45 protein-coding genes and 1 tRNA gene are annotated in these 57,671 nt (G+C 63.0%); 30 read left to right on the top strand and 16 right to left on the bottom strand.

What is annotated here, in order from left to right; translation table 11 throughout:
• Positions 1-2: 2 nt before the first annotated feature.
• The 4 genes from FPB55_RS02070 to FPB55_RS02055 all read right to left on the bottom strand — a co-directional run bounded on the left by FPB55_RS02070 (position 3) and on the right by FPB55_RS02055 (position 5,467).
• On the bottom strand, positions 3-1,037 hold the full coding sequence (locus tag FPB55_RS02070; protein ID WP_029885951.1) for an ABC transporter substrate-binding protein: 1,035 nt from the start codon (positions 1,035-1,037) through the stop codon (positions 3-5).
• Positions 1,038-1,077: 40 nt separating this feature from the next.
• A complete protein-coding gene (locus FPB55_RS02065) occupies positions 1,078-2,202 on the bottom strand; it encodes an ABC transporter ATP-binding protein (RefSeq protein WP_115293303.1) in 1,125 nt (374 codons plus the stop codon).
• A gap of 237 nt (positions 2,203-2,439) precedes the next feature.
• Complete coding sequence (locus tag FPB55_RS02060) at positions 2,440-3,069, bottom strand: response regulator transcription factor (protein ID WP_009685247.1); 630 nt, start codon at positions 3,067-3,069, stop codon at positions 2,440-2,442.
• A gap of 10 nt (positions 3,070-3,079) precedes the next feature.
• Positions 3,080-5,467 carry a sensor histidine kinase gene (locus FPB55_RS02055; protein ID WP_009685246.1) on the bottom strand — a complete coding sequence of 796 codons (2,388 nt, stop codon included), beginning with the start codon at positions 5,465-5,467 and terminating at the stop codon, positions 3,080-3,082.
• Between the two features lie 94 nt (positions 5,468-5,561).
• Here FPB55_RS02055 and FPB55_RS02050 point away from each other — a divergent pair, with 94 nt between their 5' ends.
• Positions 5,562-6,560: an alpha/beta hydrolase family protein gene (locus tag FPB55_RS02050; RefSeq protein WP_054882158.1), complete on the top strand. Its 999-nt coding sequence runs from the start codon at positions 5,562-5,564 to the stop codon at positions 6,558-6,560.
• A gap of 427 nt (positions 6,561-6,987) precedes the next feature.
• Here the strand turns inward: FPB55_RS02050 and FPB55_RS02045 are convergent, their stop codons facing one another.
• Genes FPB55_RS02045 through FPB55_RS02035 form a run of 3 tightly spaced genes read right to left on the bottom strand, consistent with a single transcriptional unit; the run spans position 6,988 to position 9,444 of the window.
• Complete coding sequence (locus FPB55_RS02045) at positions 6,988-7,755, bottom strand: TerB family tellurite resistance protein (protein ID WP_009685244.1); 768 nt, start codon at positions 7,753-7,755, stop codon at positions 6,988-6,990.
• A gap of 1 nt (position 7,756) precedes the next feature.
• Positions 7,757-8,428 (bottom strand): N-acetylmuramate alpha-1-phosphate uridylyltransferase MurU, encoded by a 672-nt coding sequence (gene murU / locus FPB55_RS02040; RefSeq protein WP_009685243.1) that lies wholly within the window; start codon positions 8,426-8,428, stop codon positions 7,757-7,759.
• On the bottom strand, positions 8,425-9,444 hold the full coding sequence (locus tag FPB55_RS02035) for a phosphotransferase (RefSeq protein WP_029885947.1): 1,020 nt from the start codon (positions 9,442-9,444) through the stop codon (positions 8,425-8,427). Before FPB55_RS02035 ends, murU begins: the two co-directional genes overlap by 4 nt.
• Before the next feature lie 130 nt (positions 9,445-9,574).
• Between FPB55_RS02035 and FPB55_RS02030 the strand changes: the two genes are divergently transcribed.
• The 11 genes from FPB55_RS02030 (at position 9,575) to FPB55_RS01980 (ending at position 23,650) form a co-directional block, all read left to right on the top strand.
• Positions 9,575-12,382, top strand: a complete 2,808-nt coding sequence (locus tag FPB55_RS02030) for an LPS-assembly protein LptD (protein ID WP_029885946.1) — start codon at positions 9,575-9,577, stop codon at positions 12,380-12,382.
• Positions 12,357-13,682 carry a peptidylprolyl isomerase SurA gene (gene surA, locus FPB55_RS02025; RefSeq protein ID WP_029885945.1) on the top strand — a complete coding sequence of 442 codons (1,326 nt, stop codon included), beginning with the start codon at positions 12,357-12,359 and terminating at the stop codon, positions 13,680-13,682. The genes FPB55_RS02030 and surA overlap by 26 nt, the downstream gene beginning before the upstream one ends.
• Positions 13,679-14,668: a 4-hydroxythreonine-4-phosphate dehydrogenase PdxA gene (gene pdxA / locus FPB55_RS02020; protein ID WP_144187450.1), complete on the top strand. Its 990-nt coding sequence runs from the start codon at positions 13,679-13,681 to the stop codon at positions 14,666-14,668. Before surA ends, pdxA begins: the two co-directional genes overlap by 4 nt.
• Positions 14,665-15,468: a 16S rRNA (adenine(1518)-N(6)/adenine(1519)-N(6))-dimethyltransferase RsmA gene (rsmA, locus tag FPB55_RS02015; protein WP_054906107.1), complete on the top strand. Its 804-nt coding sequence runs from the start codon at positions 14,665-14,667 to the stop codon at positions 15,466-15,468. Before pdxA ends, rsmA begins: the two co-directional genes overlap by 4 nt.
• A 204-nt stretch (positions 15,469-15,672) precedes the next feature.
• The gene (gene apaG / locus FPB55_RS02010) at positions 15,673-16,053 is read left to right on the top strand and encodes a Co2+/Mg2+ efflux protein ApaG (RefSeq protein ID WP_029885942.1); all 381 of its coding nucleotides are present in this window, start codon (positions 15,673-15,675) and stop codon (positions 16,051-16,053) included.
• Entirely contained in the window at positions 16,053-16,919 is an 867-nt protein-coding gene (locus FPB55_RS02005; RefSeq protein ID WP_009685235.1) for a symmetrical bis(5'-nucleosyl)-tetraphosphatase, read from the top strand. The genes apaG and FPB55_RS02005 overlap by 1 nt, the downstream gene beginning before the upstream one ends.
• Before the next feature lie 14 nt (positions 16,920-16,933).
• On the top strand, positions 16,934-17,266 hold the full coding sequence (glpE, locus tag FPB55_RS02000) for a thiosulfate sulfurtransferase GlpE (protein WP_009685234.1): 333 nt from the start codon (positions 16,934-16,936) through the stop codon (positions 17,264-17,266).
• 284 nt (positions 17,267-17,550) lie between these two features.
• A complete protein-coding gene (locus tag FPB55_RS01995; protein ID WP_009685233.1) occupies positions 17,551-19,473 on the top strand; it encodes a PrkA family serine protein kinase in 1,923 nt (640 codons plus the stop codon).
• A gap of 175 nt (positions 19,474-19,648) precedes the next feature.
• Positions 19,649-20,923, top strand: a complete 1,275-nt coding sequence (locus FPB55_RS01990; RefSeq protein WP_009685232.1) for a YeaH/YhbH family protein — start codon at positions 19,649-19,651, stop codon at positions 20,921-20,923.
• Entirely contained in the window at positions 20,920-22,488 is a 1,569-nt protein-coding gene (locus FPB55_RS01985) for a SpoVR family protein (RefSeq protein WP_009685231.1), read from the top strand. The genes FPB55_RS01990 and FPB55_RS01985 overlap by 4 nt, the downstream gene beginning before the upstream one ends.
• 55 nt (positions 22,489-22,543) lie before the next feature.
• Complete coding sequence (locus FPB55_RS01980; protein WP_144187448.1) at positions 22,544-23,650, top strand: multifunctional CCA tRNA nucleotidyl transferase/2'3'-cyclic phosphodiesterase/2'nucleotidase/phosphatase; 1,107 nt, start codon at positions 22,544-22,546, stop codon at positions 23,648-23,650.
• Between the two features lie 612 nt (positions 23,651-24,262).
• Here FPB55_RS01980 and folK read toward each other — a convergent pair.
• Entirely contained in the window at positions 24,263-24,772 is a 510-nt protein-coding gene (folK, locus tag FPB55_RS01975) for a 2-amino-4-hydroxy-6-hydroxymethyldihydropteridine diphosphokinase (RefSeq protein ID WP_115293298.1), read from the bottom strand.
• Complete coding sequence (folB, locus tag FPB55_RS01970; RefSeq protein WP_009682799.1) at positions 24,763-25,119, bottom strand: dihydroneopterin aldolase; 357 nt, start codon at positions 25,117-25,119, stop codon at positions 24,763-24,765. Before folB ends, folK begins: the two co-directional genes overlap by 10 nt.
• Positions 25,120-25,193: 74 nt before the next feature.
• On the opposite strand from folB, the gene plsY reads away from it, so the two are divergent.
• Positions 25,194-25,763, top strand: coding sequence for a glycerol-3-phosphate 1-O-acyltransferase PlsY (plsY, locus tag FPB55_RS01965; RefSeq protein WP_009682800.1), 570 nt, complete (start codon positions 25,194-25,196; stop codon positions 25,761-25,763).
• A 16-nt stretch (positions 25,764-25,779) separates the two neighbouring features.
• Here the strand turns inward: plsY and tsaD are convergent, their stop codons facing one another.
• Positions 25,780-26,805 (bottom strand): tRNA (adenosine(37)-N6)-threonylcarbamoyltransferase complex transferase subunit TsaD, encoded by a 1,026-nt coding sequence (gene tsaD, locus FPB55_RS01960; RefSeq protein WP_054904252.1) that lies wholly within the window; start codon positions 26,803-26,805, stop codon positions 25,780-25,782.
• A gap of 204 nt (positions 26,806-27,009) precedes the next feature.
• On the opposite strand from tsaD, the gene rpsU reads away from it, so the two are divergent.
• From rpsU to FPB55_RS01920, 7 genes are all read left to right on the top strand, one after another.
• The gene (rpsU, locus tag FPB55_RS01955) at positions 27,010-27,225 is read left to right on the top strand and encodes a 30S ribosomal protein S21 (protein WP_003255575.1); all 216 of its coding nucleotides are present in this window, start codon (positions 27,010-27,012) and stop codon (positions 27,223-27,225) included.
• A 302-nt stretch (positions 27,226-27,527) separates the two neighbouring features.
• Positions 27,528-29,507 carry a DNA primase gene (gene dnaG / locus FPB55_RS01950; protein ID WP_115293297.1) on the top strand — a complete coding sequence of 660 codons (1,980 nt, stop codon included), beginning with the start codon at positions 27,528-27,530 and terminating at the stop codon, positions 29,505-29,507.
• A gap of 67 nt (positions 29,508-29,574) precedes the next feature.
• Positions 29,575-31,425, top strand: coding sequence for an RNA polymerase sigma factor RpoD (gene rpoD, locus FPB55_RS01945; RefSeq protein WP_009682803.1), 1,851 nt, complete (start codon positions 29,575-29,577; stop codon positions 31,423-31,425).
• A 296-nt stretch (positions 31,426-31,721) separates the two neighbouring features.
• Positions 31,722-35,465 (top strand): bifunctional diguanylate cyclase/phosphodiesterase, encoded by a 3,744-nt coding sequence (locus tag FPB55_RS01940; RefSeq protein WP_029887894.1) that lies wholly within the window; start codon positions 31,722-31,724, stop codon positions 35,463-35,465.
• A gap of 16 nt (positions 35,466-35,481) precedes the next feature.
• Positions 35,482-35,558: transfer RNA gene (locus tag FPB55_RS01935), tRNA-Ile, on the top strand.
• A gap of 256 nt (positions 35,559-35,814) precedes the next feature.
• Entirely contained in the window at positions 35,815-36,936 is a 1,122-nt protein-coding gene (locus FPB55_RS01930) for a Fic family protein (protein WP_009682805.1), read from the top strand.
• 278 nt (positions 36,937-37,214) lie between these two features.
• A complete protein-coding gene (locus FPB55_RS01920; RefSeq protein WP_029887892.1) occupies positions 37,215-37,676 on the top strand; it encodes an Lrp/AsnC family transcriptional regulator in 462 nt (153 codons plus the stop codon).
• A 12-nt stretch (positions 37,677-37,688) separates the two neighbouring features.
• Here the strand turns inward: FPB55_RS01920 and FPB55_RS01915 are convergent, their stop codons facing one another.
• Positions 37,689-37,979 (bottom strand): hypothetical protein, encoded by a 291-nt coding sequence (locus FPB55_RS01915; RefSeq protein ID WP_029887891.1) that lies wholly within the window; start codon positions 37,977-37,979, stop codon positions 37,689-37,691.
• A 629-nt stretch (positions 37,980-38,608) separates the two neighbouring features.
• Between FPB55_RS01915 and FPB55_RS01910 the strand changes: the two genes are divergently transcribed.
• The 9 genes from FPB55_RS01910 to FPB55_RS01865 all read left to right on the top strand — a co-directional run bounded on the left by FPB55_RS01910 (position 38,609) and on the right by FPB55_RS01865 (position 48,868).
• The gene (locus FPB55_RS01910; RefSeq protein ID WP_144187446.1) at positions 38,609-40,291 is read left to right on the top strand and encodes an NAD(P)/FAD-dependent oxidoreductase; all 1,683 of its coding nucleotides are present in this window, start codon (positions 38,609-38,611) and stop codon (positions 40,289-40,291) included.
• Positions 40,292-40,306: 15 nt separating this feature from the next.
• A complete protein-coding gene (locus tag FPB55_RS01905) occupies positions 40,307-41,101 on the top strand; it encodes a carbon-nitrogen hydrolase family protein (RefSeq protein ID WP_115293295.1) in 795 nt (264 codons plus the stop codon).
• 132 nt (positions 41,102-41,233) lie between these two features.
• Entirely contained in the window at positions 41,234-43,534 is a 2,301-nt protein-coding gene (gene pqqF / locus FPB55_RS01900; protein ID WP_144187444.1) for a pyrroloquinoline quinone biosynthesis protein PqqF, read from the top strand.
• A 158-nt stretch (positions 43,535-43,692) separates the two neighbouring features.
• Positions 43,693-43,764, top strand: coding sequence for a pyrroloquinoline quinone precursor peptide PqqA (pqqA, locus tag FPB55_RS01895; RefSeq protein ID WP_003243383.1), 72 nt, complete (start codon positions 43,693-43,695; stop codon positions 43,762-43,764).
• Positions 43,765-43,847: 83 nt separating this feature from the next.
• Positions 43,848-44,759 carry a pyrroloquinoline quinone biosynthesis protein PqqB gene (gene pqqB, locus FPB55_RS01890; RefSeq protein ID WP_009682811.1) on the top strand — a complete coding sequence of 304 codons (912 nt, stop codon included), beginning with the start codon at positions 43,848-43,850 and terminating at the stop codon, positions 44,757-44,759.
• Between the two features lie 160 nt (positions 44,760-44,919).
• Positions 44,920-45,675, top strand: coding sequence for a pyrroloquinoline-quinone synthase PqqC (pqqC, locus tag FPB55_RS01880; RefSeq protein WP_009682812.1), 756 nt, complete (start codon positions 44,920-44,922; stop codon positions 45,673-45,675).
• Positions 45,672-45,947, top strand: coding sequence for a pyrroloquinoline quinone biosynthesis peptide chaperone PqqD (pqqD, locus tag FPB55_RS01875; protein ID WP_009682813.1), 276 nt, complete (start codon positions 45,672-45,674; stop codon positions 45,945-45,947). The genes pqqC and pqqD overlap by 4 nt, the downstream gene beginning before the upstream one ends.
• The gene (pqqE, locus tag FPB55_RS01870; protein WP_029888064.1) at positions 45,919-47,079 is read left to right on the top strand and encodes a pyrroloquinoline quinone biosynthesis protein PqqE; all 1,161 of its coding nucleotides are present in this window, start codon (positions 45,919-45,921) and stop codon (positions 47,077-47,079) included. Before pqqD ends, pqqE begins: the two co-directional genes overlap by 29 nt.
• Positions 47,045-48,868, top strand: a complete 1,824-nt coding sequence (locus tag FPB55_RS01865; RefSeq protein WP_115293292.1) for a S9 family peptidase — start codon at positions 47,045-47,047, stop codon at positions 48,866-48,868. The genes pqqE and FPB55_RS01865 overlap by 35 nt, the downstream gene beginning before the upstream one ends.
• 457 nt (positions 48,869-49,325) lie before the next feature.
• Here the strand turns inward: FPB55_RS01865 and FPB55_RS01860 are convergent, their stop codons facing one another.
• Complete coding sequence (locus FPB55_RS01860) at positions 49,326-49,484, bottom strand: YqaE/Pmp3 family membrane protein (RefSeq protein WP_009681539.1); 159 nt, start codon at positions 49,482-49,484, stop codon at positions 49,326-49,328.
• 160 nt (positions 49,485-49,644) lie between these two features.
• Positions 49,645-50,925 (bottom strand): aminotransferase class III-fold pyridoxal phosphate-dependent enzyme, encoded by a 1,281-nt coding sequence (locus FPB55_RS01855; RefSeq protein WP_144187442.1) that lies wholly within the window; start codon positions 50,923-50,925, stop codon positions 49,645-49,647.
• Positions 50,926-51,136: 211 nt separating this feature from the next.
• Between FPB55_RS01855 and FPB55_RS01850 the strand changes: the two genes are divergently transcribed.
• On the top strand, positions 51,137-52,060 hold the full coding sequence (locus tag FPB55_RS01850) for a LysR family transcriptional regulator (RefSeq protein ID WP_144187440.1): 924 nt from the start codon (positions 51,137-51,139) through the stop codon (positions 52,058-52,060).
• A gap of 280 nt (positions 52,061-52,340) precedes the next feature.
• Here the strand turns inward: FPB55_RS01850 and FPB55_RS01845 are convergent, their stop codons facing one another.
• The 3 genes from FPB55_RS01845 to FPB55_RS01835 all read right to left on the bottom strand — a co-directional run bounded on the left by FPB55_RS01845 (position 52,341) and on the right by FPB55_RS01835 (position 57,502).
• The gene (locus FPB55_RS01845) at positions 52,341-54,119 is read right to left on the bottom strand and encodes an acyl-CoA dehydrogenase C-terminal domain-containing protein (protein ID WP_144187438.1); all 1,779 of its coding nucleotides are present in this window, start codon (positions 54,117-54,119) and stop codon (positions 52,341-52,343) included.
• A 124-nt stretch (positions 54,120-54,243) separates the two neighbouring features.
• Complete coding sequence (locus FPB55_RS01840; protein ID WP_009681535.1) at positions 54,244-55,527, bottom strand: GGDEF domain-containing protein; 1,284 nt, start codon at positions 55,525-55,527, stop codon at positions 54,244-54,246.
• Between the two features lie 169 nt (positions 55,528-55,696).
• Positions 55,697-57,502 (bottom strand): phenylacyl-CoA dehydrogenase, encoded by a 1,806-nt coding sequence (locus tag FPB55_RS01835; protein ID WP_029886352.1) that lies wholly within the window; start codon positions 57,500-57,502, stop codon positions 55,697-55,699.
• Between the last annotated feature and the right edge of the window lie 169 nt (positions 57,503-57,671).

Below are 57,671 nucleotides of genomic sequence, written 5' to 3'. Positions count from 1 at the left end.
GGTTACTTCTTCGCCGCCCAGGCGTTGAAGCGTTGCTCCAGCTGCTCGCTGTTGTCGGCCCAGAAGGCCACGTCGATCTGCACCTGGTTGGCAATGTTCTCAGGCGTGGTCGGCATGTCTTTCTTCACCTCGTCCGACAGCAGGCTCACTGCCTTGGAATTGGCCGGGCCGTAGGCGATGTTCTCGGAGTAGATCTTCTGCTGCTCAGGCTGCACGCTGAAGGCGATGAATTTCTTCGCCTGGTCGGCATCCTTGGCACCTTTCGGGATGGCCCAGGCATCGAAGTCATAGATGCCGCCATTCCACACTACCTTGAGGTTGCTCTCCTTCTGCACCGCCGCGATGCGGCCGTTATAGGCCGAGCTCATGACCACGTCACCCGAGGCCAGGTACTGAGGTGGCTGGGCACCCGCTTCCCACCACTGGATGCTTGGCTTGAGTTCGTCGAGCTTCTTGAAGGCGCGGTCCACGCCCTCTTTGGTACCCAGCACCTGGTAAACGTCCTTGGGCGCCACGCCGTCGGCCATCAGGGCGAATTCCAGGGTGTACTTGGCGCCCTTGCGCAAGCCGCGCTTGCCAGGGAATTTCTTGGTGTCCCAGAAGTCGGCCCAGCTGGTCGGTGCGGTCTTGAGCTTGTCCGCGTTGTAGGCCAATACCGTGGACCAGACGAAGAAGCCCACGCCACAAGGCTGGATGGCGCCCGGCACGTAATCGGCTTCGTTGCCGAACAGGGCGGGGTCGAGCTCTTCGAACATGCCCTCGTCACAGCCGCGGGCCAGCTCTGGCGACTCTACCTCCACCAGGTTCCACGACACGCTCTTGGTATCGACCATGGCTTTGACCTTGGCCATTTCGCCGTTGTACTCGCCTGCGACGATCTTGCCATGCCCGGCCTTTTCCCACGGCTCGTAGAACGCCTTGACCTGGGCGGCCTTGTTGGCACCGCCGAACGAGACCACGGTGAGGTCTGCGGCCATGGCCTGGCCGGCGGTGAACAGCCCCAGGGCCAGGGCGGTCAGTTTCAACTGCTTGCGCATTCTTGTTCTCTCCACAGTACAGGGTTGGTGAAGCAATCCATCAATGGGCTTCGGCAATCGGATCGAGCGCGCGGGCGTGCTCCACCTCCCAGCCCAGCGGTACCACATCGCCCACGGCCAGGGCCGGGTCGAGCTCGGCAATGGGCTGTTTCACGAAGAAATCGCCCTTGCCGCAAACTTCCAGGCGCACCCGCACGTGGTCGCCCAGGTAGATGAATTCCGCCACCCGGCCCGAGAAGCGGTTCGCGCAGCGTTCACTGTGGCCGTTCAGGCGTACCCGCTCGGGGCGGATGGACAGGGTGACCGGTTCGCCGGCCTGGCCGACATTCACTGCCAGTGCCTCGATCCGCTCGCCGCGCGGCAGCTGCACCTGGCAGCGCTTGCCGTCGCTGGCCAGCAGCGTGCCGTTGAGGCGGTTGTTCTCGCCGATGAAATTGGCGACGAAGGTGTTGCAGGGTTCCTCGTACAGCGTGCGCGGGTCGGCGATCTGCTGGATCTCACCCTGGTGGAATACCGCCACCCGGTCAGACATGGTCAGCGCTTCACCCTGGTCGTGGGTCACGTACACCACGGTCACCCCCAGGCGCTGGTGAATGTGCTTGATCTCCATCTGCATGTGCTCACGCAGCTGTTTGTCCAGTGCCCCGAGCGGCTCGTCCATCAGCACCAACTGGGGCTCGAACACCAGCGCCCGGGCCAACGCCACGCGCTGTTGCTGGCCGCCAGAAAGCTGGCCGGGGTAGCGCTTGGCAAAGGCATCCAGTTGCACCATGTTCAGCACGCGCTTGACCCGTTCGCTGATATCGGTCTTGCTCAAATTGCGCACGGTCAGCGGGAAGGCCAGGTTTTCCGCAACCGTCATGTGCGGGAACAGCGCATAGTTCTGGAACACCATGCCGATATCACGCTTGTGCGGCGGGACATTGTTGATCGAGCGCCCGGCCAGGTGGATTTCCCCGGCGGTGGGGGTTTCGAACCCTGCCAGCATCATCAGGCTGGTGGTCTTGCCCGAACCAGAAGGGCCAAGCAGGGTGAGGAATTCGCCCTTGCGGATATCCAGGTTAAGGTCTTTGACGATCAGCGACTCGCCGTCGTAGCTCTTCTGCACACCACGGAAGCTGACCAGCGTTTCGCTGGTTGCAGCGTTCGACTTCGCCTCGCTCATGCCTGCACCTTCTTGTTGGATGACTGCGTGGGCAAAGCGTAAAAGAGGCGCAAGCGCCGGAAAATCGGGGGTGCGGAGAGAATGCCATCATCCGGATGGAAGATTTGATGTAGGGATTGCCCTACAAGGATGGCGCGTTCAGAACAGCCTTGCCCCTGGGGGGCTGCCTTGTGTCGCGATGGTGCGCGCAGCGGCCCCAGAATTCCCGCTGCACCGCAGATACCGCCGGGGTCGCAATCAGACCAGCTTGTGCTCCATGGCGTACTTCACAAGCTCCGCCAGCGAGTTCACCTTCAGCTTCTGCATCAGCCGCGCCTTGTGTGTACTGATGGTCTTGCTCGACAGCGCCAGTTGCTGGGCAATGTCATTGACGTTGGCGCCCTGGGCCAGGCGCTCGAACACGGAAAACTCCCGCTCCGAGAGCAGGGTGTGCAACGGCCGCGACTCGGTCAGGCCCACTTCGAACACCATGCGGTCAGCCAACGCCGGGTCGATATAGCGCCCGCCAGCAGCCACCCGGCGAATCGCCGTCAGCAGTAGCGCCGGGTCACTGTCCTTGGTGGCATACCCCGCCGCACCGGCCTTCAGCGCCCGCGCGGCCATTTGCGCCTCGTCATGCATCGACAGCATCAGGATCGCCGGCGCGTCGAGCAGCGCGCGAATCCGCGGGATCGCCTCCAGCCCGCTCACGCCCGGCATCGAGATATCCAGCAGCACCACTTCGCACGGCGTATGCCGCAGGGTCTCGAGCAACTGCTCGCCATTCCCGGCCTCCCCCACCACCTGCATGTCCTTGGCTAGGCCAATCAACTGCTTGATGCCTTCACGGACAATGGTGTGGTCTTCGGCTACCAGCACTCGAATCACGTTTGCTCTCCTACTCCAACGGTATGGCCACGCTCAGGCTGGTGCCCTCGCCCGGCTGACTGTCCAGCACCATGCTGCCGCCCAACATCAGTACCCGCTCGCGTACGCCGACCAGGCCAAACGAGGTGGGCCGGGGCTGCTCACGGCAAAAGCCCTGGCCATCATCACTGACTGTCAGGCGTAACTGCCCGCCCTGATGAACCAGCTCGATTTCCACGCTGTGCGCCTGCGCATGGCGCATCACATTGGTCAACGCCTCCTGCAGAATGCGGAACAGCCCGGTGGCCTTGGCGTCACTCAATGCTGGCAGATTATCCGGTACCTGCACCAGGCAGGGTATTTGCGTACGGGCTTCGAAGCGCCTGGCCTGCCACTCGATGGCCGAGGCGATGCCCGCGTCGAGAATCGGCGGGCGCAGGGCAGTGGCCACATCACGCACCAACTGGAACAACTGGGCGATCAAGCGCTTCATGCTGGCCAGGCGCTCGTTAAGCCCCGGGTCGAGCTCGGCAAACGCCAGCTCGCACATCGACACTTCCAGCTTGAGCACGGTCAGCATCTGCCCCAGCTCATCATGCACTTCGCGGGCGATGCGGGCCTTCTCTTCCTCACGCACGCTTTCCAGGTGGGCCGACAGCTCGCGCAGCTGCTCCTGGGACTTGGCCAGCGCCAGTTCGGCGCGCTTGCCCTGGGTGATATCCCACACCACGCCGTCCCATACCACCTGACCGTTGCCCAGGTGTCGGGTACTGGCCTTGATGTCAGCCCAGCGCTGTTCACCCTGGCGGGTGAGAATACGCCCCTGCCAGGACCAGTCCTGGTCGCTGGCCAGGGCCAGGTCCTGGACCCGGTGGTAATCGGCGCGGTCATCGGGGTGTACCAGGTTGCGCAGGCCCATTTGCGGGTGCTGGATCTCGCTGGGCGCATACCCGACCAAGGCCTCGCTGCCTTCACTGATATAGGGGAACTCCAGCTCGCCCTCGGCCGGGTCCCGCTCCAGGCGGAACACCAGCCCCGGCACGTTGCCGGCAATGCCCTTCAGCCGCGCCTCGCTTTCGCGTAAAGCCGCCAAGGCCCGGTGCCGTTCGGTAACGTCGGCCAGGTACACCACCAGGTACTCCGAGTCGCGAAAGCGCAAGAAGCTCAACGACAGCTCGACCGGCAGCAAGCTGTGGTCCGCGCGCTTGCACTGCGCCTCGAACTGGCCGACACCGCCAGCCCCGGCGCGGGCGCCTTTCCACAGCTCCAGCCAGCGGTCCATGCTCAGGCTCGGCTCGAAGTCGCTCAGCGGCCGCTCCAGAAGCTCGCCTTCGGCATAACCGAGCATGCGTTCAGCGGCGTGGTTGGCGTACCGGACATGGCTGTCCCAGTTGACCCACAGAATACCCACCGTACTCTGGTCAATCGCGAACTGGCTCAGGCGCAGGGCCTCTTCACGCACCTGGCGCTCCACCAGGCTTTCCCGCGCAGCCAGCAGGCTGCGCTCCAGCTGGCGCTGTTGCCGGCGTTGCCACACCAGGGTAGCCAGGGCGCACAGCAGCAGCAGGCCGAACAGCAACGCCAGGTTCTGCCAGAAACCGGGCGACTCGCTCAGGCGCGGGTACTTGGGCTGCAACCAGCGCTGGTGCAGTTGCTCCAGCTCCTTGGCAGGCAGGGCCTGCAAGCCTTGTTCGAGCACATCGGCCAACACCGGCCAGTCACGCCGCGAGCCCAGCCGCAGCAACTGCGGCAGGCCAATATCGCCCACCACGGCCAGCTCACCGAACTCGCTCTCGCGTGACAGGCGGCTGAGTTGCGCCTCGTCCAGCACGGCGAAACTGGCCTGGCCGCCCACCACCAGCTGCAAGGCCTCGCGCTCGCTGGGCACCCCCTGCAGGTTCAGGTTGCTGTAGTTACCGCGCAAGTACTCTGCCAGTTGGCTGGGCATGCGCACGGCCACGCGCTGCTCGCGGTCGAGCTTTTCCAGCTCCACCGCCATGGCGCCGGTGCGTGGCCCTACCACCAATTGCGGCACGCGCATGTACGGGTCGCTGAACAACCACAGGCGCAGGCTGGCCGGGGTTTGGGTAAGGCCGGGGGCGAAGTCGATTTCGCCGTTCTGCAGGGCATGCTCCAGGCTGGCCTGGTCACTGAAATGGCGCCAGGTCAGGTCCAGGCGCAGCACGTGTGCCAGGTTGCTGACCAATTCGACGTTGGCGCCGTACAACTGCTGCAGGCGCCGGTCGAACTGAGCATAGGGTGCTTGCAGCACCAGGCCCACACGCAGGCTGCGGTGCGCGTCCAACCACTGCTGCTGGGCCGGCTCGAGCGCAACAGTGGCCGGCGCCTCGGGCCGGGCAAAGGCAATCAAGGGCAGCCACAAGCAGCCGATAACCAACAGGCGACGCACTCGCTTCATCTATACGCTCGTTCTGGCAAGGCGGCCATGCAGCATGGCCGTCACGGGCAAATACTATTAGGCTGCCGGTATCATTCTGGCCTTGGGTTGACGCATGTCCACACTTTATCGCACGACGCTGGCAATGTGCTGCCTGGCTTCGCTCCTGCCACTCGGCGCCTTGGCCGCCGATGCCGAAACACCGCCGGCGGCCAATGCGGCACCGGCAGCCGAAACACCGCGCCCGCCGCTGCTCGAGCGCAGCCAAGAGGATGCCCTGGCACTCGAGCGGCTGGTACCCAAGGCCGAGCAACAGACGCTACAGGCAGGTGCCGACAGTTTCCTGGCGTTGTGGAAGCCGGCCAACGACAGTGATCCGCAAGGTGCCGTGATCATCGTGCCGGGTGCCGGCGAAAACGCCGACTGGCCAAATGCCGTTGGCCCGCTGCGGCAAAAATTCCCGGATGTCGGCTGGCACAGCCTGAGCATCAGCCTGCCTGACCTGCTCGCCGACAGCCCGCAAGCCCGGGTAGAAGCCAAGCCCAAGGCCGCAACGGACCAAGCCCAGGGTGAGCGTGCACCGGTCAAGGATGTGCCAGCCGACGCCAATGCCAATGTCGCCCAGGCCACCGCCGCCGATGCCGACACCGCAGAAAGCACCGATGCCGAACTGGCCAGCGAACAGAGCGACCCGGCCGATGCCGAGCGGATTTTCGCCCGCCTGGATGCTGCCGTGGCGTTTGCCCAGCAGCGCAATGCCCGCAGCATCGTGCTGATCGGCCATGGCAGCGGTGCGTACTGGGCTGCCCGCTACCTGAGCGAAAAACAGCCGCCGCAGGTACACAAGCTGGTCATGGTGGCGGCGCAGACGCCGGCGCGCGTGGAGCATGACCTGGAAAGCCTGGCGCCGACGTTGAAGGTGCCCACCGCCGACATCTACTACGCCACCCGCAGTGCTGACCGCAGCGCCGCCGCGCTGCGCTTGCAGGCCAGCAAGCGGCAGAAAGACAGCCAGTACCGGCAGTTGTCGCTGATCGCCATGCCAGGCAACCAGGCCGCCGAGCAAGAGCAGTTGTTCCGCCGCGTGCGAGGCTGGATGAACCCGCAAGGGTAAGATTGCCCCCACAGGTAGGCCACAATATTCAGGCGTTGTGTATTACCTGTGGGAGACTCTATGGTTTCTGGCAATGGCATCAGGGTTGCCGGGTGCTTGCCGCAGCATCTTCAGCGCCTGTCAGATTGAGCGCCGCCCGCGCGGCGCATCGCGAGCTGCGCTCGCTCCTACGTTTTTTTCGGGCCAATTATGCCTGGGGGATTTGCGCGCGAACGCCTTGGCGCATGCCTCAATATCGCGTCGTATGAATCAGGCGGTCGCGCGCGCCCCTCACAGGCCTCACTGGCCCGAAACAAACGTAGGAGCGAGCGCAGCTCGCGATGCGCCGCGCGGGCGGCGCTCGATGTCTCAGGCGCTGCATATCTTCTGACAAACACCTGCCAGCCCTGCTGCGATCCCTGGGGCTGGCTTGCCGGCGATGAGGCACTCAAAGGCCCCGCCGCTTGCGGATCATGGCATAGGCCTGGTGCAACTCCCGCGTGCGCTCGGTTGCTTCACGCACCTGTGCCTCGCTGGCGCCGGTGCCTGCCAGCTTGTCCGGGTGATGCCGGCTGACCAGCCGGCGATACGCCTGTTTGACCTTGTCAGCTTCGGTGTCCGCCTCTACCGCCAGCAAGCGCAACGCCGCCGCATAGGTCATGGCCAACCCTTCCGGCCGGGCAGCCCTGCGCGGCTCGTATTCCACCGACATGGCCTGCACCTGGCGCCGGCTCAGGCCCAGCTTCTGCCCCCAGTCCAGCAGCAGCTCACGCTCCTTGTTGCCCATCTTGCCGTCGGCCCAGACCATGCGCCAACAGGCGCGCAAGGTGCCTTCGGCCGCATGCGGCTGTTCGCGAATCCGCCGCAAGTGGCCGCCTAGCCGGTCCTTGCCGGCCTTGCCACGGTTGAACGCCTTGATGGCGCGCAAGCGGGCCGGCTCCGCCAGGTCCAGCCGCGACATTTCCTGACGCGCCTGCTGGATATGCTGCTCGGCCACCCGGCCATCGCTCTTGGCCAGGCGCCCCAGCATCACGAACAGCAACTCATCGTCAGCCAGCGCCGGACGCCCGCTCAGGCGGTCGCGCATGTCATCCCAGCCCTGCAGGCGCAAGCGGCGGTCGAGGGCCTGGCCGAGCAGCAGCCCCAACAGCGCCCCGGGGATATTGGCCACGGCAAAGCCCGCGCCAGCGCCAATCAGTGTGCCTGGCCACCACATGTCAGGCGCGCTCGCCGATCAGCCGCTCGGCCTCGGCCAGCCGCTCGAGCGTGCCGACGTCCACCCAGTGCCCGCGGTAGTGCTCGCCCGTGACCCGGCCAGCCGCCATGGCCTGGCGCAACAACGGCGCCAATTTGAAGGCACCAGCCTGGCAACCCGCGAACAGCGCCGGGTGCAAGACCGAGATACCACTGAACGTCAGCGTACCCGGCGCGTCGTCGCCATCGACCACCTGCCCGTCCGCCAGGCGGAAGTCGCCACGGCCATGGTGGCCAGGGTTATCGACCAGCACCAGGTGCGCCAGGCCTTGCAGGGGGGCCTGCAGGCGGGTGAAGTCGTAGTCGGTCCAGACATCGCCGTTCACCAGCAGGAACGGATCGTCGCCCAGCAAAGGCAGTGCTTTGAAGATGCCGCCGCCGGTTTCCAGCGGCTCACCCTCCGGCGAGTAGCAAATGCGCAGGCCGAAGCGGCCGCCATCGCCCAGGTGCTCTTCGATCTGCTGGCCGAGCCAGGCATGGTTGATCACCACTTCGCGGACACCCGCAGCCGCCAGCGCACGCAGGTGGTACTCGATCAGCGCCTGGCCGGCGACCGGAACCAACGGTTTGGGGGTATGCAGCGTCAGCGGGCGCATGCGTTCACCCTTCCCCGCCGCCAGGATCATTGCCTTCATGCACGCGCTCCGGCTTGCAGCTCGGCAATCAGCTCACCCAGCTCCGCCAATTCGGGCCGGCGACCGATCACTTCTTCTATATAGGCGAAGAAACGCGGCACGTCGCCCAGGTAGCGCGGCTTGCCGTCGCGGTGGCAGATACGGGCAAAAATGCCGATCACCTTCAAATGGCGCTGCACGCCCATCAGGTCGCTGGCACGCTGGAACGCCTCGAACTCAGCATGAACCGGGATTCCGGCCGCCACTGCCCGCTCCCAATAGGCACGCAACCAGCCTTCGACGCGCGCCTGTGGCCAGCTGAGGAAGGCATCCTTGAACAGGCAGGTAATGTCGTAGGTGACCGGGCCGTACACCGCATCCTGGAAGTCCAGCACGCCAGGGTTCGGGGTGCTCTGCATCAGGTTGCGCGGCATGTAGTCGCGGTGCACCAGCACTTTCGGCTGGGCCAGGGCGCTGTCGATCAACAGTTGGCTGACGCGCTGCCAGGCAGCTTTCTGGCTATCGTTGAGGGCCAGGCCAAGCTCGCGCCCTACGTACCATTCGGGGAACAGTTCAACCTCGCGGCGCAGCAGGGCGTCGTCGTAGCTGGGCAACTGGGCGTCCATTGGCAGGCGCTGGAACTTCAGCAACGCCTCGATGGCGTCGGCGAACAGGCTGTCGGCATTGTCTTCATCAATGATGTCCAGGTATGTCTGGTGACCCAGGTCACCCAGCAGCAGGAACCCACGCTCCAGGTCCTGGGCGTGGATCTGCGGCACATTCACACCGGCGCTGGCCAGCAGGTGGTCGATGGCGACGAACGGTCGGCAGTTCTCCTGCGGCGGGGGCGCGTCCATGACCACGAAGCTGTGCCCAGCCCCCTGCCAGCGGAAGTAACGGCGGAAGCTGGCATCGCTGCTGGCCGCGGTCAGGCGGCCTTCGGGCACCTCGCCCCAAGCCTTGCTGCGGAAAAGGTCATCGAGCTGCTCGGCGAGCCAGACCGTCAGCTGTTGCAGGCGTACATCGTGTTCAGGCATTACAAGGGTCTCCGACGGCCCTAGCCGTCAAGCGGGTCATGCTTTATTATCCAGCATCTTTTTCAGACCATCGAGAGGCGTGCGGCCCCACACGCGGGCAGATGGCACGCAGGAAGCCCGGACTAATAAGATGGCATTGAAATCCCCCGCGTTTCGTAGAAAGTTTCCGTTGCTGGTCACCGGCGGTCTGCTGGCCCTGCAACCTCTGGCCACATCGTACGTGGTGGCAGCCGAGCAGTTTGACTGCCAAGTGTCCGCCGCCGGCGGCTGGGACTGCAAGCCCAAGACCCCAGCCAGCAACCTGCCGCCACGCCCGGTGCACGAAGGTGCCGCCGTCAGCGGCGGCACCGAAGCCGCGAGCGGAGGCGAAACTGCGGACCGGCCGGTGCTGGTCACCGAGGCCAAAGGCCGCGGCCTGAAGTCGCGCAGCGAAGACTACAGCCACCTCGACTGGGTGCCGCGTGAAAAGCTCACTGCCGCACAGCTGGCCGAAACCGGCCCGTACTGCGGTGGCGCCTACATCGAGCCAACTCGCCCAGGCATGGCCGACACCACGCCCAAGGATGAGTCGCCGACCTACATCAATGCCAAGGTGTCCAAGTACCAGCAGGAGCAGCAGATCGCTACCCTCGCCGGTGACGTGGTCATGCGCCAGGGCAGCATGCAGGCCGAAGCGGACGAGGCCAACCTGTACCAGGCCGAAAACCGTGGCGAGCTCAAAGGCAACGTCAAGATCCGTGACAACGGCTCGCTGGTAGTCGGTGACCAGGCACAGATTCAGCTCGACACGGGCGAAGCCCAGGTCGACAACGCCGAATACGTGATGCACAAGTCGCATATCCGCGGCAGCGCCCTGTACGCCAAGCGTGGCGAAAACGCCATCATCCGCCTCAAGGACGGTACGTACACCACCTGCGAACCGGGCAGCAACGCCTGGCAGCTGAAGGGCAACAACATCACCCTGAACCCGGCCACCGGCTTCGGCACCGCGACCAACGTCACCCTGCGGGTCAAGGATTTCCCGGTGTTCTACACACCGTACATCTACTTCCCGATCGACGATCGTCGCCAGTCCGGCTTCCTGCCACCTTCGTTCAGCAGCAGCAGCGACACCGGCTTCATGCTGGTCACGCCGTACTACTTCAACCTGGCGCCGAACTACGACGCCACGTTGTACCCGCGCTACATGACCAAGCGCGGCTTGCTGATGGAAGGCGAATTCCGCTACCTGACCAAGTCCAGCGAAGGCCAGTTCGGCGGCGCGTACCTGAACGACAAGAACGACGACCGCAAAGACCAGACGGACTACAAAGACCAGCGCTGGATGGTCAACTGGCAGCACAAGGGTGGCCTGGACGAACGCCTGATGACCGAGGTGGACTACACCGACATCAGCGACCCGTTCTACTTCCAGGACCTGGAGTCCGACCAGATCGGCGTGGAAAGCCGCGACGTGCTGAACCAGCAGGGCGCGCTGACCTACCGTGGCGACAGCTACACCGCGCGCCTGAACGTGCATGCCTACGAAATGGCGACCATTTCGCAGATCACGCCGTATGACCGCCTGCCGCAGCTGACCCTCAACGGTACCCTGCCATTCCAGCCAGGCGGCCTGAACCTGGGTTACGAGACCGAAGCGGTACGCTTCGAGCGTGACTTGAAGAACGACACCGTGTTCGACAAGGATGGCAACCTCGACCTCACAGCCGGGCCAGACGGTCGTCGCCTGGATCAGAACATTCAAGGCATCGAGCGAGCCAACGGCACGCGCCTGAATGTGGCGCCGTCCATCAGCTACCCGATGACGGCCAGCTACGGGTTCCTGACGCCCAAGCTGAAATATGCCTACACCCAGTACGACCTGGACCTCGACAGCAAAGGCAAGGCCGATGCAATCGCCCTGGAAGCTCGAAATCCAACCGCCTACGGCAGCTACGACAGCTCCGTAAGCCGCGATGTACCGATCTTCAGCGTCGACAGCGGCCTGTACTTTGACCGCAATACCTCGCTGTTTGGCAACAACTACCGTCAAACCCTCGAACCGCGCATGTTCTACCTGTACGTCCCGTACAAGGACCAGAAGGACATCCCGCTGTTCGATACTGGCGAAACCCTGTTCAGCTACGATTCGCTGTTCCGCGACAACCGCTTCAGCGGCACCGACCGCATCGGCGACGAGAACAAGCTGTCGCTGGGTGTCACCACCCGCTGGATCGAAGACAACGGCTTCGAGCGCCAGAACTTCAGCATCGGCCAGGCCTACTACTTCAAAGACCGCAAGGTACAGTTGCCGGGTATCGACTACCGCACCCGCAAAGACTCGCAGTCCGACGTGTCGCCATACGCCCTGGTGTACAACTACTACTTCAACCGCGACTGGCGCTTCAATTCGGACTTCAACTGGGACCCGGACAGCCACAGCACCCGCTCGGGCAGCGCGATGTTCCACTACCAGCCTGAAGACAACCCGAACAAGATCGTCAACCTCGGCTACCGCTACCGTAACGACACCATCGCCTACGACTCGACAACGGGTACCTGGAAGGTGGGCGGCGGTGACTATGGCACCCCAGGCGATCCGAACTACATCAAGGATTACTACAAGATCCAGCAGCACGATTTCTCGGTCATCTGGCCGATCGTGCCACAATGGAGCGTGATTGCCCGCTGGCAGCATGACTACAACCGCAACCGCACCCTGGAAGCCATGGGTGGTTTCGAATACGACAACTGCTGCTGGAAGCTGCGTCTGGTCAACCGGTACTGGATCGACTACGACGATTTCAGCCAGGCCCTTCCGCAGAACGAAAAAGGCGACCACGGTGTCTTCCTTCAGATCGTCCTGAAAGGCCTCGGTGGTGTAGTTGGCAACAAGGTCGAATCTTTCCTCGACCAAGGCATTCAAGGTTACCGTGAACGTGAAGACCAAGCTTATTGATCGACTGCGCCCAGTGCTGCTGGGCGTCGCTTTGCTGAGTGGCGCGGTGCATGCCGCGGTACAGCCGCTTGATCGCGTGGTGGCCATCGTCGACAACGACGTGGTCATGCAAAGCCAGCTGGACCAGCGCGTGCATGAGGTTCAGCAAACCATCGCCAAGCGCGGCGGCAGCGTGCCGCCCGCCGGCGCCCTGGAACAGCAGGTACTGGAACGCCTGATCGTCGAAAACCTGCAACTGCAGATTGGCGAACGCTCCGGCATTCGCATCACCGACGAAGAACTGAACCAGGCCATCGGCACCATTGCCCAGCGCAACGGCATGTCGCTGGACCAGTTCCGCGCAGCGTTGGCCCATGACGGCCTGTCGTTCGACGACGCCCGCGACCAGGTCAAGCGCGAGATGATCATCAGCCGCGTGCGCCAACGCCGCGTGGCCGAGCGCATCCAGGTGTCGGAGCAGGAAGTGAAGAACTTTCTCAACTCCGACATGGGCAAGATGCAGATGTCGGAAGAGTACCGCCTGGCCAACATCCTGATCCCCACCCCGGAAGCCGCCAACTCGGCAGACATCCAGAAGGCTGCACGCCAGGTGGGCGAGGTGTACCAGCAACTCAAGCAAGGCGCGGACTTCGGCCAACTGGCCATCGCCCGCTCCGCCAGCGAAAACGCCCTGGAAGGCGGCGAGATGGGTTGGCGTAAAGCGGCCCAGCTGCCACCAGACTTCGCCAAGATGCTCAGCAGCATGCCCGTGGGTGAAATCACCCAGCCGATCCGCATCCCCAACGGCTTCATCATCCTCAAGCTGGAAGAGAAGCGTGGTGGCAGCGAGAACGTGCTGCGCGACGAAGTGCACGTGCGCCACATCCTGATCAAGCCAAGCGAGATCCGCAGCGACGCGGCCACCGAGCAACTGGCCGAGCGCCTGTACGAACGCATCAAGAACGGCGAAGACTTCGCCGAACTGGCGAAAAGCTACTCGGAAGACCCGGGCTCAGCGCTCAACGGCGGTGACCTCAACTGGGTCGACCCGAACAGCCTGGTGCCCGAGTTCCGCGAGCAGATGGCCAACGCCCAGCAAGGCGTTGTGACCAAGCCGTTCAAAACCCAGTATGGCTGGCACGTGCTGGAAGTACTGGGCCGTCGGGCCACCGACAGCACCGAGCAGGCGCGTGAGCAACAGGCCCTGAACGTGCTGCGTAACCGCAAATACGACGAAGAGCTGCAAACCTGGCTGCGCCAGATCCGCGACGAAGCCTACGTTGAAATCAAGCTGCCTGGCGCCGACCAGGCCGCCCAGTGAAGCCCCTGCGCTTCGCCGTCACCCCCGGCGAGCCGGCCGGCATAGGTCCTGACCTGTGCTTGCTGCTCGCCGCAGACGCCCAGCCCCACCCCCTGATTGCCATCACCAGCCGTGACCTGCTCGCCGAGCGGGCCACCCAGCTGGGGCTGGCTGTCGACCTGTTGCCGGTTGCCCCGGGCCAATGGCCCGAGCAGCCAGCGCCAGCGGGCAGCCTGTATGTTTGGGATACACCGCTGGCGGCCCCGGTAACACCGGGCCAGCTCGACACGGCCAACGCCGCGTTCGTGCTGCAAACCCTGACCCGTGCAGGCCAGGGCTGCCTGGACGGGCACTTCGCCGGGATGATCACCGCCCCCGTGCACAAGGGTGTGATCAACGAGAGCGGCATCGCCTTTTCCGGGCACACCGAATTCCTCGCCGAACTGACCCAAACCGCACAAGTGGTGATGATGCTGGCGACCCGCGGCCTGCGCGTGGCCCTGGTTACCACCCACCTGCCGCTGCGGGACATCGCCGACGCCATCACTGCCGAGCGCGTCGAGCGGGTTACCCGCATCCTGCATGCAGACATGCGCAACAAGTTCGGCATCACCGCCCCACGCATCCTGGTGTGCGGCCTCAACCCGCATGCCGGCGAAGGCGGCCACCTGGGCCGCGAAGAAATCGACATCATCGAGCCGACCCTGGCCCGCCTGCGCGCCGAAGGCATGGACCTGCGCGGGCCGCTGCCGGCCGATACCCTGTTTACCCCCAAATATCTGGAGCACTGCGACGCGGTGCTGGCGATGTACCACGACCAAGGCCTGCCCGTACTCAAGTACAAGGGTTTTGGTGCGGCCGTGAACGTGACCTTGGGCCTGCCGATCATCCGTACCTCGGTTGACCACGGCACCGCCCTGGACCTGGCCGGCAGCGGCAAGGTCGACACCGGCAGCCTGCGCGTCGCGCTGGAAACCGCCTACCAGATGGCCGAGAACCGACCATGAACGAGCAATACCAACACCGGGCGCGCAAGCGCTTCGGCCAGAACTTCCTGCACGACGCCGGCATCATCGACCGTATCCTGCGCGCTATCCACGCCAAGCCTGGCGAACACTTGCTGGAAATCGGCCCGGGCCAGGGCGCCCTGACTGAGGGCCTGCTGGGCAGCGGCGCGCAACTGGACGTGGTCGAGCTGGACAAGGACCTGGTGCCGATCCTGCAGCACAAGTTCGCTGACCGCAGCAATTTCCGCCTGCACCAGGGCGACGCCCTGAAGTTCGACTTCAACCAGCTGGGCGTCCCGCCGCGCAGCCTCAAGGTGGTGGGTAACCTGCCCTATAACATCTCCACGCCGCTGATCTTCCACCTGCTCAGCCATGCCGGGCTGATCCGCGACATGCACTTCATGCTGCAGAAGGAAGTGGTCGAGCGCATGGCCGCCGGCCCTGGCGGTGGTGATTGGGGGCGGTTGTCGATCATGGTGCAGTACCACTGCCGCGTGGAACACCTGTTCAACGTTGGCCCTGGGGCGTTCAACCCGCCACCGAAAGTGGATTCGGCCATCGTGCGGCTGGTGCCGCACGAAGTGCTGCCTCACCCGGCCAAAGATGCACAACTGCTGGAGCGGGTGGTGCGTGACGCGTTCAACCAGCGCCGCAAAACACTGCGCAACACCATGAAGGGCCTGCTCGACAGCGCGGCCATCGAAGCTGCCGGCGTGGATGGCAGCCTGCGCCCGGAGCAGCTGGACCTGGCCGCCTTCGTGCGCCTGGCCGATCAGTTGGCCGATCAGCCCAAAGCCTGATTCGACCTGATCCGGCCTCTTCGCGGGCACGCCCGCTCCCACAGGTAAATCACCCCTCAAATGCGGTGGGATCCTGTGGGAGCGGGCGTGCCCGCGAAGAGGCCAGCCCAGGCAACACAAAACCCCCAGCCCTTCCACCGCTGGCCCTCCCCCCCGCCAATGGCCTAGACTGCATTATTGCGTCAGTTCGCCCAAGGCCCTTGCATGTCCGACCCCCGCTATCAAATCGACGTCAGCGTCGTGACCCGCTACCTCAAAGAGCAATCCGACCCAGAAAACAGTCGTTTCGCTTTCGCCTACACCATTACTGTGCAGAACAACGGCTCGCTGAAAGCCAAACTGCTGTCGCGCCACTGGCTGATCACCAACGGTGACGGCAAGGTCGAAGAAGTGCGCGGCGCCGGGGTGGTCGGCCAGCAGCCCAATATCGAGCCGGGCCAAAGCCACACCTACAGCAGTGGGGCTGTCATCAGCACCCGCGTAGGCACCATGCAGGGCAGCTACCAGATGTTTGCCGAAGACGGTAAACGTTTCGATGCCGAGATCGCCCCGTTTCGCCTGGCGGTGCCCGGGGCCCTGCACTGATGGCCACTTACGCCGTCGGCGACCTGCAGGGCTGCCTGCAGCCACTCAAATGCCTGCTCGAACGCGTACGCTTCGATCCCGCCGTGGACCGCCTGTGGCTGGTGGGCGATCTGGTCAACCGCGGCCCCGAGTCACTGCAAACGCTGCGCTTTCTGTACTCCATGCGCCAGTCCCTGGTCTGCGTGCTGGGCAACCACGACCTGCACCTGCTGGCCGCCTGGCACAACGTCGAGCGCCTGAAGAAAAGCGACACCTTGCGCGAGATCATCGAAGCGCCAGATGCGGATCAGTTGTTCGACTGGCTGCGCCAGCAAAAGCTGCTGCACTACGATGAGGCGCGGGGCGTTGCCATGGTTCATGCCGGCATCCCGCCGCAGTGGACGCTCGGGCAAGCCCTGAAGCTGGCAGACGAGGTGGAACAGGTGCTGCGCGATGACACTCGCCTGAAGTTGTACTTAGATGGCATGTACGGCAACGAGCCGAACAAGTGGAGCAAGAACCTCACCGGTATCGAGCGCCTGCGGGTCATCACCAACTACTTCACGCGCATGCGCTTCTGCACCGCAGAAGGCAAACTCGACCTCAAAAGCAAGGAAGGCCTGGGCACCGCGCCCAAAGGCTACAAACCCTGGTTTGCCCACAAGGACCGCCGCTCGCGGCACGTGAAGATCATCTTCGGCCACTGGGCCGCCCTTGAAGGGCGCGTCGACCAGCCTGACGTCATCGCCCTGGACACCGGCTGCGTGTGGGGCGGCGCCATGACCCTGTACAACCTCGACAGCGGCCAATACCACCGCTGCGACTGCGCCGCCGACGGCACCCTGCGCCAGCCGGCACAACCCACTACACTCAATGACCACACCTGAAGGAAGTAGTACCCATGAGCGAATTCAAGCGCATCCCTCCCGAGCAGGCCTTGGAGCTTCGCAAGCAAGAAGGTGCGGTCGTGGTCGATATCCGTGACTCGCAAGCCTTTGCTGCCGGCCACATTACCGGCGCCCGGCATCTGGATAACCATTCGGTTGCCGAGTTCATCCGCAATGCCGACCTCGACGCCCCCACCCTGGTGGTCTGCTACCACGGCAACTCCAGCCAGAGCGCTGCCGCCTACCTGGTAGGCCAGGGCTTCTCGGACGTGTACAGCGTCGACGGTGGTTTTGAACTGTGGCGCACCACCTACCCGGCCGAGACAGCCCAAGGCGCTGCCGAATAAATATTTTCATTTTTACTGCAGCCCGCGCCCTGCGCGGGCTTGCGGCTTACCTGACGAACGGTCGTTCGTAACTTCTGCACTCCTCGCCCCTTGACCTTGCAGATAACCAACTACGCTTAAGCTCAGGCCATCCAAAAAAGGGGAGAGCCGGTACACCGGCGTGCGGGTCATCGGTAGCGTAACAGGGTGTTCTGGGGGGTATACAGCAACTGGCGAACCCGGTTGCTTGCCAGCATCAGCTGACTGATCCGGCGTCGTCTCCACGTATCGAGCGAGGTGACGTCATGAGTATTTTTAGCCACTTCCAACAACGTTTCGAGTCAACGCGCCAGGAAGAACTCTCGCTGCAGGAGTACCTCGAGCTGTGCAAAGAGGATCGCAGTGCCTACGCATCGGCGGCCGAACGGCTGTTGCTGGCCATCGGTGAGCCAGAGCTGATCGACACCTCTACCAACTCCAGGCTGTCGCGCATTTTTTCCAACAAGGTGATCCGCCGCTATCCAGCCTTTGCCGACTTCCATGGCATGGAAGAGTGCATCGACCAGATCGTGTCGTACTTCCGTCACGCCGCCCAGGGCCTGGAAGAGAAGAAACAGATCCTCTACCTGCTGGGCCCGGTAGGTGGCGGTAAATCGTCGCTGGCGGAAAAACTCAAGCAGCTGATGGAGCGGGTACCGTTCTACGCCATCAAGGGCTCACCGGTGTTCGAATCGCCATTGGGCCTGTTCAACGCCACCGAAGACGGGGCCATTCTCGAGGAAGAGTTCGGCATCCCGCGGCGCTACCTCAACACCATCATGTCGCCCTGGGCAACCAAGCGGCTGCAGGAGTTCGGCGGCGATATTTCCAAATTCAAAGTGGTCAAGCTCTACCCTTCCATCCTCAACCAGATCGCCATCGCCAAGACCGAACCGGGCGATGAAAACAACCAGGACATCTCTGCCCTGGTCGGTAAGGTCGACATTCGCAAGCTCGAGGAATACCCACAGAACGACGCCGACGCCTACAGCTACTCGGGGGCACTGTGCCGGGCCAACCAGGGCCTGATGGAATTCGTGGAAATGTTCAAGGCGCCGATCAAGGTCCTGCACCCCTTGCTCACCGCCACCCAGGAAGGTAACTACAACAGTACCGAAGGCCTCGGGGCCATCCCGTACACCGGCATCCTGCTGGCCCACTCCAACGAATCGGAGTGGCACACCTTCCGTAACAACAAGAACAACGAAGCGTTCATCGACCGGATCTACATCGTCAAAGTGCCGTACTGCCTGCGCGTCAGCGACGAAATCAGGATCTACGACAAATTGCTGGTCAACAGTTCGCTGTCCAAGGCCCATTGCGCTCCGGACACGCTGAAAATGCTGGCGCAATTCACGGTGCTGTCGCGGCTCAAAGAGCCTGAAAACTCCAATATCTATTCGAAAATGCGCGTGTACGACGGTGAAAACCTCAAGGACACCGATCCTAAGGCCAAGTCGATTCAGGAATACCGCGACTCGGCCGGCGTCGACGAGGGCATGAATGGCCTGTCGACCCGCTTCGCCTTCAAGATCCTGTCCAAAGTGTTCAACTTCGACCCACACGAAATTGCCGCCAACCCCGTGCACCTGTTGTATGTGCTGGAGCAGCAGATCGAACAGGAACAGTTCCCTGCAGAAGTGCGCGAACGCTACCTGCGCTACCTGAAGGAGTACCTGGCACCGCGCTACATCGAGTTCATCGGCAAGGAAATCCAGACAGCGTACCTGGAGTCCTACAGCGAATACGGCCAGAACATCTTCGACCGCTATGTGCTGTACGCCGACTTCTGGATCCAGGACCAGGAATACCGCGACCCGGAAACCGGCGAGATCCTCAACCGCATCGCGCTCAACGAAGAGCTGGAGAAAATCGAGAAGCCGGCCGGCATCAGCAACCCGAAAGACTTCCGCAACGAGATCGTCAACTTCGTACTGCGCGCACGCGCCAACAACAATGGCAAGAACCCAAGCTGGCTGAGCTACGAAAAACTGCGGGTGGTGATCGAGAAGAAAATGTTCTCCAACACCGAAGACCTGCTGCCGGTCATCAGCTTCAATGCCAAAGCCAGCAAAGAGGACCAGAAGAAACACAACGACTTCGTCACCCGAATGGTGGAGCGTGGTTATACCGACAAGCAGGTGCGCCTGCTGTCGGAGTGGTACCTGCGGGTCAGGAAATCGCAATAAAGCGGCAAGCCGCCTAGTGCCAAGCTACAAGCTGCAAGCCACAAGCTGGCTGGCGCCGGCGCATGCCAGGCGCCAGCATCTGCGGCAGCGATGGCTGCTTTTACTTGCAGCTTGAAGCTTACCGCTTGGCGTCCAGGGCTTGTGGCTTGCAGCTGCTCCAGCTACCGGAGGGACCATGAGCTACGTTATAGACCGCCGCCTGAACGGCAAGAACAAGAGCACGGTCAACCGCCAGCGCTTCCTGCGGCGGTACCGCGAACACATCAAGAAGGCCGTCGAAGAGGCGGTGAGCCGCCGCTCCATCATGGACATGGAACACGGCGAGCAGATCAGCATTCCCGGGCGTGATATCGACGAACCGGTGCTGCACCATGGCCGCGGGGGCAAACAGACCATCGTGCACCCCGGCAACAAGGAGTTCACTGCCGGTGAACACATACCCAGGCCGCAAGGCGGCGGCGGGGGTGGCGGCGGCCGTGGCAAGGCCGGCAACTCCGGCGAAGGCATGGACGAATTCGTCTTCCAGATCACCCAGGAAGAGTTCCTCGAATTCATGTTCGAAGACCTCGAATTGCCCAACCTGGTCAAACGCCACCTGACCGGTGCCGACACCTTCAAAACTGTGCGCGCCGGTATCGCCAACGAAGGCAACCCGTCGCGCATCAACATCGTGCGCACCCTGCGCTCGGCCCACGCCCGACGTATCGCCCTGACCGGCAGCAGCCGTGCCCTGCTGCGCGAAGCACAGAAAGAGCTGGCGCGCCTGCGCGCAGAGGAACCGGACAATTTCACCGATATCCAGGAAATCGAACAGGAAATCGAGCGCCTCAAGGCACGCATCAACCGCCTGCCGTTTCTCGACACCTTCGACCTCAAGTACAACCTGCTGGTCAAGCAACCCAACCCCAGCTCAAAGGCGGTGATGTTCTGCCTGATGGACGTGTCCGGTTCGATGACCCAGGCGACCAAAGACATCGCCAAGCGCTTCTTCATCCTGCTGTATCTGTTCCTCAAGCGTAATTACGACCGCATCGAAGTCGTGTTCATTCGCCACCACACCAGTGCCCGCGAAGTGGACGAGGAAGAATTTTTCTACTCGCGGGAAACCGGGGGCACCATCGTTTCCAGCGCACTCAAGCTAATGCAGGAGATCATGGCTGAACGCTACCCGGCCAGTGACTGGAACATCTATGCTGCCCAGGCGTCCGACGGCGACAACTGGAACGACGACTCGCCAATCTGCCGCGATATCCTGGCCAAGCAGATCATGCCGCACGTGCAGTACTACACTTACGTCGAAATCACCCCCCGTGAGCACCAGGCGCTGTGGTACGAATACGAACGCATCGGCGAGGCCTTCCCCGACACGTTTGCCCAACAGCAGCTGGTATCGGCCGGCGACATCTACCCGGTCTTCCGTGAACTCTTCCAGCGCAGGTTAGCCACATGACCGCCAGAGCACAGAGACGCCAACCCATTTCCACCGGGTCCGAATGGACGTTCGAACTGATCCAGACCTACGACCGGGAAATCAGCCGCCTGGCCGAGCGCTACGCCCTGGACACCTACCCCAACCAGATCGAGGTGATCACGGCCGAGCAGATGATGGACGCCTACGCTTCCGTCGGCATGCCGCTGGGCTATCACCACTGGTCCTACGGCAAGCAGTTCCTCAGCACGGAAAAGTCCTATAGCCGTGGCCAGATGGGCCTGGCCTACGAGATCGTGATCAACTCCGACCCCTGCATCGCTTACCTGATGGAAGAGAACACCATGTGCATGCAGGCACTGGTGATCGCCCATGCCTGCTATGGGCATAACAGCTTCTTCAAAGGCAACTACCTGTTCCGCACCTGGACGGATGCCAGCTCGATCATCGACTACCTGGTGTTCGCCAAGCAGTACATCGCGCAGTGCGAGGAACGCCACGGCATTGACGCCGTGGAAGACCTGATCGACTCCTGCCATGCCCTGATGAACTACGGCGTAGACCGCTACAAGCGGCCCTACCCTATTTCCGCCGAAGAGGAGCGGCGCCGGCAACAGGAGCGGGAGGAACACCTGCAGCGGCAGATCAACGACCTGTGGCGGACCATCCCGAAAAGCGCCGACAAGGGCAATGACCGCGATGAAGGGCGCTTCCCCGCCGAGCCGCAGGAAAACATCCTGTATTTCATCGAAAAGAACGCCCCGCTGCTGGAACCCTGGCAACGGGAAGTGGTGCGCATCGTGCGCAAGATAGCCCAGTATTTCTACCCGCAGCGCCAGACCCAGGTGATGAACGAAGGCTGGGCAACCTTCTGGCACTACACCCTGATGAACGACTTGTACGACGAGGGGCTGATAACCGAAGGCTTCATGATGGAGTTCCTGCAGTCGCATACCAGTGTGGTGTTCCAGCCTGGTTTCGACAGCCCGTACTACAGCGGCATCAACCCTTACGCGCTGGGCTTTGCGATGTACACCGACATCCGCCGCATGTGCGAGAACCCAACCGAAGAGGATCGCCACTGGTTCCCCGACATTGCCGGCAGTGATTGGCTTTCTACCATCAAGTTCGCCATGAGCAGCTTCAAGGACGAGAGTTTCATCCTGCAATACCTGTCGCCCAAGGTAATGCGCGACCTCAAGCTGTTCAGCATTCTCGATGATGACCAACGGGACGATCTGCTGGTACCGGCCATTCACGACGAGTCGGGTTACCGGCTCATTCGCGAGCAACTGGCAGCCCAGTACAACCTGGGCAACCGTGAGCCGAACGTGCAGATCTGGAGTGTCGACCGCCGTGGGGACCGCTCCCTCACCCTGCGTCACCAGCAGCACAACCGCAAACCGCTCGGCGACTCGACCGACGAAGTCCTCAAGCACCTGCATCGGCTGTGGGGCTTCGATATCCACCTGGAGACCGTGCAAGGCGAGCAGGTGGTCAAGACCCACCACATGCCGCCACGCGGCGAGCACGGCGACGGCGGCGAATACGGCCGCATGGACCTGGCGGTGATTCACCATCTCTGAAGCCACGCCATGACTGCCGGCGGGTTATGCTGTCGGCAGTTATGGAGAGTTGCTCATGCACATTTACAAGGTTGGCGGTGCCGTACGTGACCGCCTGCTCGGCCGACCGGTCAGCGATATCGACTGGCTGGTGGTCGGTGCCAGCGTCGAGGAAATGCTGGCCAAGGGTTACCGCCCGGTCGGCGCCGACTTCCCGGTATTCCTGCACCCGAAAACCGGCGAGGAATACGCCCTGGCCCGTACCGAACGCAAAAGCGGGCGCGGCTACGGTGGCTTCACCTTCCATGCCAGCCCCGACGTAACCCTGGAAGAAGACCTGATCCGCCGCGACCTGACCATCAATGCCATGGCCGAGGATGAGGCCGGGCAGGTTCATGACCCTTACCAGGGCGCGCGGGATCTGGACCAACGCCTGTTACGCCACGTTTCCCCAGCGTTCGCTGAAGACCCCCTGCGTGTGCTGCGGGTGGCGCGCTTTGCTGCGCGCTATGCACCCTTGGGCTTTCGGGTGGCCGATGAAACCTTGGAGCTGATGCGCCAGATCAGTGCCTCGGGCGAATTGCAGGCATTGACTGCAGAGCGCAGCTGGAAGGAGATCGAGCGCGCGCTGATGGAGGCGCAGCCGCAGGTGTTCTTCCAGGTCCTGCATGCGTGCGCCGCCCTCCGGGAACTGTTGCCTGAGCTTGATAGCGCTCCCCAAGCCCTGGCTGCGCTGGAACAAGCAGCTGCGCATCACAAGCCCCTGCACGTGCGCTGGGCCTGCCTGTTGCACCAGTTGCCCCCCGCCTCGATCAAGACCGTCAACCAACGCCTCAAGGCGCCGCGGGAATGCCAGGAGCTGGCCCTGCTGACGGGGGAGTGCCTGGTGCAGGCTGATCAGGCGCTGCAGCTGCCTGCCATGTCACTGCTGGCGCTGTTGCAGAAGTTCGATGTGTACCGGCGCCCGCAGCGGTTTGAGGATTTCCTGGCTGCCTGCGAGATGGTGGCCCTGGGGAATTGCAAAGCGGGTTATCCACAGGGCGAGTACTTGCGTGGCGCTGCGGCAGCGGCGCGGGCGGTGGATGTGAACCCGCTTGTGCAGGCAGGGCTGACTGGCCAGGCACTGGGCGAAGCGCTCAAAGCGCAGCGGCTGAAAGCGCTTGAGGCTTACCGGCACTGCTAGTGCTACCGGCCCTTTCGCGGCTAAAGCCGCTCCCACAGGTAGTGCGCCAACGTGAAGGCAACACAGCCCCTGTGGGAGATTCTATGGTTTCTGGCAAGGGTAGCCGCAGCACCTTCCGCGCCTGTGAGATCGAGCGCCGCCCGCGCGGCGCATCGCGAGCTGCGCTCGCTCCTACGTTTGTTTCGGGCCAGTAACCCCTGTGCCAGATGCGCGCGGCCGCCTTGTTCGTACGACGCGATTTTGAGGCATGCGCCAAGGCGTTCGCGCGCAAATCCCACAGGAATAATTGGCCCGAAACAAACGTAGGAGCGAGCGCAGCTCGCGATGCGCCGCGCGGGCGGCGCTCGCTCTAACAGGCGCTGCATACCTTGTGGCAAACACCTGTCAGCCCTGATGCGATCCCCGTGGGAGCTGGCTTGCCCGCGAAGCAGGCGACGCTGTGCCTGGCACCGGCTCCGCCGGTGTTCGCGGGCATGCCCGCTCCCACAGGGTGGGCCTGCGCTGGCTTGAAGTTGCCGCCGGACTTGCAGGAGCAACTGTCTTTCTCAAAATTTGAAGCCTGCGCGATTCACCTGTGGGAGCGGGCAAGCCCGCGAAAAGGCCGGAACAGGCTTACGCCGGCGTCAACTGCAACCCACGCCACTCAAAGGCCACCGGGGCCAGCACTTGGTCAATCTGCGCGTCCTGCCACAACTGCCCCATGGTCTTGCCCGCCCCCGGATGCACCAGTTCCGGCGCCAACAGCGACAGCGGCCATAACACGAAGGCGTTCTTCAAGATCTCTGCCCGGGGCAGTACCAGCCCATCGAAGTTGCCATGCAGGTCGTCATACATCAGCACGTCGATATCCAGCGGCAACCCTTTGCGGTCAGGCGCATAACGGCCATTGTCGGCCTCGATGAACTTCAGCCGGCGGTCCAGTTCGATCAACGGCAGCGCGGTTTGCCCGCTGACCACGAAATTGATGAATGGCCCGCTCTTGATCCCCACCGCCTTGCTCTCGAAAGCCGGAGAGCAGCGCATGTCGGTGAGAATCGCGGCCAATGCATCAAGCCCGGCACACAAATGCGCCTCACGGTCGACATTGCTGCCAAGGCCCAGGTAAACCGTGCTCAGAGACATCCGCGCTCGATCTCCACGCCAACACCGCCACGGGCCGCCGGCACCGCGCCAGGCTTGGTCAGCTTCAACCGCACCCACGGGATGTGGAACTCTTCCATCAAGGCAGCCACCAGGCGCTCGGCAAAAGTTTCCACCAGCTCGAAACGGGCCTGCTCGGCGAATGCCTGGATACGCGCCGAAACGCTGGCGTAATCCAGGGCCAGGTTCAGATCGTCGCCGGCCGCCGCGGGGCGGTTGTCCCAGGCAAAGCTCAAGTCCAGGCGTAAGCACTGGCGAATATCCCGCTCCCAGTCATAGGCACCGATAACGGTATCGACTTCCAGGCCTTCGATGAACACTCTGTCCAAGCACTTCTCTCCACAGCACGACAAGGGCGACTGGCGCCGTTAGAATCAGGGCGTCCTCGCCCGGAATAGTTAGCATGTTTTGGTTACTGGCGTTGCTCGCCTACCTGCTCGGCTCGCTGTCCTTCGCCATTGTTCTCAGCCGCCTCTCAGGCAGCCCGGACCCGCGTTCCAGTGGCTCAGGCAATGCCGGCGCTACCAATATGCTACGCCTGGCAGGCCGTAAAATGGCGATCCTGACCCTGCTTGGCGACCTGTGCAAGGGCCTGCTGCCAGTATTGCTCGCCCGCCTCGCCGGACTGGACCTGCAAGAACAGGCCTGGGTAGGCGTGTATGCAGTGCTGGGCCACCTGTTTCCAGTGTACTTCCGCTTCCAGGGTGGCAAGGGCGTGGCGACGGCGGCCGGCATGCTCATGGGCCTGTATTTCCCCGCCGCGCTGCTGGCGGTTGGCGCCTGGCTGCTGATTTTCTACCTCACCCGTACCAGCTCGCTGGCCGCGCTGATCGCCACCCCGCTGACCTTGCCATTGCTGGCCTGGCGCGAGCCGGAAGCCCTGCTGCCGATCACCGTGCTCACCGCCTTGATCGTCTGGAGCCACCGCAGCAACCTGCGCGATCTGTTTGCCGGGCGCGAACGCCACTTCTGAACCTTGCCGCCCACCGTTACAGCGGTGGCAATTGCTCCATCGGCCAGCGTGCCTGCACGCTGATCCCCAGGCCCTGCTGCTGCCCGGCCAGCAGCCGCTGGCAGCCGGCATAGGCGATCATCGCGCCGTTGTCGGTGCAGAACTGCGGCCGCGCGTAATACACGTTGCCCTTCATGCCGGCCAGCATCTCTTCCAGCGAGGCGCGCAAGGCCTTGTTGGCACTTACGCCACCGGCGATGACCAGGCGCTTGAGGCCCGTCTGCTTGAGGGCCCGCTTGCACTTGATGGTCAAAGTCTCTACCACGGCCTGCTGGAATGCCAGCGACACGTCGCAACGGGTTTGCTCGCCGTCGTCGCCAGCATTCTTGCACTGCTGCCAGGTGTTCAGGGCGAACGTCTTCAGGCCACTGAAGCTGAATTCCAGGCCAGGGCGATCGGTCATCGGCCTGGGGAACACAAAGCGCCCCGGCACGCCCTGCTCGGCCAGGCGCGCGATTTCCGGGCCACCCGGGTAATTCAGGCCAATCAGCTTGGCGGTCTTGTCGAAAGCTTCGCCAGCGGCATCGTCCAGGCTCTCGCCTAGCAGCTCGTATCGGCCGATGCCATCCACACGAACCAGCTGGGTATGGCCGCCGGACACCAACAAAGCGACGAACGGAAACTCGGGCGGGTTTTCTTCCAGCATGGGCGCCAGCAGGTGGCCTTCCATGTGGTGTACGCCAATTGCCGGAATGTCCCAGGCAAATGCCAGGGCCTGGGCGCACGACGCCCCCACCAGCAAGGCCCCGACCAGGCCGGGGCCGGCGGTATAGGCGATGGCGTCGATTTCGGTGGCGACACAGCCCGCCTCGTCCAGCACCTGGCGGATGAGGGGCAGCATGCGCTTGACGTGGTCACGCGAGGCAAGCTCGGGCACCACACCGCCAAACACGCGGTGCAGGTCGATCTGGCTGAACAGCGCGTCGGCCAACAAACCGCGTTCGCTGTCGTATAATGCGACGCCAGTTTCGTCGCAGGATGTTTCCAATCCCAGTACTAGCATGGGCTCGTCCCTTGTGGGGGCTGAATTCGAAGCCGCGCATGATAGTCCCCGTGCCGAGTGCCGACCAGCGGTTTTCGATCAGAGGCTTTGCATTCCGGCTTGCTAAGGGTTAACATCCGCAACCCTTGAAAACCGACGTTCTCCAGCACACCTTTGTTTTGCCAGGAGCACGTCTACCCCGGTAATGAATTAAGGTAGCCCTGGATGCCAGCCGTCAAAGTTAAAGAGAACGAACCCTTCGACGTAGCTCTGCGTCGTTTCAAGCGCTCCTGCGAAAAAGCCGGTGTACTGGCTGAAGTTCGTAGCCGCGAGTTTTACGAGAAGCCGACCGCAGAGCGTAAGCGCAAAGCAGCTGCTGCTGTTAAGCGTCACGCCAAGAAAGTTCAGCGCGAACAGCGCCGCGCCGTTCGCCTGTACTAATACAGGCGTTCAACGCAAAGCTTCTGCCCTGCCCGGCTAACGCCGGGCGATGGCAGTGGTCGTTTTACACTTGGGCAGCCAGCCCAAGGCCCCGCACAAGCTTCACGCGAACTGCATACGGGCAACCTGCCTGAAACGTCAGAGCTGGTCTTCGCTGCTCCATGACCAGACGTGCACGTCAGACTGACGGGCCCCTAGTGGCCGGCGGCGAGCACACATTTCCTCGCACCATATCAAGCGGCACCCGCCCCATTCGGCGCGCGAGCGATTAGACTTGCCAGTTGCCAGATGACGAGACTGCCATGGCCGGGCTGATTCCCCAGAGCTTTATTGACGACCTGATCAACCGCCTCGACATCGTCGATGTGGTGAGTTCGCGCGTCCAGCTGAAAAAAACCGGCAAGAACTACTCCGCCTGCTGCCCGTTCCACAAGGAAAAAACCCCTTCCTTTACGGTCAGCCCCGACAAGCAGTTCTACTACTGCTTCGGCTGCGGCGCCGGTGGCAACGCCCTGGGCTTTGTCATGGACCACGACAACCTGGATTTCCCCCAGGCCGTCGAGGAGCTGGCCCGCGCCGCCGGCATGGAAGTGCCCCGCGAACAAGGGCGCCGTGACAACAAGCCACGCCAGCCCACCGATTCGCCACTATACCCGCTGCTGGATGCAGCCTCCGAGTTCTACCGCCAGGCGTTGCGCAGCCACCCGACCCGCAAGGCGGCGGTGGACTACCTCAAAGGCCGTGGCCTGTCCGGGGAAATTGCCCGCGATTTCTGCCTGGGCTTCGCCCCGCCCGGCTGGGACAACCTGCTCAAGCACCTGGGCGCCGATGCCCTGCAGCAGAAGGTGATGATCGATGCCGGCCTGCTGATCGAGAACGCCGAAAGCGGCAAGCGCTACGATCGCTTCCGCGACCGGGTAATGTTCCCCATCCGTGACAGCCGCGGGCGCATCATCGCCTTTGGTGGCCGGGTGCTCGGCGACGACAAACCCAAGTACCTGAACTCCCCGGAAACTCCGGTATTCCATAAGGGCCAGGAACTGTACGGGTTGTACGAGGCGCGCAAGCACAACCGCAACCTCGACGAAATCATCGTTGTCGAGGGCTACATGGATGTCATCGCCCTCGCCCAGCAAGGCTTGCGCAATGCCGTGGCCACCCTTGGCACGGCCACCAGCGAAGAACACCTCAAGCGCCTGTTCCGCGTGGTGCCCAGCGTGCTGTTCTGCTTCGACGGCGACCAGGCCGGGCGCAAAGCGGCATGGCGCGCGCTGGAATCGGCGCTGCCCAACCTGCAGGACGGCCGTCGGGCGCGCTTCCTGTTCCTGCCTGAAGGCGAAGACCCAGACAGCCTGGTACGCGCCGAAGGCACCGACGCCTTCATGGCCCGCATCAACCAGCACGCCCAGCCGCTGGCCGACTACTTCTTCGAGCAACTGGGCGTCGAAGCCGACCCGCGCTCGCTGGAAGGCAAGGCCCACATGGCGACCCTGGCCGCACCGTTGATCGAAAAGATTCCCGGCGCCAACCTGCGCCAGCTGATGCGCAACCGCCTGAGAGAAATCACCGGCCTCGACCCTCAACAGGTCGAGCAACTGGCCCAGCAGGCACCCGCGCCCAGCAGCATGCCGGACTACGACCCTGGCTACGATTACGACGCCATGGCCAGCTACACCCCCGACTATGGTGACATGCCGCAGTTCGAGCCGGCGCCGTTCCAGCAGGAGCAGGCCTGGAAGCCCAACAAGGGCGGCGGCAAGAAGCCGTGGGGCGACAAACCATGGGACAAGAACCGCAAGGGCGGGAAAAACTGGCAGCGCGATGAAGCGCCGCCACGGGTGCCGGCGCCGGTCGAACCCCCTACCCTGGCGGCCCTGCGCACCTTGCTGCACCACCCGCTGCTGGCGGGCAAGGTGGAAGATGCCAGCCACTTCGCCGACGAAGAGCACCTGTACAGCCAGCTGCTGGTGGCATTGATCGAAGCCGCACAGAAAAATCCTGGGCTAAGCTCAATGCAGCTGATTGCACGCTGGCATGGCACCGAACAGGGCCGCCTGCTGCGGGCCTTGGCAGAAAAGGAATGGCTGATCGTGGCCGACAACCTTGAACAACAGTTTTTCGACACCATTACTAGCTTGTCCGCCCGCCAACGCGAGCGCAGCCTGGAACAACTGCTCAGGAAATCACGTCAAAGCGAATTGACCAGCGAGGAAAAAACCCAGCTCCTCGCCTTGCTGAGCCGGAATGTTCCCGCACAAACGCCGACCTCATCTGGCGCGTGAGGCCCATGCTCGGGTATAATCCTCGGCTTGTTTTTTGCCCGCCAAGACCTTCAGTGGATAGGGTGTTATGTCCGGAAAAGCGCAACAGCAGTCTCGTATCAAAGAGTTGATCACCCGCGGTCGTGAGCAGGGCTACCTGACTTACGCGGAGGTCAACGACCACCTGCCTGAGGATATTTCAGATCCGGAACAGGTGGAAGACATCATCCGCATGATCAACGACATGGGGATCAACGTATTCGAGAGTGCTCCGGATGCGGATGCCCTTCTGTTGGCGGAAGCCGACACCGACGAAGCCGCGGCCGAAGAAGCCGCTGCTGCGTTGGCGGCAGTTGAAACCGATATCGGCCGCACGACCGACCCGGTGCGCATGTACATGCGCGAAATGGGTACGGTCGAGCTGCTGACCCGCGAAGGCGAGATCGAAATCGCCAAGCGTATCGAGGAAGGCATTCGTGAAGTCATGGGCGCCATCGCCCACTTCCCGGGCACTGTCGATTACATTCTCGGCGAATATGACCGTGTCACCGCCGAAGGTGGCCGCCTGTCCGATGTTCTCAGCGGTTACATCGACCCTGACGACAATATCGCAGCGCCCACCGACGAGGTGCCGGTCATCGGCGCCAAGGCCCCAGCGGCCAAGGAAGAGTCGGACGAGGAAGACGAAGAAAGCGAAGGCAGTGACGACGAAGAAGAGACCGAAAGCGGTCCCGACCCCGTTGTCGCCGCACAGCGTTTCGGTGCGGTCAACGACCAGCTTCAGGTCACCAACAAGGTTCTGAAGAAACACGGTCGCAACCACAAGGAAAGCATCGAGGCCCTGCAGGCCCTGGCTGACCTGTTCATGCCGATCAAACTGGTACCGAAGCAGTTCGAGGTACTGGTCGAGCGCGTGCGTGACGCCTTGAGCCGTCTGCGCCAGCAAGAACGCGCCATCATGCAGCTGTGCGTGCGTGACGCCCGCATGCCGCGTGCCGACTTCCTGCGCATGTTCCCAAGCAACGAAACCGACCAGACCTGGAGCGGTGACCTGGCCAAGCGCAACACCAAATGGGCTGCTGCCCTGGGTGAAAAGGACGCCGCCATCGTCGCTTGCCAGCAAAAGCTGATCGACCTTGAGACCGAAACCGGCCTGACCGTTGCCGAGATCAAGGAAATCAACCGTCGCATGTCGATCGGTGAAGCCAAGGCCCGCCGTGCCAAGAAAGAAATGGTCGAGGCAAACCTGCGTCTGGTTATCTCCATCGCCAAGAAGTACACCAACCGTGGCCTGCAGTTCCTCGACCTGATCCAGGAAGGCAACATCGGCTTGATGAAGGCGGTAGACAAGTTCGAATACCGTCGTGGTTACAAGTTCTCGACCTACGCCACCTGGTGGATTCGCCAGGCAATCACCCGTTCGATCGCTGACCAGGCTCGCACCATTCGTATTCCGGTGCACATGATCGAGACGATCAACAAGCTCAACCGTATTTCCCGGCAGATGCTGCAGGAAATGGGCCGCGAACCGACCCCGGAAGAGCTGGGTGAGCGCATGGAAATGCCTGAGGACAAGATCCGCAAGGTGTTGAAAATCGCCAAAGAGCCGATTTCCATGGAAACCCCGATCGGTGACGACGAAGACTCGCACCTGGGCGACTTCATCGAGGACTCGACCATGCAGTCCCCGATCGATGTAGCCACGGTCGAGAGCCTGAAAGAAGCCACCCGTGACGTGCTCTCGGGCCTGACCGCACGCGAAGCCAAGGTGCTGCGCATGCGTTTCGGTATCGACATGAACACCGACCATACCCTTGAAGAGGTAGGCAAGCAGTTTGACGTGACCCGTGAGCGGATCCGTCAGATCGAAGCCAAGGCGTTGCGCAAATTGCGCCACCCGACGCGCAGCGAGCACCTGCGCTCCTTCCTCGACGAGTGACGAACAAACCCCGGCCCAGGCCTAATGCCTGTTAGTTAAGCGTTACTGGGGCTGCTTTGCAGCCCTTCGCGGGCACGCCCGCTCCCACTCAAGTAATGCGCGATCCGCTGTGGGAGCGGGCGTGCCCGCGAAGGGTCGCAAAGCGACCCCAAATTTCTTAACTGACTCGCATTAAGCCCAGGCCGGGGTTTTTCTCAAGGCACTGTTGTATCTGACAAAAGGCCTCTTGTTCTTCCGCACACCAGCAGCAATGCCCGTCTACACTCGACTTCAGACCACCTGAAAGCGAGGCCGTCATGCCCCTGAAGCCGGCCATCCTGTTGCTGATCCTGATTGTCTGGAGCACAACGGCCGGCGCCCTTACCCTGACAGACGAGGAGCAAGCCTGGCTGGCTGCCCACCCGCAGCTGAGCCTGGGCGTAGATGCCTCCTGGCCGCCGTTCGAGTTTCGCGACCAGGAGGGCCGCTACCAGGGATTGGCCGCCGATTACATCGCCAAGATCCAGCAACGCCTGGGCGTGACACTGAAACCGGTCGAGCCCAGTAACTGGACCGAGGTATTGGCACAGGCACGCGAAAACCGAATCGACTTACTGCCCGGCATCATGTCGACGCCAGAACGCCAGGCCTACCTGTCCTTCACCCGGCCATACCTGGACTTTCCCATCGTGATCCTCGCCCACAAGGGCGGCGCTCAACCGCGCGACCTGAAAGACCTGTATGGGCTGAAAATTGCCGTGGTCGAAAATTATGCGCCACATGAGTTGCTGCGCACCCACCACCCAGACCTCAACCTGGTGGCACTGCCTAACGTCAGCTCGGCGCTGCAGGCCCTGGCCACCGACCAGGTGGATGCTGTGGTCGGGGACTTGGCATCGAGTATCTGGAGCCTGCGCCAGCTGAAGCTCGATGGCCTGTATGTCAGCGGTGAAACACCCTATCGCTATCAACTGGCCATGGCCGTGCCGCGCAACAATCCAGTCCTGGTCGGCATTCTCGACAAAGTGATGGCCGACATGAGCAGCGGCGAAATCAGCGAGATCCAGCAGCGCTGGGTGGGCAATGTCGTCGACCAGCGGATGTTCTGGTCCGACTTGCTGGTGTACGGCCTGCCAACCGTGCTGTTCCTGATGGGCGTACTGGCCATTGTCATCCGCATCAACCGCCGGCTCAGCTCGGAAATTTCCCGCCGCATTGCCCTGGAGCAGGAGCTGCGCAGCAGCGAATACCACTACCGTGGGCTGGTCGAAAGCCTGTCAGCCATTGCCTGGGAAGCCGACGCGAACGACTATACGTACAGCTATGTGTCACCCCACGCCGAGGGCCTGCTCGGCTACCCGCTGACCGACTGGCTGAAACCGGGCTTCTGGCGCAGCATACTCCACCCGGAAGATGCCCTGTGGGCCCAGGCATACTGCGACAGCGAAACCGCCGCTGGGCGCGACCACAGCCTCGACTACCGAGTCATCCGCGCCGACGGCCAAGCGCTTTGGGTACGCAACATCGTCAGCATGATCGAACATGGCCACCACCCCGTGATGCGCGGCCTGATGATCGACATCAGCGAAACCAAGCGCACCGAGGACGCCCTGCGGTTGTCCGAGCAAAAATTCGCCTCGGTGTTCCAGCAATGCCCCGACATCCTGCTTATCGCACGCCACAGCGATGGCTGCCTGCTGGAGGTGAACGAGGCGTTCGAGGAACAGATCGGCCTGGCGCCGGACCAGGTGATCGGCCGCACCGCTACCGAGCTCAACCTGTGGGGCGTAGAAGGCAGCGGACCACGGGTGCTGGAGCGCCTGCACCAAGGCGGTATCCGCAACCTGGAAATGACCTTCCGCCGCAGCAATGGCCAATTGTTTACCGGCCTGACCTCGGCGGAAACCTTCGAGCTCGACGGCACCCCCGCGTTGGTAGTGGCGGTACGCGACATCAGCCAGCTCAAGGAAACCCAGCAGCAACTGCAAACCTCTGAAGAAAAATTCGCCAAAGCCTTCCATGCCTCACCCGACGGGCTGCTGCTGTCACGCCAGAGTGACGGCTTGCTGCTGGAGGTGAACGAAGGCTTCTGCCGCCTGACCGGCTACGATCTGAACCCGACCATCGACCAGACGTCGCTGGACCTTGGCATCTGGGTGGACCTCAACGAGCGCAAACGCCTGGTCGACCAGTTGAACCGCGACGGCTTCGTGCGTGATTTCACTTGCCACATTCGCCGCAGCGACGGGCAGATCCGCTTGTGCGAACTCTCGGCAAGGCCACTGCCGATTGCCGGGATCGACTGCATGCTGACCATTGCCCGCGACATTACCGAACGCCACCTCATGCAGGAAAAACTGCAACTGGCCGCCACGGTATTCGAGAACACTGCCGAGGGCGTACTGATTACCGACATCGACCAGCGCATCAGTGCGGTCAACCGTGCGTTCAGCGAAATTACCGGCTACAGCGAAATCGAAGCCCTCGGCCAAACCCCGCGCCTGCTCGCCTCCGGCCAGCACGACAGTGCCTTCTACGCCGCCATGTGGCACCAGTTGACCGCTGAAGGCCACTGGCAAGGCGAGATCTTCAACAAACGCAAGAGCGGGGAGCTGTACCCCAGCTGGCTGACCATCAGCGCGGTGCGCAACACCGAGCGCGAAATCACCCATTTCGTCGCAGTGTTCGCTGATATTTCCAGCCTCAAGCATGCCCAGGCCAAACTCGACTACCAGGCCCACCACGACCCACTGACCGGCCTGCCCAACCGCGCCTTGTTCGAGAACCGCCTGCAGGCTGCACTGGCCTGTGCGCAGGTGTCCAACCGCCAGGGTGCGGTGCTGTTCCTTGACCTTGACCGCTTCAAGCACATCAACGACAGCCTCGGCCACCCGGTCGGCGACCTGCTGCTCAAAGGCATCGCCCAGCGCCTGAAAGAGCAGGTACGCGACGTCGACACCGTGGCCCGCCTGGGCGGCGACGAGTTCATCATCCTGCTGCCCGGCCTGCACAAGCCCAGCGACGCCAGCTCCATCGCCAACAAGCTGCTGGCTTGCTTCAACGCACCGTTCCAGGCTGGCGAACACGAGTTCTTCACCAGCGCCAGCATTGGCATCAGCCTGTACCCACAAGACGGCAGCGACGTCGCCACGCTGATCCGCAACGCCGATGCCGCCATGTACCGCTCCAAGGCCAAGGGCCGCAACCGCGTCGAAGCCTACACCCGCGACCTCACCGCCCAGGCCAGCGAACGCATTGCCCTGGAGCATGAACTGCGCCGCGCCGTGGAGCGCAATGAAATGAGCCTGTGCTTCCAGCCCAAGCTCAGCCTCAAGACCCAGAGCCTGGTCGGTGCCGAAGCGCTGATCCGCTGGAGCCACCCGACCTTCGGTGAGGTGCCGCCTGAGCACTTCATCCACCTGGCCGAAGAGAACGGCACCATCCTGCAGTTGGGTGACTGGGTACTGGAGCAGGCCTGCCGGCAGATGCATCGCTGGAAGCGGGACTATGAAGCGTTCGGGCCGCTTTCGATCAACCTGGCTGGCGCCCAATTGCGCCATCACGGCCTGGCCAAGCGCATCGAGCAATTACTCAAGACCTACGGCCTGAAGGCGGGCGACCTGCAGTTGGAAATTACCGAGAACTTCATCATGAGCCAGGCCGAAGAAGCCTTGGTCGTGCTCCACCAGCTGAAGAAACTGGGCGTGCAGTTGGCCATTGACGACTTCGGCACGGGCTATTCATCGCTGAGTTACCTCAAGCGCCTGCCGCTGGATATCCTCAAGATCGACAAGTCGTTCATCCGCGGCCTGCCTGACGACCCCCACGATGCAGCCATCGCCCGGGCGATCATCGCGCTGGGCCGCAGCATGCAATTGACCATCATTGCCGAAGGGGTGGAAAACCAGGCGCAGCAGCGTTTTCTGGCAGCGGAAGGCTGTGAGCAGATCCAGGGCTACATCGTCAGCCTGCCACTGCCGCCAGAGGAATTCGCTGCTTCGTTCCTTCGCATAGCACTATCGGATCTTTCAGATGGCACAGCTGCGAAACCCTCGTTATAATCCGGCCACTTACTGAGGGCCTATAGCTCAGTCGGTTAGAGCAGAGGACTCATAATCCTTTGGTCCACGGTTCGAGTCCGTGTGGGCCCACCAGCTACTGAAAAGCCGCGCACTGCGCGGCTTTATGCTTTCTAAGGTAGTGGTCTCGCTATTGGCTCCATGGCCAAAAGGTACAAAATCGGTACAGTACTGGTAAGCCAGTCTGCCTTTGGAGTCCTTTTCATATGGCAACAATGGTCAAAACCCCTTCCGGCACTTGGCAAGCCGAAGCCCCAAAACGGGCTGGGCATTATCGGCTCACTGAATGAGCCGAATAGGCTCGCTAATCGGCTCACAGATGAACGCTCCCATGAATGACCCGCGCTGGATCTGGCAGCAGCCCAACTGGCCGCACTTTAGCTGGCGAGGCGAAACGCTTGCCCAGCTGCTGCGCGCTTGCAATCACGCTCAGGGGCGTTTGCTCGGAATGCTCGGTGCGGTGGGCAGTGACACCGAAGTGCAGAGCAGCCTGGATGCCATGCTTCAAAACATCGTCACTTCTTCAGCCATCGAGGGTGAGCAACTGAATGTCGGTTCGGTGCGTTCATCACTGGCGCGGCGCTTGGGGCTGAGCGAAGAGGGTCGCACCACCTCACGTTCCGAAGGCCTGGCGGAACTGCTGCTCGATGCCACCTGCCTGTATCAACAAGCGCTAGACGAGCAGCGACTTTTCACCTGGCACCGTTGGCTATTCCCCACCGATGACCAACTGCTGGCTCGACCGCTACACATCGGCACACTGCGCGGCGAAGAGCCGATGCAGGTCGTTTCCGGTCGCATAGACCGCCCTACGGTACATTTCGAGGCCCCTCCCCGCGCGGGCCTGGAAGAGCAATTGGCGGGCTTTCTCGCCTGGTTCGAAAGCAGCCGAAGCGATGCCAGCCTTGACCCCTTTCTGCGCGCTGGCATCGCCCATTTCTGGTTCGTTACCCTGCACCCCTTCGATGACGGCAATGGTCGCCTAACCCGCGCCATCACCGATCTGGCCTTGGCCCAGGGCGAACATCAAGCCATCCGCTTCTATGCCCTGTCCGCAAGCATCCTTGATGACCGAGCAGGCTATTACCGCATGCTTGAAGCCAGCCAGAAAAGCACACTGGACATCACTGCTTGGCTGCAATGGTTTCTCACGACGTTGCTCAATAGCCTGGAGCAGGCTCTTGCTCGTATCGACCGAGTGCTGGTCAAGGCGCGCTTCTGGCAGGCGCACCGCAGCCAAACCCTATCGGCGGAGCAGGTCAAAGTGCTTAACCGCCTGCTTGATGGCGGCGAACGGGGTTTTGAAAACGGTATCAGCGCAGCCCAGTACCAAGCCGTGGCCAAGGTATCCAAAGCCACCGCGACCCGCCATCTGAGCGACCTGCTGGAAAAAGGCTGCATCGAGCGGCTGCCCGGTAGCGGGCGCAGCACCCGTTACCAGATAGCACGCTGAGCACGTGAGCCGACCCAGTCAGCCCCTGGTGCGTCGTCGCGCCATAGGATAATGGTTGCGATCCACTTGAGCGATAGAAAGCAATTACCCGTACACCACGACGCTTACCTTTGCCGTTTGCAGCCCAGCGAACCTTGCGGTGCCCGCCAGTGCCGGGGCCGCTTTGCGGCCCTTTCGCGACACAAGGCCGCTCCTACAGGGGCCGCGTCGCTAGCGGCTGGCCTTGCCCTGATCGGCATTGGCTGGCTAGGCTAGCGGGCCAACCGTAGAGACTCGCCATGTCGGATGCCCGCCTTATCACCCTGGATGAAATCGATCGCCAGCTGATCGCCCTGCTGCAGATCAACGCCCGTGAAAGCGTGGCCAACCTCGCTCGCCAGCTGGGTATCGCCCGTACCACGGTCAACTCGCGCCTGGAGCGGCTGGAGAAGACCAAGGTCATTGCCGGTTACGGTGTGCGCCTTGGGCAAAGTGTGATCGGTGGCGGGCTGCAAGCGTATGTGGGGATCAAGGTGCAACCGCGCTCCGGCAAGGACGTGGTGCGGCGTTTGAGTGCCATGGGGCAAGTGCAGCAGTTGTGCGCGGTAAGTGGCGAATTCGACTACGTGGCTTGGCTGCGCACGGACTCACCCGAGCAACTGGACCAGTTGCTTGACCAGATCGGCAGTGTCGACGGGGTGGAAAAAACCACCACGTCGATCATCCTCAGCAGCAAGGTGGACCGCGGTCAGCCGCTGTGAGCGGGCTGGCGGTCAGGCTTCCTGACCGTCGAGCAGGCCATCAAGGATGGCCGACAGGCTTTCGGCAGAATGCTGCATCGACCAGACAATGTCACGGCTGCGCTCGGGGGCGTGGTGTTGCGCGTAGTCAGAGGCAATCTGGTTGAGGCCACGGGCTAGCAGGCAGGCGTGGACCAAGGCGTCGGCGGCGTCGATGCCGGGGCGGATGGCGAAGAGCGGCGGGTGGCTGGCTTCGCAGTTGCAGAAGGGCTTTTCGGCGGTGGGTTTGAGTTTTTCGCGCTGGTCGGGTAAGCGATCGGTCATGGTATAGCCTCCACATCACAGGGGTGATTAGCGGCCATTCGCATCCTTCTCACGGGAATTGGGTGGCAGCCATGCACGAGGTGAGAACCGGCGAACTTGGAGGCGTGTACCCGGCCAGGCAAAGCCTGCCCGCGCACAGCTGCCATAGCAGTGCGCCTCCAGAAAGATCAGCGGGTTCTCACGCCCGATCACCGAATTTCGGCGATCGGGTGAAGTTAACGATGAAACGATTCCCGCGATGCCAGACAGAGGCTATAGCGGGTGTAGGGTAATTCTTTATCTCAAGGCATGGGTGTAGGACGTATCTGATCACTCAGATCGCAAATGCTACACAGCCCGTTGTAGGAGCGGCCTTGTGTCGCGAAAGGGGTGCGAAGCGCCCCCAGGATTTGTGCATACAGCAGATGTTGCTGGGGCCGCTTTGCGGCCCTTTCGCGACACAAGGCCGCTCCTACAACGGGCAAGTCTTCGTCATAATGTATTTTTTGAAATAGATTTCGACTCAGAAAACGACATTAAGACAACACTCTGCATCTTAATTACGAACCCCGCTGTCCCTAAAATGACCACCAGGCATCTCCTATACTCAGGCTCTGCTCCCCGCGCAGCCCCTCTGGCAAGGTCACTTCATGAACAAGAAAAACCGCCACCCCGCCGACGGCAAGAAGCCGATCACCATCTTTGGCCCGGACTTTCCCTTCGCTTTCGACGACTGGCTTGAACACCCGGCAGGCCTTGGCAGTATCCCGGCTGAACGCCACGGTGAAGAGGTGGCCATCGTAGGTGCGGGCATCGCCGGCCTGGTGGCGGCGTACGAACTGATGAAGCTGGGCCTCAAGCCGGTGGTCTACGAGGCCTCCAAGCTTGGCGGCCGGCTGCGCTCGCAAGCCTTCAACGGCACCGACGGGATCGTGGCCGAACTCGGCGGCATGCGCTTCCCGGTGTCGTCCACTGCCTTCTACCACTATGTGGACAAGCTAGGCCTGGAAACCAAGCCTTTCCCCAACCCGCTGACCCCGGCGTCGGGCAGTACGGTGATCGACCTGGAGGGCCAGACCTACTACGCCGAGAAGGCCGCCGACCTGCCGCAACTGTTCCATGAAGTGGCCGACGCCTGGGCCGATGCGCTGGAAAGCGGTGCCCAGTTCGCCGACATTCAGCAAGCCATCCGCGACCGTGATGTCACCCGCCTGAAGGCGCTGTGGAACAAGCTGGTACCGCTGTGGGACGACCGCACCTTCTATGACTTCGTCGCCACCTCGCGCTCGTTCGCCAAGCTGAGCTTCCAGCACCGCGAGGTGTTCGGCCAGGTCGGCTTCGGCACGGGCGGGTGGGACTCGGACTTCCCCAACTCGATGCTGGAAATTTTCCGCGTGGTCATGACCAACTGCGACGACCATCAGCACCTGGTAGTCGGCGGCGTTGAACAGGTGCCGCAAGGTATCTGGCGCCATGTACCGGAGCGCTGCGTGCACTGGCCACAGGGCACCAGCCTTAGCGCACTGCACGGCGGCGCGCCGCGTACCGGTGTAAAACGTATCGCCCGCGCAGCCGACGGGCGCCTGGCGGTTACCGACAACTGGGGTGACACCCGCCACTACAGTGCCGTGCTCACCACCTGCCAGACCTGGCTGCTGACCACGCAGATCGACTGCGAGGAATCGCTGTTCTCGCAAAAAATGTGGATGGCCCTGGACCGGACCCGCTACATGCAGTCCTCGAAGACCTTCGTCATGGTCGACCGGCCGTTCTGGAAGGACAAAGACCCGCAAACCGGCCGCGACCTGATGAGCATGACCCTCACCGACCGCCTCACCCGCGGCACTTACCTGTTCGATAACGGTGACCACAAACCGGGGGTCATCTGCCTGTCCTACGCGTGGATGAGCGATGCGCTGAAGATGCTGCCGCACCCGGTGGAAAAGCGCGTGCAACTGGCCCTGGATGCGCTGAAGAAGATCTACCCGAAAACCGACATTGCCGGGCACATCATCGGCGACCCGATCACCGTGTCCTGGGAAGCCGACCCGTACTTCCTCGGCGCCTTCAAGGGTGCATTGCCGGGCCACTACCGCTACAACCAGCGCATGTACGCGCACTTCATGCAGGAGGACATGCCCGCCGAACAGCGCGGCATGTTCATCGCCGGGGACGACGTGTCGTGGACACCTGCCTGGGTCGAGGGCGCGGTGCAGACTTCACTGAATGCGGTGTGGGGTATCATGAACCACTTTGGTGGCCGTACCCACCCCGACAACCCAGGCCCTGGCGACGTGTTCGACGAAATCGGCCCGATCGCCCTGGCCGACTGACACGCAGGAGGCAACATGCGCATTGCTCTGTTCCAGGGCCATCCCCAGCCGCTGGATGTACCCGGCAACCTGCAACGGCTGCGCCAGCAGGCGCAGCTGGCAGTTGAACGTGGCGCGCAGTTGCTGGTGTGCCCGGAAATGTTCCTCAGCGGCTACAACATCGGCCTGGCTCAGGTGGAGCACCTGGCCGAGGCGGCCGATGGTCCGGCGGCCATGGCGGTGGTGGAAATCGCCCAGGCGCACCGCATCGCCATTGTCTATGGCTACCCGGAGCGCGGCGAGGACGGGGCGATCTACAACAGCGTGCAGTTGATCGACGCCCATGGGCGCAGCCTGGGCAACTACCGCAAGACCCACTTGTTCGGCGAACTGGACCGTTCGATGTTCAGCCCCGGCCCCGATCACTTCCCGGTGGTACAGCTGGAGGGCTGGAAGGTCGGCCTGCTGATCTGCTACGACATCGAGTTCCCGGAGAACGCCCGGCGCCTGGCACTGGACGGCGCCGAGCTGATTCTGGTGCCAACGGCGAACATGGCGCCCTACGATTTCACCTGCCAGGTGACCGTGCGGGCGCGGGCGCAGGAGAACCAGTGTTATCTGGTGTATGCCAACTACTGCGGGGCAGAAGGGCAGATCCAGTATTGCGGGCAAAGCAGCATCATCGGCCCGGACGGCAGCCTGCTGGCGATGGCCGGGCACGATGAATGCCTGTTGCTGGCCGAACTTGAGCATGAGCGGGTGGTGCAGGGGCGCGCGGCCTTCCCCTACCTGAGCGATCTGCGCCAGGAGCTGCACTTGCGTCAAGGCTGACGGGGGCCGCTTTCACATCGACCGCGTGAACCTAAAGCCCTGTGCAGTACCTGTGGGAGCGGGCTCGCCCGCGAAGGGGCCGGGCCTGGGAACAAATGGGTTAGCATGGAAACCGAGCAACCGGAGCCCCCCATGCCTGACGCCACCCGCCACCTGACCCTCGCCAACGGCCTGCAGCTGACCCTGCGCCACGCCCCGCGCCTGAAGCGCTCGGCGGCCGCACTGCGGGTGCACGCGGGCAGCCACGATGCTCCCGCCAAATGGCCCGGCCTGGCGCACTTTCTCGAACACCTGTTCTTCCTCGGTACCTCCCGCTTTGCGCTGAACGATGGCTTGATGCGCTACGTGCAAACCCTCGGCGGCCAAGTCAACGCCAGCACCCGCGAACGTACTACCGACTTTTTCTTCGAAGTGCCACCCAGTGCTTTGACCGGCGGCCTTGAGCGCCTGTGCCAGATGCTTGCCGAACCCGACCTGGGCAGCGAGCGCCAGCGCCGCGAACGCGAGGTGATTCACGCCGAGTTCATCGCCTGGGCCCGCAACCCGCAGGCCCAGCAGCAGTTCGCCTTGCTGCAAGCGGCCGCGCCTGGCCATCCGCTGGGCGCATTCCATGCCGGCAACCGTTACACCCTGGCCCTGCAGGATCCGCGCTTCCAGCAAGCGCTCGGCGGTTTTCACCGGCGCTTCTACCAGGGCGGGCAGATCACCTTGAGCCTGTGCGGCCCACAACCGCTGGATGAGCTGGAGCGAATCGGCCGCCAACATGCCGGGCTTTTCGCTGTGGGGCAGCCTGTGGCTCAGGCGCAGCCACCCTGCCTGTCGGCAACGGCCGACCCGCTGGTGTTCACGCACCAGCAACTCCCAAACGGCGCCCAGCAGGCGCTGGAACTGCTGACCACCGGCCTTGAAGACAGCCGCCCCGGGACCTGGCTGGGCACCCTGCGTGAGCGTGGCTGGCTGCACAGTTTCAAAGCTGAAACACTATATGCATTCGCCGGTCAGTTGCTGTGGCACCTCGACCTCAAGCTCAGTGCCAACGCCTGCCCGGACGAAGCCCGCGACCTGCTGCACGGCTGGTTCAGTTTCATGCGCCAAGCCGACCGCCGTTCGCTGAACCAGCAGTTCGGTGCGTTGCAGCGCAGCCGCGCGCACAGCGCAAGCGCACTGGAGCTGGCCCGCCGGGACAGCGCAGGCCGGCCGTTCGCCCAACTGGATGCCCAAGGCCTGCACGCGCTGGATGCGCTGCTTGATGATTTGCCCTGCGCCGAGCGCGGCCATTGGCAATTGCCGCCAGCCGACCCGTTGCTCAGTGCCGAACTGCCCAATGCCAACCCGCAGCCGCTGCCGGCGGCGCTGACCATCAGTGGCCAGCTCCCGGCCTCGCGCCAGTACGCGGCGCTGTACCTGCGCTGGCAGGTGCCTTCGCCCTTGCCCCAGCCGCTGAAACGGGTGCTCGAACAGGCCCTGGCGCCGTTGCAGGAACGCTGTGAACGCGCCTCGGTGCAACTGCAATTCACCAGTGCCGGTGCTTACTGGCAGTTGCGCTGCGCCGGGCTGCCAGCAGCGGTGCTGCGCACAACACACCAGGCCTTGGGGTTGCTGCGCGAACCGCCTGCCAACTGCTGGCAAGCCAGCCCCGCGCAGCTCCCGGCATTGATACCCATCCGCCTGTTGCTGCAGCAACTGCCGGATGCGGTAGCCGGTGGCCTGCCTGAAACAACGCCGGATTGCTCGCTGGGGCAGCAGCACCTCGCAAGCCTATGGCAGCAATCGCAGTGGCAAGGCTTGGCCACGGGTTTCGACGCCAGGGCGCTGGGCGCACTGGGTGTTGCCTTGCAGCAGTGCCCCGGCCAAGGTGCGCGGCCTACGCCGGCACCCAGCTGGGCCAGCAAGCGCTGGTACCACGTTAGCGCCCCAGGCAGTGAACATGCCCTGTTGCTGTTTTGCCCACTGCCTGCGGCAGACGAAGCCCGCGGCCGCCTGCTCGCCCAATTACTGCAAGGCCCGGTGTACCAAAGGCTGCGGGTAGAACTGCAGCTGGGCTACGCGGTATTCAGTGCCTTTCGCCAGATCGAGGGCGTGGGTGGCCTGTTGTTCGGTGTGCAGTCTCCGCACACCGGTCAGGTTCAGGTCCTTGACCACCTGACGGCCCTGCTGCGCCAGGGCGTTACCCTTGACGCCGGGGTTCGCCAGGCCTTGGCCGAGCAATTTGCCGAGCCGGCCATGGCCAACGCGGAGGTCACCGAGTGGGCATGGCAGACACACCTGGCTACACAACCAGGCCAGCTCGATGGCCTGCGCAGGTCTATCCTGAACACGCGGCAGACGGATCTGGACCAGTTGCTCAGCAACCTGCTCGATACGGGGGCTGTCTGGCTTTGCCTGGCCAACGCTGCCGCGCCAGACACTTCCTGGCACGGCGAAAGCCCATGATTGTTACGCAAAGTGCAATGGCACTTTTCGAATAATTAACCTTTCGGTACAAATTTTTCTTGTAAGATAGCGCAATCCCAGTTCTGGGAACCTCCTGCGCATGGCGGTACCCAAGTAGTAGCTGAGCAAACCAAAACCCATCCGGAAGGAGTAACTCCATGTGGACCAAACCTGCTTACACTGATCTGCGTATCGGCTTCGAAGTCACCATGTACTTCGCTAACCGCTAAGCCCGGCTTACGGTTCCACGCCTCGGCCTGCCGGGGCGTTTTCGTTTTCAAGATACGGATTTCGCACAGCATAGAGAGTGGCCATGTATATCCAGGTTCTCGGCTCCGCCGCCGGTGGCGGGTTCCCGCAGTGGAACTGCAATTGCGTCAACTGCAAGGGTTACCGTGACGGCACCCTGCGCGCAACGGCGCGCACCCAGTCGTCCATCGCCCTGTCCGACGACGGCGTGCACTGGGTACTGTGCAATGCCTCGCCCGACATCCGCGCGCAGCTGCAAGCCTTTGCGCCCATGCAGCCAGCCCGGGCCCTGCGCGATACCGGCATCAACGCCATCGTGCTGCTGGACAGCCAGATCGACCACACCACCGGGCTGCTCAGCCTGCGCGAAGGCTGCCCGCACCAGGTGTGGTGCACCGACATGGTCCACCAGGACCTGACCACTGGCTTCCCGCTGTTCAACATGCTCAGCCACTGGAACGGTGGGCTGCAGTGGAACCGCATCGAGCTCGAAGGCAGCTTTGTGATCGACGCCTGCCCCAACCTGCGCTTCACGCCCTTCCCGCTGCGCAGCGCCGCACCGCCCTACTCGCCGCACCGCTTCGACCCCCACCCAGGCGACAACCTTGGCTTGCTGGTCGAAGATACCCGTACCGGCGGCAAGCTGTTCTACGCTCCTGGCCTGGGCCAGGTCGATGACAAGCTGCTGGCGATGATGCACGGCGCCGACTGCCTGCTGGTCGACGGCACCTTGTGGGAAGACGATGAAATGCAGCGCCGTGGCGTTGGTACCCGCACCGGGCGCGAGATGGGCCACCTGGCGCAGAACGGCCCCGGCGGCATGCTGGAAGTGCTCGATGGCTTCCCGCGCCAGCGCAAAGTGCTTATCCACATCAACAACACCAACCCGATACTTGATGAAGCATCGCCCGAACGCGCCGAAGTACTGCGCCGGGGCGTGGAAGTGGCCTTCGACGGCATGAGTATCGAGTTGTAAATACAGACGGCCAGACGACACTGAAACCCTGTGGGAGCGGGCATGCCCGCGAAGCAGCCAATACAGTTCATGGCACCGGCTTGGCCGGTGTTCGCGGGCATGCCCGCTCCCACAGGGGTGAGTTGCCAGGCCAGTCAAGCGTTTTACAGGAGCCAGCCGAATGAGCGATGCACTGCCGATGTCCCCTGCCGAGTTCGAGCAGGCCCTGCGCGCCAAGGGCGCCTTTTACCATATCCATCACCCCTATCATGTGGCGATGTACCAGGGCCGGGCCAGCCGCGAGCAGATCCAGGGCTGGGTCGCGAACCGCTTCTACTATCAGGTCAACATCCCCATGAAGGATGCCGCGATCCTGGCCAACTGCCCCGACCGCGAAGTACGCCGCGAGTGGATACAGCGCCTGCTCGACCACGACGGTGCCCCAGGCGAAGACGGCGGTATCGAGGCCTGGCTGCGCCTGGGCCAGGCGGTGGGGCTGGACCCCGACCAGTTGCGCTCGCAAGAGCTGGTACTGCCCGGCGTGCGCTTTGCCGTAGACGCCTACGTCAACTTCGCCCGCCGCGCCAGCTGGCAGGAAGCGGCCAGCAGCTCGCTGACCGAACTGTTCGCCCCGCAAATCCACCAGTCGCGCCTGGACAGCTGGCCGCAACACTACCCGTGGATCGACCCGGCCGGCTACGAGTACTTCCGTACCCGCCTGGGCCAGGCCCGGCGTGACGTGGAGCACGGCCTGGCCATTACCCTGCAGCATTACACCACCCGCGCAGGCCAGGAGCGTATGCTGGAAATACTGCAGTTCAAGCTGGATATCCTCTGGAGCATGCTCGACGCCATGAGCATGGCCTACGAGCTGAACCGCCCGCCCTATCACTCCGTCACCCAGGACCGGGTATGGCACAAGGGGATCACCCTATGAGTTTCGACCGTAACCAAGTGCCGAACTGGCGCCCCGGCTACCGCTTCCAGTACGAACCGGCGCAGAAAGGCCATGTGCTGCTCTACCCTGAAGGCATGATCAAGCTCAATGACAGCGCCAGCCTGATCGGTGGGCTGATCGATGGCCAGCGCGACGTAGCAGCGATCATCAACGAACTCGAACAGCAATTTCCCGGCGTGCCCCAGGTAGCCGAGGACATCGAGCAGTTCATGGAGGTAGCCCGTGCCGAACACTGGATCGTCCTCGCCTGAGTTGCCGCCCACGCCCGCTGTGGGCTTGCCGCTGTGGCTGCTGGCCGAGCTGACCTACCGTTGCCCGCTGCAGTGCCCGTACTGCTCCAACCCGCTGGACTTTGCCGCCCAGGGCCAGGAGCTGAACACCGAACAGTGGTTCAAGGTCATGGCCGAGGCACGCCAGATGGGCGCCGCGCAAATCGGCTTTTCCGGTGGTGAGCCGCTGGTGCGCCAGGACCTGGCCGAGCTGATTGGCGAGGCCCGTCGGCTGGGTTACTACACCAACCTGATCACCTCCGGCATTGGCCTGAACGAGGCGCGCATCGCCGAATTCAAGGAGGCCGGCCTGGACCATATCCAGATCAGCTTCCAGGCCAGCGACGAGCAGGTCAACAACCTGCTGGCCGGCTCGAAGAAGGCCTTTGCGCAAAAGCTGGAAATGGCCCGCGCAGTGAAGGCCCACGGCTACCCGATGGTGCTCAACTTCGTCACCCACCGGCACAACATCGACAAGATCGACCGCATCATCGAGCTGTGCATCGCGCTGGAAGCCGACTTCGTCGAGCTTGCCACCTGCCAGTTCTATGGCTGGGCGCACCTCAACCGCCTTGGCCTGCTGCCAACGCGCGCGCAATTGGAGCGTGCCGAGCGCATCACCAACGAGTACCGCGCAAAACTCAAGGCCGAAGGCAACCCGTGCAAGCTGATCTTCGTCACCCCGGACTACTACGAAGAGCGCCCCAAGGCCTGCATGAATGGCTGGGGCAACCTGTTCCTCACCATCACACCTGACGGTACCGCACTGCCCTGCCATGGCGCCCGCCAGCTGCCGGTGCAGTTCCCTAATGTGCGTGAGCACGACCTGCACCACATCTGGTACGAGTCGTTCGGCTTCAACCGCTTCCGTGGCTACGAGTGGATGCGCGAACCGTGCCGCTCATGCGACGAAAAGGAAAAGGACTTCGGCGGCTGCCGCTGCCAGGCCTTCATGCTGACCGGCGACGCCCGCAACGCCGACCCGGTGTGCGCCAAGTCGGCCGACCACGGCATCATTCTCAAGGCCCGCGAGGAGGCCGAAAGCGCCCAGCTCGCCATTGAACAGATGACCTTCCGCAATGAACGTAACTCCCGTGTCATCGCCCGCGGCTGAATTCAGCGCGGCCCAGGCCGTGGCCGCCGGCACCGACTTTGCCGAACTCAAGGTCAGTGCCGACGGGCTGTTCTGGCTGGAATTTCGCCCAGCCGATGGGGCTTGCCGCATCTGGCACTGGTTGTACTGCCAGGCTCGCTGCCTGACCCCGGATGGCTTCAGCGTGCGCAGCCGGGTCTACGAGTATGGCGGTGGCAGTTTCTGCCTGGGCGGCGACGGGTTGGTGTTCGTCAACGAGCAGGACCAGCAGGTCTATACCCAACCGCTGGACGACCTGGAACCGCGGGCCCTGACGCAGAATGCCAACTGCCGCTATGGCGATGTGCAATGGCACGACGGCCAGGTACTGGCGGTTGAAGAACGCCACGCCGACCAGGTCGAACATCGCCTGGTCGCGCTGCGCGACGGCGGCTGCGAAGTGCTTGCCGAAGGCGCCGACTTCTATGCTGCACCAACGGTAAGTGGCGACGGCCAGCGCCTGGCGTGGATCGAATGGGACCGCCCGGCACAGCCATGGACCGTGACCCGGTTGATGTGCCGCATGCGCGATGCCAGTGGCCACTGGTTGCCCGCCCAGTGCGTGGCGGCAGCCGAGGAATCGCTGCAGCAGCCGCGCTTCGATGGCGAAGGCCGGCTGTACTGCCTGTCCGACCGCAATGGGTTCTGGCAACCTTGGGGCGAAGTCGATGGCCAGTGGCAGGCGATGCCTGCCGAGCAGGCAGACCACGCGGCGGCCCCCTGGCAGCTGGGCACCTGCACCTGGTTGCCATTGGGCCCACACAGCTACCTGGCCAGCTGGTTCGAAAACGGCTTCGGCCAACTGGGGGTGCGCGGGGCCGATGGCCGCACCGAGCGCTTCGCCAGTGCCTACACCCGCTTTCGCAACCTGGCCATAGACAGCGACCACCTCTATGCCATCGCCGCCTCGCCCATCAGCCCGCCGGCGGTGATTGCCATCGACCGCAGCAACCACGAGGTTCGCGTGCTGGCCGGTGGGGCCGAAGTGCTGCCAGCCGACGACGTCAGCCTGCCACAGGCGTTCCACTACGCCAGTGACGGTGACCAGGCGCATGGTTTCTTCTACCCAGCGGCCCGTTCGCAGGGGGCCGCACCGCTGGTGGTGTTCATCCACGGCGGCCCGACATCGGCCTGCTACCCGGTGCTCGACCCGCGCATCCAGTACTGGACCCAACGCGGCTTTGCCGTGGCCGACCTGAACTACCGGGGCAGCACCGGCTATGGCCGGGCGTACCGCCAGGCACTGCACCTGCGCTGGGGTGAGAGCGATGTGGCCGACGCCTGTGCAGCGGTCCGGCACCTGGCAGCACAGGGCCTGGTCGACCCACGCAAGGCGTTCATCCGCGGCGGCAGCGCGGGGGGCTATACCACGCTCTGCGCCTTGGCGTTCCATGACGTGTTCCGTGCCGGTGCCAGCCTGTACGGGGTCAGCGACCCGATAGCGCTAGGGCGTGCCACGCACAAGTTCGAGGGTGATTACCTGGACTGGCTGATTGGCGACCCCGCCCTGGATGCCGAGCGCTACCGCCAACGCACGCCGCTGCTGCATGCAGGGCAGATCAGGGTGCCGGTAATCTTCTTCCAGGGCGAGCTGGATGCGGTGGTGGTGCCAGAGCAAACCCGGTCGATGCTGGCGGCGTTGCAGGCCAACGGGATCGAGGCGCAAGGGCACTTCTACGCGGGCGAACGGCATGGGTTCCGCAAGGCGCAGAACCTGGCGCATGCGCTGGAAGAAGAGTGGAAGTTCTATTGCCGGGTGTTGGAAGGCTGACCCTTGGGGGCTGCTTTGCAGCCCAATCGCCGGCAAGCCAGCTCCCACAGGGATCGCCTTAGGGCTGACAGGTGTTTGCCACAAGGTATGGCAGCGCCTGTTAGATCGAGCGCCGCCCGCGCGGCGCAATCGCGAGCTGCGCTCGCTCCTACGTTTGTTTCGGGCCAGTAACGCCTGTTACAGGCGCGCGCGGCCGCCTTGTTTGTACGGCGCGATATTGAGGCATGCACCAAGGCGTTCGCGCGCGAATCCCACAGGAATAATTGGCCCGAAACAAACGTAGGAGCGAGCGCAGCTCGCGATTGCGCCGCGCGGGCGGCGCTCGATCTCACAGGCGCTGAAGATGCTCCGGCTACCCATGCCAGGAACCATAGAATCTCCCACAGGTACAGCGAAGGCGTTAAATGCTGCACCAACCTGTGGGAACCCGGCTTGCCGGTAATGAAGCCTGGGCAGGCTAACGCTTGGCGATGATGTACACCGCATGCACGATCCCTGGAATGTACCCCAGCAGGGTCAGCAGAATGTTCAGCCAGAACGCCCCGCCAAACCCAACCTGCAGAAACACCCCGAGCGGCGGCAAGATAATGGCGATGATGATGCGGATAAAGTCCATGCGAGTCTCTCCTGAAGGGGTTACAACACAGACTAGCCGCTGGTCCTGGAGGTTCCACAGGCAAAAAAAACGCCCCGGGCCGAATGGAACAGGCCAGGGGCGATGCGCAGGAACGCCAGACGGTTCGTAGAATTGGTTAACGTGCCACTTACCCCGACACTTAGGCCGACACTTCGCGGCGCGCATGCTGCTGCGCATGCAGGCGGGCAAAGGCGCGTGCCAGGCGCAGCAGCATTTCGTCGATATTGCCCTTGCTCACGGTCAGCGCCGGAGAGAAACGCACCACATCCGCTTGTGGGGCATTGAGCAGCAAGCCTTCGTGCAGGGCGGCAGCCACCAGTTCGCGCGCCTGGTTTTCCTTCAGCTGCAGCGCCCACAGTAGCCCTTGCCCGCGTACTTCGCCCTGCACATAACGCCCAGCCAGGCGGCTCAGGCCGTCGCGCAGGTGGCGGCCGTGGTCCTGCACTTGGCCGAAGAAGCCGGGCTCCAGTACGGTATCCAGCACGGCCAGGCCCGCAGCGCACATCAGCGCATTGCCGTGGTGGCTGCCCTCCAGCTCGCCCGGTTCGGCGCAGCACGCCGTACCGCGGGCCAGCAACGCGGCCAGTGGCACACCACCGCCCAGGCCTTTACCCAGGGTGATGATGTCGGCACGCACGCCATAGGTCTCCTCGGCCAACAATGCGCCACAGCGCCCGATGCCGGTCTGTACCTCATCGAGGATCAGCAGGATGCCCAGCTCACGACAGAGGGTTTCCACGCCCTTGAGGTACTCGCGGCTCGCCGGAATTACCCCGGCCTCGCCCTGCACCGGCTCCAGCATGATGGCCACAGTGCGCGAATCCACTTCGGCGTGCAGCGCCGCCAGGTCATTGAACGGCACCTTGCTGAACCCGGGCAGGCCCGGTTCACAGCGGTTGCAGGGCAATGGGTCGGACGCCGACAGCGCGCCCAGGCTGCGGCCATGGCAGGCCTGGCTGGCGGTGATGATGTGATAGGCGCCATTGCGGTGCAGTTGGCCCCACTTGCGCGCCAGCTTGATCGCCCCTTCACAGGCTTCGGCACCGCTGTTGAGCAGGTAGGCCTGGTCGCTACCGGTGCTCTGGCACAGGCGGTTGGCCAGCGCCAGCAGGCCACGGCTATGAAACCCCGCGCCTGGGTTGACCAGCGCCTGGGCCTGGCTGCCCAACGCCTTGACCAGCACGCTGGGGCTATGGCCCAGGCTATTCACTGCGCCGCCCTGGGTGAAGTCCAGGTAGGCATGCCCGGCATCGTCCCACAACCAGGAGCCCTGCCCGCGCACGAACACCTGCGCAGGCCGTTCGGTCCCGGGCATCAGGCAGTCACGCGACAACTCGGCAGCAGGTGGCACACGCACCGGCACAGGCTTGGGCTCGGCCGCGGCGGTCGGGGCCGAGCGGCGCAGGTTGAACAGGTTCATCGGGGCTCCAGCCAATGCACGGTAAGGGGCGAGCACAGGGCGGTCTTGGCGCCGCCGCTCATTATTTTGTCTTGCCTATCAAAAGTGTTTCTCATCCACGGTAACAATCGACTGATTCAGCGCTGTAACCCGTTGGAATACGGCGATAGACTAGGCGCCACGAGGGGTTACGGCCATTTCGATTTTCCAGCACTTTTGATAAGTATCACTTATGGATTTTCGCCAACTGCGTTATTTCGTCGCGGTGTACGAAGAGGGCCACGTCGGCCGCGCCGCCGAGCGCCTGTCGCTGTCACAGCCAGCGCTTTCACAACAGATCCGCCAACTGGAACACAGCCTGGACCTGAGCCTGTTCGAGCGCAGCAACAAGCGCCTGCTGCCGACCCTGGCGGCCCATACCCTGTACAACCATGCTCTGCCGCTGCTCGATGGCCTGCAGCGTGCCCACGAGGCCATGCGCAATTTCAAGGGCCAGTCTTTGCGCACCTTGGCCATCGGTGTGCTGCAAACGGTACGCCCCAGCCTGGTGCCGCAATTGCTCGAACGGCTGCGCAAGGCCCAACCCCACCTGGTGGTGCAGATCTACGAGTTATCGGGGCTGGAGATCGAGCGGCGCCTGCTCAGCGGTAACCTGGACATCGGCATCAGCTACCTGCCGCCACGCCAGCCCGGCCTGCATGGCCTGTTGCTGTACGAGGACGAGCTGCAATTGGTGATACCCGCCACCCACCCACTGAAGGATTTCAAGAAGGTGTCCATCCGCCAGGCGGCCGAGTTGCCCATGCTGATGCTGGGCGAGGAGTTTCAGATCCGCCAGATCTGGCAGGCCCAGTTAGCCAGCCAGGGGCGGCGGCCGCAGGTGCAGGCCGAGATGAACAACATGGCGGGTATTCTCGACAGCCTGGCGCACACCGCGCTGGCAACCATTCTGCCAGGCCGGGCCAAAGACGCCGCCGAGGACTACCCAGGGCTGTTGTGGAAGCCGCTGAGCGAGCCGCGAGTACCGTTGAAGGTAGGGCTGGTGTTCCGCGATGCCCAGCGCCAGCAGGCATCGGTCGAACTGCTGCGTACGCTGCTGGAAGAAGAGACAGACGCGCGACAGCTGGGCGCATCACCGCTGGATGTGCTGGCCTGATAAAACACGCGCGCAAAGAAAACCCCGCCGAAGCGGGGTTTTCCAGACTGTTTCCCTGTGACATCCGTATCGCCCCGCCATCCTGGCAGGTGGTCCTTCGTCGCCATCCTTGATCTGTCCTTTGCGCTTCCTGCGCAACGTCCATGTGGTAAAGATTAGCCGTGGATCCAATCTGAGAACAGTGGTGAAAAGTCACCACGTTGTGTAGGAAAAGGCTTACACAAGAGAGGCATTCGCAGATACGCGAAGCACAGGGGCCGCTGTGCGGCCCCTGAATCAGCTAGAACTGTTCGGCATCCAGCAGGTAAAGCGACTCACTGCCCGCCTTCACCGAGGCCACCAGCGAATCCACCCGTGGCAGCAAGCGCGCGAAGTAGAACCGCGCCGTGCCCAGCTTGCCCGAATAGAACGCCTCGTCGCCCTCCCCCGCCTTCGCCGCCCGCGCCATCAATGCCCACATGTAGCCATAGGCGACATAACCAAAGGCATGCAGGTACTCGACCGATGCTGCGCCAATTTCATTCGGGTTGCCCTTGGCCTCCTGCAGTACCCATTCAGTCAGCCCATCCAGCTGGCCGAGCGCAGCACCCAGGGGGCGGGTGAACTCATCCAGCTCGCTACCCGCACTGGCCATGAACTGGCGAATTTCGTCAGAGAACAGCGTGTAGTAGGCGCCGCCGCTGGCCACCACCTTGCGGCCCATCAGGTCGAGGGCCTGAATGCCGTTGGTGCCCTCGTAGATCTGGGTGATGCGCACATCACGCACCAGTTGCTCCTGGCCCCATTCACGGATGTAGCCATGCCCGCCGAAGACTTGTTGGCCGTGCACCGCGCACTCCAGGCCCAGGTCGGTCAGGAAGGCCTTGGCCACCGGCGTAAGCAATGCCACCAGTTCTTCGCTGCGTTTGCGCACGCCAGGGTCTTCGCTGTACTTGGCACTGTCCAGTTGCATGGCCACATAGGTGGAAAACGCGCGGCCGCCCTCGATGAGTGCCTTCATGGTCAACAGCATGCGCCGCACATCCGGGTGGACGATGATCGGGTCGGCGGCTTTGTCCTTGGCTTGCGGGCCGGTGGGGGCACGGCTTTGCAAACGGTCGCGCGCGTACTCCACGGCATTCTGGTAGGAACGCTCGGCCGTCGCCAGCCCCTGGATACCGACCCCCAGGCGCTCGTAGTTCATCATGGTGAACATGGCTGCCAGGCCTTTGTTCGGCTCACCGACGATATAGCCCACAGCCTCGTCGAAGTTCATGACGCAGGTAGCCGACGCCTGAATGCCCATCTTGTGCTCGATGGAGCCACAGGTGGCCGGGTTGCGCGCACCGAGGCTGCCATCCTCGTTCACCATGAACTTGGGCACCAGGAACAGCGAGATGCCCTTCGGCCCAGCCGGCGCATCCGGCAACTTGGCCAGCACCAGGTGGATGATGTTCTCGGTCAGGTCGTGCTCGCCGCCGGTGATGAAGATCTTGGTGCCGCTGACCTTGTAGCTGCCGTCCGCCTGTGGCTCGGCCTTGGTGCGGATGATGCCGAGGTCGGTACCCGCATGCGGTTCGGTCAGGCACATGGAGCCAGCCCATACACCGGCGTACATGTTGGGCAGGTACTTTTCCTTCAGCGCCTCGCTGGCGTGGGCGTTGATCGACAGGCAGGCGCCGGCGGTCAGCATCGGGTACAGGCCAAAGGCCAGGCTCGAGGCATTGACCATTTCCTCGACCTGCGCCGAAATGGCCTTGGGCATGCCCATGCCGCCAAACAGCGGGTCGCCACCCACGCCCACCCAGCCACCTTCGGCGTAGGTGTTGTAGGCCTCGATGAAGCCGGCCGGTGTGCGCACCGCGCCATTGTCCCAGTGGCAGCCCTCTTCATCGGCCGTGCGGCTGAGCGGTGCGATGGTCTTGGCGGTCACCTTGCCAGCCTCCTCCAGTACGGCCATGGCCGTATCGGCATCGACGACTTCGGCCAGCCCGGGCAATTGCGCCCACTGCTCAGCCACGTTGAACACTTCATTCAGTACGAAGCGCATGTCGCGCACGGGCGCTTTATAGTCAGCCATGACAACCTCTCGCAAGTGGGGGCTGGGCGGTCTCGGGGTACCGCGACACTGGGGTTGATGCCAGTGTAACCGAACAACATTTACGAGACATAGGGTCATCAATAGACCGCTTAGTCTATTTTGGTCACGCAGTACGTACAGCCCCACGCCGCGATTGCTGGCCATGCACCACCACACAATTGCGCCCTGCGCCTTTGGCGTCGTAGAGCGCCTGGTCGGCCGACTTGAGCACGGCTTCGGGGTTACGGTGATCGGCCTGGCGCTCGGCAACGCCAATGCTGATGGTCACCGAAACCGTGCCGCCGCTGCTGCCGGCGCGGCGTTGGCGCCCGGCGGTATCGTCTTGCGGGCGGTTGTACTTGTCGCGCAGGTGCATCACATAGTTGGCGATCACCTCGCGCACCGCTTCCACATGGGGCACGCATTCCTCGGCGGTCTTGCCCGCGAACACCAAGGCGAACTCCTCTCCCCCATAGCGGTAGGCACGCCCACCACCGGTGACCTTGGCCAAACGGCTGGCCACCAGGCGCAACACCTGATCGCCGACATCGTGACCGTGCGTGTCGTTGAATTTCTTGAAGTGGTCAACGTCGGTCATGGCGATGACATAGTTGCGACCCAGCCGCTGCATGCGCTCGTTCAACGCACGCCGGCCGGGCAAACCGGTCAGCTCGTCGCGGAAGGCCATCTGGTAGGCCTCGTGCGCAACTGCTGCGGCGATCATCAACATCACTTGGCTGCACATGATGTTCAGCGTGAACGGCAGGATGAACGTTTGCGGCAGCATCCAGAAAATGCCCAGCAGACCGATGATCTGGGCCGCGTGCAACGGCCTCGGCGCGCGCAGGTACTGCACCACCAGCAGGATGAACACCCCCGCGACCAGCGGGTAGGCCAACTGGATCAGGCTCATCCACTGGCCATGCAAGGTCGGCCAGCGAATCTCCGCCAACCAGGTCAACAGCGCCTCGGGGTAGCTTTGCTCCAGGGCCACTGCCACGCTGCCCACGGCAAACAGCACGGCGCCACGGGCCACCAGGTCTTGCAGCAGGTGGGTGCGCTCCTGCCAGGCACCATACAGGCCGAACAATGCCGGCAACAGCAGGCATACCAGGTGGAAGACCACCGCTGCATCCTCGCGCACACGGCCGTGGTCGCGGTAGAAGTCGGTCTGGGTGTCGAGCAGAAAGTAGGCGATGTATACCGTAAGCATCAGAAACAGCTCACGTTGGCGACGATACACCGCGCAGTAAGCGCCACCCAGCAGCAGCACCAAGGTGGGCAGAACATTGAACAGCGATGTGAAAAACACACTGAGGTCTCTCACATAAGCTGCGGCGAGCCCTGCCAACAGCAGCAGCAGCGAGGGCAGGAAATGGCTGGCACGTACAGCGTTAAAACGAAACAAGGGTAATCTCCGACCCGGCAGATCAATAGTGGCATTGTGCCCTTATTTCATCGGCAGCGTACCCGAACAGTTGAATTTCAAATCGGCCAGGGTTGTCGAGTGGCCTGGGCCTGAACAAAAAAACCCGCCTGCCGGTGAGGGCAGGCGGGTTCTGGCAACAGCGGTTGAATCAGTACGCCAGGCCGAAGCTCTCTTCGTCCATGTCCATCAGGTTGTTGGCGCCCGACAGCATGGCCGCCACATGCGTGCGGGTACGCGGCAGGATGCGCTGGAAGTAGAAGCGCGCGGTCTGCAGCTTGGCGGTGTAGAACGCCGCTTCGCTGGTGCCGGCGGCCAGCTTTTCAGCGGCCAGGCGGGCGATGTCGGCCCAGAAGTAGGCCAGGCAGGCGTAGCCGGAATACATCACGTAATCGACGGAGGCCGCACCCACTTCTTCGCGGTCTTTCATGGCAGCCATGCCCACTTTCATGGTCAGCTCGCCCCATTCCTTGTTGATGGCTGCCAGCGGCTCGACGAACTCCTTGACCGCCTCGACACCTTCCTGCGCCTGGCAGAACTTGTGCACGATCTTGGTGAAGCCCTTCAGCGCTTCGCCCTGGGTCATCAGCACCTTGCGGCCGAGCAGGTCGAGGGCCTGGATGCCCGTGGTGCCCTCGTACAGCATCGAGATACGGCTATCACGCACGTTCTGCTCCATGCCCCACTCGGCGATGAAGCCGTGACCGCCATAGATCTGCACGCCATGGTTGGCCGCTTCGAAACCGACTTCGGTCATGAACGCCTTGGCGATCGGGGTGAGGAAGGCCAGCAGGGCATCGGCCTTCTTGCGCTCTTCTTCATCCTGGCTGTACTTGACGATGTCCACCTGCTTGGCGGTGAAGTAGACCATCGCGCGGTTGCCCTCGGCGAACGCTTTCATTGTCAGCAGCATGCGGCGCACGTCCGGGTGGACGATGATCGGGTCGGCGGCCTTGTCCGGTGCCTTGGGGCCGGTCAGGGAGCGCATCTGCAAACGCTCGCGGGCGTACTTCAGGCCACCCTGGAACGCGACTTCGGCGTGGGCCAGGCCCTGCAGCGCGGTACCCAGGCGCGCGGTGTTCATGAAGGTGAACATGCAGTTCAGGCCTTTGTTGGCCGGGCCGATCAGGTAGCCGGTGGCGCCATCGAAGTTCATCACGCAGGTGGCGTTGCCGTGGATGCCCATCTTGTGTTCGATCGAGCCGCAGCTCACGCCATTGCGCTCACCCACACCGCCTTCGGCATTGGGCAGGAACTTCGGCACGATGAACAGCGAAATGCCCTTGGTACCGGCCGGAGCATCCGGCAGGCGCGCGAGAACGATATGCACGATGTTCTCGGCCATGTCGTGCTCACCGGCGGAAATGAAGATCTTGGTGCCCGACACCTTGTAGCTGCCGTCAGCCTGCGGTTCGGCCTTGGTGCGCAGCATGCCCAGGTCGGTACCGCAGTGTGGCTCGGTCAGGCACATGGTGCCGGTCCATTCGCCCGACACCAGCTTGGTCAGGTAGGTGTGCTGCTGCTCGGCGGTGCCGTGCGCAGAAATGGTGTTCATGGCGCCGTGGGACAGGCCCGGGTACATGCCCCACGACCAGTTCGCACCACCGACCATCTCGCTCAGGGCCAGGCCCAGCGACTCTGGCAGGCCCTGGCCGCCGTGTTCCACATCATGTGCCAGGCTGGGCCAGCCGCCTTCGACGAATTGTTCGTAAGCCGCCTTGAAGCCGGTTGGGGTTTTCACGCCCGACTCGCTCCAGGTGCAGCCTTCCTGGTCACCCACACGGTTCAGCGGCGCCAGCACCTGCTCACAGAACTTCGCACCTTCTTCAAGAATCGCGTCGACCATGTCGGGCGTTGCGTCCTGGCAACCCGGCAGGCTCTGATAGTGCGCCTCGTAACCGAGCAGCTCGTCGCGAACGAAGCGGATATCACGCAAGGGGGCTTTGTAGTCAGGCATTGCGATGAACCTCTAGGTGAGTTCTGTGGGGTGACCCGCGTGCGCCGCGGCGTCTGTCAAACAGTTGTTTGAAACTTACGTTTAGCTCCGGCTTCTGTCAAGGAGGGACGATAGTGCCATTTACGCCGCGAAAAATGGCGTTTATGCCAAGCTCAATAAAAACAATACC

This window comes from Pseudomonas sp. BJP69 (assembly GCF_007633355.1).
GTDB classification, from domain to species: domain Bacteria; phylum Pseudomonadota; class Gammaproteobacteria; order Pseudomonadales; family Pseudomonadaceae; genus Aquipseudomonas; species Aquipseudomonas juntendi.
This window is presented reverse-complemented; position numbering and strand designations above follow the sequence as displayed.

Excerpts from the sequence above, each read along its gene's own strand:
- FPB55_RS02055 (WP_009685246.1), bottom strand. The coding sequence starts at position 5,467 with ATGAAGCGAGTGCGTCGCCTGTTGGTTATCGGCTGCTTGTGGCTGCCC.
- FPB55_RS02065 (WP_115293303.1), bottom strand. The coding sequence starts at position 2,202 with ATGAGCGAGGCGAAGTCGAACGCTGCAACCAGCGAAACGCTGGTCAGC.
- plsY (WP_009682800.1), top strand. The coding sequence starts at position 25,194 with ATGTTTTGGTTACTGGCGTTGCTCGCCTACCTGCTCGGCTCGCTGTCC.
- FPB55_RS01995 (WP_009685233.1), top strand. The coding sequence starts at position 17,551 with ATGAGTATTTTTAGCCACTTCCAACAACGTTTCGAGTCAACGCGCCAG.
- FPB55_RS01865 (WP_115293292.1), top strand. The coding sequence starts at position 47,045 with ATGAACGTAACTCCCGTGTCATCGCCCGCGGCTGAATTCAGCGCGGCC.
- pqqD (WP_009682813.1), top strand. The coding sequence starts at position 45,672 with ATGAGTTTCGACCGTAACCAAGTGCCGAACTGGCGCCCCGGCTACCGC.
- FPB55_RS02035 (WP_029885947.1), bottom strand. The coding sequence starts at position 9,444 with ATGCCTGAACACGATGTACGCCTGCAACAGCTGACGGTCTGGCTCGCC.
- pqqF (WP_144187444.1), top strand. The coding sequence starts at position 41,234 with ATGCCTGACGCCACCCGCCACCTGACCCTCGCCAACGGCCTGCAGCTG.
- pqqB (WP_009682811.1), top strand. The coding sequence starts at position 43,848 with ATGTATATCCAGGTTCTCGGCTCCGCCGCCGGTGGCGGGTTCCCGCAG.
- folK (WP_115293298.1), bottom strand. The coding sequence starts at position 24,772 with ATGTCTCTGAGCACGGTTTACCTGGGCCTTGGCAGCAATGTCGACCGT.
- dnaG (WP_115293297.1), top strand. The coding sequence starts at position 27,528 with ATGGCCGGGCTGATTCCCCAGAGCTTTATTGACGACCTGATCAACCGC.
- FPB55_RS01940 (WP_029887894.1), top strand. The coding sequence starts at position 31,722 with ATGCCCCTGAAGCCGGCCATCCTGTTGCTGATCCTGATTGTCTGGAGC.
- FPB55_RS01905 (WP_115293295.1), top strand. The coding sequence starts at position 40,307 with ATGCGCATTGCTCTGTTCCAGGGCCATCCCCAGCCGCTGGATGTACCC.
- rpoD (WP_009682803.1), top strand. The coding sequence starts at position 29,575 with ATGTCCGGAAAAGCGCAACAGCAGTCTCGTATCAAAGAGTTGATCACC.
- FPB55_RS01920 (WP_029887892.1), top strand. The coding sequence starts at position 37,215 with ATGTCGGATGCCCGCCTTATCACCCTGGATGAAATCGATCGCCAGCTG.
- rsmA (WP_054906107.1), top strand. The coding sequence starts at position 14,665 with ATGAACGAGCAATACCAACACCGGGCGCGCAAGCGCTTCGGCCAGAAC.
- pqqC (WP_009682812.1), top strand. The coding sequence starts at position 44,920 with ATGAGCGATGCACTGCCGATGTCCCCTGCCGAGTTCGAGCAGGCCCTG.
- FPB55_RS02005 (WP_009685235.1), top strand. The coding sequence starts at position 16,053 with ATGGCCACTTACGCCGTCGGCGACCTGCAGGGCTGCCTGCAGCCACTC.
- murU (WP_009685243.1), bottom strand. The coding sequence starts at position 8,428 with ATGAAGGCAATGATCCTGGCGGCGGGGAAGGGTGAACGCATGCGCCCG.
- tsaD (WP_054904252.1), bottom strand. The coding sequence starts at position 26,805 with ATGCTAGTACTGGGATTGGAAACATCCTGCGACGAAACTGGCGTCGCA.
- FPB55_RS01845 (WP_144187438.1), bottom strand. The coding sequence starts at position 54,119 with ATGGCTGACTATAAAGCGCCCGTGCGCGACATGCGCTTCGTACTGAAT.
- rpsU (WP_003255575.1), top strand. The coding sequence starts at position 27,010 with ATGCCAGCCGTCAAAGTTAAAGAGAACGAACCCTTCGACGTAGCTCTG.
- FPB55_RS01850 (WP_144187440.1), top strand. The coding sequence starts at position 51,137 with ATGGATTTTCGCCAACTGCGTTATTTCGTCGCGGTGTACGAAGAGGGC.
- FPB55_RS02030 (WP_029885946.1), top strand. The coding sequence starts at position 9,575 with ATGGCATTGAAATCCCCCGCGTTTCGTAGAAAGTTTCCGTTGCTGGTC.
- FPB55_RS01835 (WP_029886352.1), bottom strand. The coding sequence starts at position 57,502 with ATGCCTGACTACAAAGCCCCCTTGCGTGATATCCGCTTCGTTCGCGAC.
- FPB55_RS01985 (WP_009685231.1), top strand. The coding sequence starts at position 20,920 with ATGACCGCCAGAGCACAGAGACGCCAACCCATTTCCACCGGGTCCGAA.
- FPB55_RS01980 (WP_144187448.1), top strand. The coding sequence starts at position 22,544 with ATGCACATTTACAAGGTTGGCGGTGCCGTACGTGACCGCCTGCTCGGC.
- apaG (WP_029885942.1), top strand. The coding sequence starts at position 15,673 with ATGTCCGACCCCCGCTATCAAATCGACGTCAGCGTCGTGACCCGCTAC.
- FPB55_RS01910 (WP_144187446.1), top strand. The coding sequence starts at position 38,609 with ATGAACAAGAAAAACCGCCACCCCGCCGACGGCAAGAAGCCGATCACC.
- FPB55_RS01915 (WP_029887891.1), bottom strand. The coding sequence starts at position 37,979 with ATGACCGATCGCTTACCCGACCAGCGCGAAAAACTCAAACCCACCGCC.
- FPB55_RS01930 (WP_009682805.1), top strand. The coding sequence starts at position 35,815 with ATGAATGACCCGCGCTGGATCTGGCAGCAGCCCAACTGGCCGCACTTT.
- FPB55_RS02050 (WP_054882158.1), top strand. The coding sequence starts at position 5,562 with ATGTCCACACTTTATCGCACGACGCTGGCAATGTGCTGCCTGGCTTCG.
- glpE (WP_009685234.1), top strand. The coding sequence starts at position 16,934 with ATGAGCGAATTCAAGCGCATCCCTCCCGAGCAGGCCTTGGAGCTTCGC.
- FPB55_RS02045 (WP_009685244.1), bottom strand. The coding sequence starts at position 7,755 with ATGTGGTGGCCAGGCACACTGATTGGCGCTGGCGCGGGCTTTGCCGTG.
- FPB55_RS01860 (WP_009681539.1), bottom strand. The coding sequence starts at position 49,484 with ATGGACTTTATCCGCATCATCATCGCCATTATCTTGCCGCCGCTCGGG.
- FPB55_RS01855 (WP_144187442.1), bottom strand. The coding sequence starts at position 50,925 with ATGAACCTGTTCAACCTGCGCCGCTCGGCCCCGACCGCCGCGGCCGAG.
- FPB55_RS02070 (WP_029885951.1), bottom strand. The coding sequence starts at position 1,037 with ATGCGCAAGCAGTTGAAACTGACCGCCCTGGCCCTGGGGCTGTTCACC.
- FPB55_RS01990 (WP_009685232.1), top strand. The coding sequence starts at position 19,649 with ATGAGCTACGTTATAGACCGCCGCCTGAACGGCAAGAACAAGAGCACG.